Annotated in this window: 57 protein-coding genes, 3 pseudogenes and 1 riboswitch (1 of these 61 only partly in view); of the genes and pseudogenes, 39 read left to right on the plus strand and 21 right to left on the minus strand. The window is 32.0% G+C overall.

Annotation, left to right across the window (positions count from 1 at the left end; all coding sequences use genetic code 11):
• The 6 genes from BDW25_RS06620 to BDW25_RS06645 all read left to right on the plus strand — a co-directional run.
• On the plus strand, positions 1-117 hold a 117-nt coding region (locus BDW25_RS06620), incomplete at its 5' end, for a GNAT family N-acetyltransferase (protein WP_133945244.1).
• Between the two features lie 579 nt (positions 118-696).
• Positions 697-1,809, plus strand: coding sequence for a glycerol dehydrogenase (locus tag BDW25_RS06625; protein WP_017175656.1), 1,113 nt, complete (start codon positions 697-699; stop codon positions 1,807-1,809).
• Positions 1,810-2,003: 194 nt separating this feature from the next.
• Entirely contained in the window at positions 2,004-2,966 is a 963-nt protein-coding gene (gene dhaK / locus BDW25_RS06630) for a dihydroxyacetone kinase subunit DhaK (protein WP_133945217.1), read from the plus strand.
• Between the two features lie 31 nt (positions 2,967-2,997).
• On the plus strand, positions 2,998-3,579 hold the full coding sequence (dhaL, locus tag BDW25_RS06635; protein ID WP_017175658.1) for a dihydroxyacetone kinase subunit DhaL: 582 nt from the start codon (positions 2,998-3,000) through the stop codon (positions 3,577-3,579).
• A complete protein-coding gene (gene dhaM, locus BDW25_RS06640; RefSeq protein WP_049418778.1) occupies positions 3,576-3,950 on the plus strand; it encodes a dihydroxyacetone kinase phosphoryl donor subunit DhaM in 375 nt (124 codons plus the stop codon). Before dhaL ends, dhaM begins: the two co-directional genes overlap by 4 nt.
• A 200-nt stretch (positions 3,951-4,150) precedes the next feature.
• Positions 4,151-4,480 (plus strand): hypothetical protein, encoded by a 330-nt coding sequence (locus BDW25_RS06645; protein WP_133945219.1) that lies wholly within the window; start codon positions 4,151-4,153, stop codon positions 4,478-4,480.
• A gap of 73 nt (positions 4,481-4,553) precedes the next feature.
• Here the strand turns inward: BDW25_RS06645 and BDW25_RS06650 are convergent, their stop codons facing one another.
• Positions 4,554-4,913 carry a magnetosome magnetite crystal formation protein family gene (locus BDW25_RS06650; protein WP_025987127.1) on the minus strand — a complete coding sequence of 120 codons (360 nt, stop codon included), beginning with the start codon at positions 4,911-4,913 and terminating at the stop codon, positions 4,554-4,556.
• 306 nt (positions 4,914-5,219) lie between these two features.
• On the opposite strand from BDW25_RS06650, the gene BDW25_RS06655 reads away from it, so the two are divergent.
• The 3 genes and pseudogenes from BDW25_RS06655 to BDW25_RS10950 all read left to right on the plus strand — a co-directional run.
• A complete protein-coding gene (locus BDW25_RS06655; RefSeq protein ID WP_133945221.1) occupies positions 5,220-6,815 on the plus strand; it encodes a xylulokinase in 1,596 nt (531 codons plus the stop codon).
• A gap of 86 nt (positions 6,816-6,901) precedes the next feature.
• Positions 6,902-7,177, plus strand: a pseudogene (locus tag BDW25_RS06660) (MFS transporter); the annotation flags it as partial.
• A 24-nt stretch (positions 7,178-7,201) separates the two neighbouring features.
• Positions 7,202-7,321, plus strand: a pseudogene (locus tag BDW25_RS10950) (GNAT family N-acetyltransferase); the annotation flags it as partial.
• Positions 7,322-7,430: 109 nt separating this feature from the next.
• On the opposite strand, the gene BDW25_RS06665 reads toward BDW25_RS10950, so the two are convergent.
• The 5 genes from BDW25_RS06665 to BDW25_RS06685 form a co-directional block, all read right to left on the minus strand.
• Positions 7,431-8,177, minus strand: coding sequence for a cyclase family protein (locus BDW25_RS06665; protein ID WP_133945225.1), 747 nt, complete (start codon positions 8,175-8,177; stop codon positions 7,431-7,433).
• Positions 8,178-8,255: 78 nt separating this feature from the next.
• Entirely contained in the window at positions 8,256-10,502 is a 2,247-nt protein-coding gene (gene metE / locus BDW25_RS06670; RefSeq protein WP_133945227.1) for a 5-methyltetrahydropteroyltriglutamate--homocysteine S-methyltransferase, read from the minus strand.
• Positions 10,499-12,337: a bifunctional homocysteine S-methyltransferase/methylenetetrahydrofolate reductase gene (locus BDW25_RS06675; protein WP_133945229.1), complete on the minus strand. Its 1,839-nt coding sequence runs from the start codon at positions 12,335-12,337 to the stop codon at positions 10,499-10,501. Before BDW25_RS06675 ends, metE begins: the two co-directional genes overlap by 4 nt.
• On the minus strand, positions 12,291-13,466 hold the full coding sequence (gene metC / locus BDW25_RS06680; protein WP_071860383.1) for a cystathionine beta-lyase MetC: 1,176 nt from the start codon (positions 13,464-13,466) through the stop codon (positions 12,291-12,293). The genes BDW25_RS06675 and metC overlap by 47 nt, the downstream gene beginning before the upstream one ends.
• Entirely contained in the window at positions 13,463-14,566 is a 1,104-nt protein-coding gene (locus BDW25_RS06685) for a PLP-dependent transferase (protein ID WP_065581049.1), read from the minus strand. Before BDW25_RS06685 ends, metC begins: the two co-directional genes overlap by 4 nt.
• A gap of 683 nt (positions 14,567-15,249) precedes the next feature.
• Here BDW25_RS06685 and BDW25_RS06690 point away from each other — a divergent pair.
• From BDW25_RS06690 to ychF, 4 genes are all read left to right on the plus strand, one after another.
• Positions 15,250-16,074, plus strand: coding sequence for a ParB/RepB/Spo0J family partition protein (locus tag BDW25_RS06690; RefSeq protein WP_002448017.1), 825 nt, complete (start codon positions 15,250-15,252; stop codon positions 16,072-16,074).
• Between the two features lie 130 nt (positions 16,075-16,204).
• A complete protein-coding gene (locus BDW25_RS06695) occupies positions 16,205-17,083 on the plus strand; it encodes a mechanosensitive ion channel family protein (RefSeq protein ID WP_002448012.1) in 879 nt (292 codons plus the stop codon).
• A 20-nt stretch (positions 17,084-17,103) separates the two neighbouring features.
• Complete coding sequence (locus tag BDW25_RS06700; protein ID WP_002448008.1) at positions 17,104-17,307, plus strand: DUF951 domain-containing protein; 204 nt, start codon at positions 17,104-17,106, stop codon at positions 17,305-17,307.
• A gap of 11 nt (positions 17,308-17,318) precedes the next feature.
• Positions 17,319-18,416, plus strand: coding sequence for a redox-regulated ATPase YchF (ychF, locus tag BDW25_RS06705; protein WP_002447976.1), 1,098 nt, complete (start codon positions 17,319-17,321; stop codon positions 18,414-18,416).
• Between the two features lie 68 nt (positions 18,417-18,484).
• On the opposite strand, the gene BDW25_RS06710 is transcribed toward ychF, so the two are convergent.
• On the minus strand, positions 18,485-18,676 hold the full coding sequence (locus BDW25_RS06710; RefSeq protein WP_002447995.1) for a hypothetical protein: 192 nt from the start codon (positions 18,674-18,676) through the stop codon (positions 18,485-18,487).
• A 247-nt stretch (positions 18,677-18,923) separates the two neighbouring features.
• Between BDW25_RS06710 and rpsF the strand changes: the two genes are divergently transcribed.
• From rpsF to BDW25_RS06740, 6 genes are all read left to right on the plus strand, one after another.
• Positions 18,924-19,220, plus strand: coding sequence for a 30S ribosomal protein S6 (rpsF, locus tag BDW25_RS06715; RefSeq protein WP_002447961.1), 297 nt, complete (start codon positions 18,924-18,926; stop codon positions 19,218-19,220).
• Between the two features lie 21 nt (positions 19,221-19,241).
• Positions 19,242-19,757 (plus strand): single-stranded DNA-binding protein, encoded by a 516-nt coding sequence (gene ssb / locus BDW25_RS06720; protein ID WP_002447969.1) that lies wholly within the window; start codon positions 19,242-19,244, stop codon positions 19,755-19,757.
• A gap of 41 nt (positions 19,758-19,798) precedes the next feature.
• On the plus strand, positions 19,799-20,041 hold the full coding sequence (rpsR, locus tag BDW25_RS06725; RefSeq protein WP_002447994.1) for a 30S ribosomal protein S18: 243 nt from the start codon (positions 19,799-19,801) through the stop codon (positions 20,039-20,041).
• Positions 20,042-20,223: 182 nt separating this feature from the next.
• Positions 20,224-21,168: a hypothetical protein gene (locus BDW25_RS06730; protein WP_065581051.1), complete on the plus strand. Its 945-nt coding sequence runs from the start codon at positions 20,224-20,226 to the stop codon at positions 21,166-21,168.
• Between the two features lie 280 nt (positions 21,169-21,448).
• Complete coding sequence (locus BDW25_RS06735) at positions 21,449-21,697, plus strand: GlsB/YeaQ/YmgE family stress response membrane protein (protein ID WP_002447983.1); 249 nt, start codon at positions 21,449-21,451, stop codon at positions 21,695-21,697.
• Between the two features lie 249 nt (positions 21,698-21,946).
• A complete protein-coding gene (locus BDW25_RS06740) occupies positions 21,947-22,525 on the plus strand; it encodes a histidine phosphatase family protein (protein ID WP_002447942.1) in 579 nt (192 codons plus the stop codon).
• A gap of 97 nt (positions 22,526-22,622) precedes the next feature.
• Here BDW25_RS06740 and BDW25_RS06745 read toward each other — a convergent pair whose 3' ends face one another.
• The 4 genes from BDW25_RS06745 to BDW25_RS06760 form a co-directional block, all read right to left on the minus strand.
• Positions 22,623-23,252 (minus strand): NDxxF motif lipoprotein, encoded by a 630-nt coding sequence (locus BDW25_RS06745; protein ID WP_002447997.1) that lies wholly within the window; start codon positions 23,250-23,252, stop codon positions 22,623-22,625.
• A 235-nt stretch (positions 23,253-23,487) separates the two neighbouring features.
• Entirely contained in the window at positions 23,488-25,011 is a 1,524-nt protein-coding gene (gene ahpF / locus BDW25_RS06750) for an alkyl hydroperoxide reductase subunit F (protein WP_002454529.1), read from the minus strand.
• Between the two features lie 14 nt (positions 25,012-25,025).
• The gene (gene ahpC / locus BDW25_RS06755) at positions 25,026-25,595 is read right to left on the minus strand and encodes an alkyl hydroperoxide reductase subunit C (RefSeq protein ID WP_002447989.1); all 570 of its coding nucleotides are present in this window, start codon (positions 25,593-25,595) and stop codon (positions 25,026-25,028) included.
• Positions 25,596-25,997: 402 nt separating this feature from the next.
• Positions 25,998-26,777, minus strand: coding sequence for a 2-keto-4-pentenoate hydratase (locus tag BDW25_RS06760; RefSeq protein WP_002448003.1), 780 nt, complete (start codon positions 26,775-26,777; stop codon positions 25,998-26,000).
• 155 nt (positions 26,778-26,932) lie between these two features.
• Between BDW25_RS06760 and BDW25_RS06765 the strand changes: the two genes are divergently transcribed.
• Entirely contained in the window at positions 26,933-27,688 is a 756-nt protein-coding gene (locus tag BDW25_RS06765) for an NADPH-dependent oxidoreductase (RefSeq protein WP_002454528.1), read from the plus strand.
• Between the two features lie 57 nt (positions 27,689-27,745).
• Here BDW25_RS06765 and BDW25_RS06770 read toward each other — a convergent pair whose 3' ends face one another.
• From BDW25_RS06770 to BDW25_RS06785, 4 genes and pseudogenes are all read right to left on the minus strand, one after another.
• A complete protein-coding gene (locus BDW25_RS06770; RefSeq protein ID WP_002448009.1) occupies positions 27,746-29,137 on the minus strand; it encodes an L-cystine transporter in 1,392 nt (463 codons plus the stop codon).
• A 362-nt stretch (positions 29,138-29,499) separates the two neighbouring features.
• Positions 29,500-29,970: pseudogene (locus BDW25_RS06775) on the minus strand (DNA-binding protein); the annotation flags it as partial.
• Positions 29,971-30,096: 126 nt separating this feature from the next.
• Positions 30,097-30,759: a hypothetical protein gene (locus BDW25_RS06780; RefSeq protein ID WP_002447990.1), complete on the minus strand. Its 663-nt coding sequence runs from the start codon at positions 30,757-30,759 to the stop codon at positions 30,097-30,099.
• 215 nt (positions 30,760-30,974) lie between these two features.
• Entirely contained in the window at positions 30,975-31,382 is a 408-nt protein-coding gene (locus tag BDW25_RS06785; protein WP_002447977.1) for a general stress protein, read from the minus strand.
• A gap of 214 nt (positions 31,383-31,596) precedes the next feature.
• A riboswitch (purine riboswitch) is annotated at positions 31,597-31,699 on the plus strand.
• Positions 31,700-31,906: 207 nt separating this feature from the next.
• Here BDW25_RS06785 and xpt point away from each other — a divergent pair.
• From xpt to guaA, 4 genes are all read left to right on the plus strand, one after another.
• Entirely contained in the window at positions 31,907-32,488 is a 582-nt protein-coding gene (gene xpt / locus BDW25_RS06790; RefSeq protein WP_002447980.1) for a xanthine phosphoribosyltransferase, read from the plus strand.
• Complete coding sequence (gene pbuX / locus BDW25_RS06795; RefSeq protein WP_002447962.1) at positions 32,485-33,753, plus strand: xanthine permease PbuX; 1,269 nt, start codon at positions 32,485-32,487, stop codon at positions 33,751-33,753. The genes xpt and pbuX overlap by 4 nt, the downstream gene beginning before the upstream one ends.
• Before the next feature lie 38 nt (positions 33,754-33,791).
• Positions 33,792-35,258: an IMP dehydrogenase gene (gene guaB / locus BDW25_RS06800; protein ID WP_049418746.1), complete on the plus strand. Its 1,467-nt coding sequence runs from the start codon at positions 33,792-33,794 to the stop codon at positions 35,256-35,258.
• Positions 35,259-35,405: 147 nt separating this feature from the next.
• The gene (guaA, locus tag BDW25_RS06805) at positions 35,406-36,947 is read left to right on the plus strand and encodes a glutamine-hydrolyzing GMP synthase (RefSeq protein ID WP_133945232.1); all 1,542 of its coding nucleotides are present in this window, start codon (positions 35,406-35,408) and stop codon (positions 36,945-36,947) included.
• A gap of 76 nt (positions 36,948-37,023) precedes the next feature.
• Here guaA and BDW25_RS06810 read toward each other — a convergent pair whose 3' ends face one another.
• Positions 37,024-37,575, minus strand: a complete 552-nt coding sequence (locus BDW25_RS06810) for a phosphatase PAP2 family protein (protein WP_227945056.1) — start codon at positions 37,573-37,575, stop codon at positions 37,024-37,026.
• Positions 37,576-38,465: 890 nt separating this feature from the next.
• Between BDW25_RS06810 and BDW25_RS06815 the strand changes: the two genes are divergently transcribed.
• The 8 genes from BDW25_RS06815 (at position 38,466) to BDW25_RS06845 (ending at position 46,661) form a co-directional block, all read left to right on the plus strand.
• Positions 38,466-39,965: an NADH dehydrogenase subunit 5 gene (locus BDW25_RS06815; protein WP_002454523.1), complete on the plus strand. Its 1,500-nt coding sequence runs from the start codon at positions 38,466-38,468 to the stop codon at positions 39,963-39,965.
• A 15-nt stretch (positions 39,966-39,980) separates the two neighbouring features.
• Positions 39,981-42,542 carry a DUF2309 domain-containing protein gene (locus tag BDW25_RS06820; protein WP_002488118.1) on the plus strand — a complete coding sequence of 854 codons (2,562 nt, stop codon included), beginning with the start codon at positions 39,981-39,983 and terminating at the stop codon, positions 42,540-42,542.
• Between the two features lie 68 nt (positions 42,543-42,610).
• Positions 42,611-42,973 (plus strand): Na-translocating system protein MpsC family protein, encoded by a 363-nt coding sequence (locus BDW25_RS06825; protein WP_002447992.1) that lies wholly within the window; start codon positions 42,611-42,613, stop codon positions 42,971-42,973.
• A 345-nt stretch (positions 42,974-43,318) separates the two neighbouring features.
• A complete protein-coding gene (locus BDW25_RS10955) occupies positions 43,319-43,462 on the plus strand; it encodes a hypothetical protein (protein WP_208318182.1) in 144 nt (47 codons plus the stop codon).
• A complete protein-coding gene (locus BDW25_RS06830; RefSeq protein ID WP_002448011.1) occupies positions 43,459-44,130 on the plus strand; it encodes a phosphatase PAP2 family protein in 672 nt (223 codons plus the stop codon). Before BDW25_RS10955 ends, BDW25_RS06830 begins: the two co-directional genes overlap by 4 nt.
• Positions 44,131-44,175: 45 nt before the next feature.
• A complete protein-coding gene (locus BDW25_RS06835; protein ID WP_002448005.1) occupies positions 44,176-44,907 on the plus strand; it encodes an alpha/beta hydrolase in 732 nt (243 codons plus the stop codon).
• A 12-nt stretch (positions 44,908-44,919) separates the two neighbouring features.
• Positions 44,920-45,168, plus strand: a complete 249-nt coding sequence (locus tag BDW25_RS06840) for a hypothetical protein (RefSeq protein ID WP_002447988.1) — start codon at positions 44,920-44,922, stop codon at positions 45,166-45,168.
• Between the two features lie 164 nt (positions 45,169-45,332).
• Positions 45,333-46,661, plus strand: a complete 1,329-nt coding sequence (locus tag BDW25_RS06845; RefSeq protein ID WP_002448002.1) for a sodium-dependent transporter — start codon at positions 45,333-45,335, stop codon at positions 46,659-46,661.
• Between the two features lie 73 nt (positions 46,662-46,734).
• Here the strand turns inward: BDW25_RS06845 and BDW25_RS06850 are convergent, their stop codons facing one another.
• Entirely contained in the window at positions 46,735-47,265 is a 531-nt protein-coding gene (locus tag BDW25_RS06850; RefSeq protein WP_002454518.1) for a pentapeptide repeat-containing protein, read from the minus strand.
• 255 nt (positions 47,266-47,520) lie between these two features.
• On the opposite strand from BDW25_RS06850, the gene BDW25_RS06855 reads away from it, so the two are divergent.
• The 6 genes from BDW25_RS06855 to BDW25_RS06880 all read left to right on the plus strand — a co-directional run bounded on the left by BDW25_RS06855 (position 47,521) and on the right by BDW25_RS06880 (position 53,821).
• Positions 47,521-48,417 (plus strand): PLP-dependent cysteine synthase family protein, encoded by an 897-nt coding sequence (locus BDW25_RS06855; RefSeq protein ID WP_002447971.1) that lies wholly within the window; start codon positions 47,521-47,523, stop codon positions 48,415-48,417.
• A gap of 2 nt (positions 48,418-48,419) precedes the next feature.
• The gene (locus tag BDW25_RS06860; protein ID WP_019834719.1) at positions 48,420-49,568 is read left to right on the plus strand and encodes a bifunctional cystathionine gamma-lyase/homocysteine desulfhydrase; all 1,149 of its coding nucleotides are present in this window, start codon (positions 48,420-48,422) and stop codon (positions 49,566-49,568) included.
• 219 nt (positions 49,569-49,787) lie between these two features.
• The gene (locus tag BDW25_RS06865) at positions 49,788-50,810 is read left to right on the plus strand and encodes a methionine ABC transporter ATP-binding protein (protein ID WP_002447973.1); all 1,023 of its coding nucleotides are present in this window, start codon (positions 49,788-49,790) and stop codon (positions 50,808-50,810) included.
• Positions 50,811-51,470 carry a methionine ABC transporter permease gene (locus BDW25_RS06870; RefSeq protein WP_002448001.1) on the plus strand — a complete coding sequence of 220 codons (660 nt, stop codon included), beginning with the start codon at positions 50,811-50,813 and terminating at the stop codon, positions 51,468-51,470.
• A gap of 41 nt (positions 51,471-51,511) precedes the next feature.
• Positions 51,512-52,354: a dipeptide ABC transporter glycylmethionine-binding lipoprotein gene (gene gmpC / locus BDW25_RS06875; RefSeq protein ID WP_002448016.1), complete on the plus strand. Its 843-nt coding sequence runs from the start codon at positions 51,512-51,514 to the stop codon at positions 52,352-52,354.
• Between the two features lie 477 nt (positions 52,355-52,831).
• Positions 52,832-53,821, plus strand: coding sequence for a LysM peptidoglycan-binding domain-containing protein (locus BDW25_RS06880; protein WP_002447950.1), 990 nt, complete (start codon positions 52,832-52,834; stop codon positions 53,819-53,821).
• 229 nt (positions 53,822-54,050) lie between these two features.
• Here the strand turns inward: BDW25_RS06880 and BDW25_RS06885 are convergent, their stop codons facing one another.
• Positions 54,051-54,329 carry a hypothetical protein gene (locus tag BDW25_RS06885; protein ID WP_002454515.1) on the minus strand — a complete coding sequence of 93 codons (279 nt, stop codon included), beginning with the start codon at positions 54,327-54,329 and terminating at the stop codon, positions 54,051-54,053.
• Positions 54,330-54,479: 150 nt separating this feature from the next.
• Here BDW25_RS06885 and BDW25_RS06890 point away from each other — a divergent pair, with 150 nt between their 5' ends.
• The gene (locus BDW25_RS06890; RefSeq protein ID WP_133945234.1) at positions 54,480-54,863 is read left to right on the plus strand and encodes an NUDIX hydrolase; all 384 of its coding nucleotides are present in this window, start codon (positions 54,480-54,482) and stop codon (positions 54,861-54,863) included.
• A gap of 66 nt (positions 54,864-54,929) precedes the next feature.
• Here the strand turns inward: BDW25_RS06890 and BDW25_RS06895 are convergent, their stop codons facing one another.
• The 3 genes from BDW25_RS06895 to gltC all read right to left on the minus strand — a co-directional run.
• Complete coding sequence (locus tag BDW25_RS06895; protein WP_002488096.1) at positions 54,930-55,736, minus strand: YibE/F family protein; 807 nt, start codon at positions 55,734-55,736, stop codon at positions 54,930-54,932.
• Positions 55,733-56,854 carry a YibE/F family protein gene (locus BDW25_RS06900; RefSeq protein WP_002454512.1) on the minus strand — a complete coding sequence of 374 codons (1,122 nt, stop codon included), beginning with the start codon at positions 56,852-56,854 and terminating at the stop codon, positions 55,733-55,735. Before BDW25_RS06900 ends, BDW25_RS06895 begins: the two co-directional genes overlap by 4 nt.
• Before the next feature lie 117 nt (positions 56,855-56,971).
• A protein-coding gene (gltC, locus tag BDW25_RS06905) for a glutamate biosynthesis transcriptional regulator GltC (RefSeq protein WP_133945236.1) crosses the window boundary here: on the minus strand, positions 56,972-57,671 show its 3' portion. Its footprint extends 197 nt past the window's final position; only the last 700 of its 897 coding nucleotides appear in the window; its start codon lies beyond the right edge, outside the window; the stop codon is at positions 56,972-56,974.

The raw sequence follows: 57,671 nt of genomic DNA on the forward strand, positions 1-57,671 counted from the left end.
ATACCAATAAGACTTGGATTCACACAAGAGGGTATATTGAGAAGTGATGAACGTTTACAAGGGGAATTCTCAGATAGTTATGTGTATAGTTTGCTCCGGGAAGAATATGATGATTAATTCTATTGTAAATATACATTTAAATTTATTTATAAGATGATTTTATAATAATTTTTTAAGTAATCAATAAACGTATGATATCCACTTATAGATTCATTCCGAATATAATAGAGAATAAAGTTATCCCTTTCTATTTTTAAGTTTATTGTTTAGTAAACCTATATATAATAAATTAAAAAAACCACTTTCAATTTACGCTCCAGAATAAATTGAAAGTGGTTAAAATTTTTATGTTAGATTAAGAATAATACAAGTATAGGATAAAACAATAAAACCTATTGTAAATATGGAGTCAGTTATGGAGTATAAATTATAATATTACAATATTTAAGTTTAAAAGTGATAATTTAATGAAGTTTTAGGTAATAGGTGGACAATTATAGTCAATAGATTAACAATGGAAGTGTAGAAAAACATCAATTTTTTAAGCAACTTAATCTTTCTCTTGATTCTTATTTTTTCGTTTTGTAATGGTAAATACGCTAATATGTATTTTCTATATCATATATTTGTGAGCGTAATTTACTGAAGAGTTATTAAATGATGTAGTATAAATATTTATTATGGAGGGAAAGCTCTATGGCAAAAATTATTTATCAATCTCCAGGAAGATATGTACAAGGAAAAGGAGTTATCGAATCTATCGCAGATGAAACACAACGTTTAGGTTCACATGCATTAATAATCTCAGATGAAGTTGTTTGGAATATAACTAAAGATCAAATTGATCAAAGTTTTTCAAATAATTCAGAAGTTAATTATGATTACGAAACATTTAAAGGCGAATCTTCAGAAAATGAAATTAATCGTATCGTTGATGAAGCTAAGACAAAAGGCATAGATGTAGTCATTGGTTTAGGTGGTGGAAAGGCACTTGATACAGGTAAAGCAGTAGCCAATGCTTTAAATGCAAGTGTTATCGATTTCGCTTCTACTGCATCAATGGATGCACCTACGGCAGCCGTATCTGTTATTTATGATGATAATGGCGTATTTAGTGGTTATGAATTTTACCCTAAGAATCCTGATACGGTAATGGTGGATTCACAAATTGTTGCGCAAGCACCTGTACGTTTATTTGCTTCAGGGATGAGTGATGGATTAGCTACTTTAGTTGAGGTAGAATCTACGTTACGTAGACAAGGAAAAAATATGTTTAGTGGAAAACCATCATTAGCTAGCTTAGCGATTGCGCAGAAATGTGAAGAAGTAATTTTTGAATATGGACATAGTGCATATGAAGCAATTAAAAATCATATTGTATCTCCGCAAGTTGAAGCAGTGATTGAAGCGAATACATTACTTTCAGGTTTAGGATTTGAAAATGGAGGACTTGCAGCTGCTCATGCAATTCATAATGGTTTTACAGCACTTGAAGGCGATATTCATCATTTAACGCATGGTGAAAAAGTGGCCTATGGTATTTTAGTCCAATTAGTATTGGAAAATGCGCCAACAGAAAAATTTGTAAAATACCAACAATTTTTAAGTAGTATTCATATGCCAACGACTTTAGAAGAACTCCACATTGCCGATAAAAGTTATGAAGATTTGGTTCGCGTAGGTGAACGTGCTTTAGAACCAAATGATACTTTTGCAAATTTAAGTGATAAGTTAAATGCAGATGACATTGCAGACGCTATTTTAACAGTAAGTGAATTATCTAAAAGTACGTTGAATTCCAAAGGTTAATTTTCGTAAAGAAGATAACTAAGAATAGATAAGTAATTAGAAGGATAAAGATAAAACTTATGTCTTTATCCTTTTTTGAAAGAGTATTTTTATATTTACTAATATGAAAATTCTAAGTTTAAATAAAGAAAATGATTTTGATATTTAATCTTAGATAAACTCACTTTAAATATGCCAAAAGGAGTCGCTTTTTGATGAAAAAATTAATTAAAGAAAAAAATAATATTTTAACAGACATGTTAGAGGGTATCGCTTTAACGAATGATAATATTGAAATTATTTCAGAAACAGTTGTTGTTAAAAAAAATAAAAAAAATTCAGGAGTTGCCTTGGTATCAGGCGGTGGAAGTGGTCATGAACCAGCACATGCGGGCTATGTAGCTAATGGTATGCTTGATGCGGCAGTATGTGGTGAAGTTTTTACATCTCCGACTCCAGATAAAATTTTAGATGCTATTAAAGAAGTCGATACAGGCGACGGTGTATTATTAATCGTTAAAAATTATGCTGGAGACGTTATGAACTTTGAGATGGCTCAAGAAATGGCACAAATGGAAGATATTAAAGTTGAACGTGTCATTGTGAATGATGATATTGCTGTTTCAGATGTAGAAAAACGTCGTGGCGTGGCTGGTACGGTATTCGTTCATAAATATGCAGGTTATTTAGCGGATCAAGGCCTATCTTTAGAAGATATTAAAAACAAAATTGAAGCGTTTATTCCTAAAATTAAAAGTATTGGGATGGCGCTTACTTCACCAATGGTGCCAACAACTGGGAAATATAGTTTCGATATTGATGATAATGAAATGGAAATAGGTATCGGCATTCATGGTGAAAAAGGGTTACACCGTGAAGCGATTCAATCGGTTGATATTATTATTGAGCGTTTACTAGATGAGTTGTTAAAAGAAGTGAAAGATCAATCATTAATTGTTATGGTAAATGGTATGGGAGGCACGCCTTTATCTGAATTAAGTATTGTGGCGAAGTATTTAAATCAACAATTCCAAGAACATGACATAGCTGCTAAACAATGGTTTGTTGGTGATTATATGACATCACTTGATATGCAAGGTTTCTCCATTACAGTGGTTCCTTATAGTGAAGACATAGAAAAAGGTCTTTTAGCTCCAACAACAAGTCGTTATTTTTAAATAAAAATAGAGATAATGAGGTGACTTTTCAATGAATGTACAAGACATGAAAACAAGACTACTTAGTTTAGTTGAAACTTTTAAAGAAAAAGAAAGTGAATTAACTGATTTAGATCGTGCCATTGGTGATGGCGACCATGGAGTAAATATGGTCAGAGGATTTGAAGCGTTAGAACAAGGTCTGGATGACACAGATATGAAGTCATTATTTAAATCAACAGGAATGACATTAATGTCTAAAGTGGGCGGTGCCTCAGGTCCTTTATACGGTTTTAGCTTTGTTAAAATGGCAAATGTCGTTAAAGATGATATTGACAAAGAAAATTTAAAAGAGATGATTGCTGCTTTTTCAGAAGCCGTTAAACAACGTGGAAAAGTAGAATTAAATGAAAAAACGATGTATGACGTAATTGAACGTACAAGAGAAGCATTAGATAATGATGAAAACATTGATTTTAACACATTACAATCATATGCTGATGAAACTAAAAACATGATAGCTACGAAAGGACGAGCATCATATTTTAAAGAAGATTCAAAAGGTTATATCGATCCAGGTGCTCAAAGTAGTGTTTACATTTTAAATGCGATGATAGGAGGAGAGGTAGAATGACTTCAATAGTAATTGTGAGTCACAGTTATAAAATTGCTGAAGGTGTCAAAGATTTAAATTTACAAATGACGGATAATGACGTTAATATCATTGATATTGGTGGCTTAGATGATAAAGGCATTGGAACATCTTTCGATCATATTCTTTCAGTCATAAATGAATTAGATGACGATGCAATATGTTTTTATGATATAGGATCTGCCGGGATGAACCTTGATATGGCAATCGAAATGTATGAAGGTTCACATCGCATAGAAAAAATAGAAGCTCCTTTAGTAGAAGGTAGTTTTATCGCGAGCGTTGCACTTAAATCGAATAACACAATGGATGAAGCTATCGCAGAAGTCAAAAAACAATTAAAAAATGATTAAGTGAATATATTAGGAGGTCAAAGATGTGTAGAGGTCTTTGTCCTCTTTTTTTATTAATTTAAACTGCAATGATTGAATGTCAATATTCATAGTGGTTTTATATAATAAATAAATTATCTTTCAAGTTTTTTGAAATACACATTATAAATGAAAACTAAAATAAAAATGACTCTAATATAGCAATAGAAAGGATTAAAAAGATGACTAGAAAATATAATGTGATTAAATATGTTATTAAGAAAAATAATGATGAACTTAAAATATATAAATTACGATTATATGAGTTTAATATAAAAGACGAAAAAGCTCTAAATATTAGCCAACCGATTTTTGTAAATAGAGACATTTTAATTGATAAAATACGAAATGGTGAAACATTTACTCGTGCCTTTAGAGTAAGTCAAAATGATTATTATGCAGGCCAATCGATTGCTCTTTCAGTTAATAAGCATGGATATATTAATAATAATTTTGAGGCTTCACGAGATGTGATTAGAAACGTTGAAGAAAATATCTTAGATTATAAATAAAGTCATCAGTTATAGAAGCGTTAAATTAAAAAGGAAGTATAGCACTCCCTTTTTAATTTAATATATAAGTGACTTATTTTTTTAATAAAATTTTAATTCCTCTGATAATGTTGAGGATATATAATATTAAAGCAATTAAGAAGAACACAATAGCAATGATTAAAGCAATAACAAATATTAATAATTGATGATCGAATGGTTTATCAAAGACCTCTTTTGAAAAAATAAATGCGGCTCTACCTATAAAAAAACTGATCCACGTTATAACATGGTTCCCTAAAGCTTTTTTACCATGCTCAGACGTTGGCTCATCTGAAAGTATCCATACCAATAAAGGTAAAATGACAGGCGCAAAAAAGATACTTAAATAACTCAATGCTGATAAAACATAACTATTGTCATTTTTATGCATCTTACTATTTGTATTTTCCACTTTTTTCACCTTCTTTCTCTTTACTTATTATAAAAACATCAATAATAAAATATTACAACAATTAATAGATAAACTTACAACACTGTAAGTATTGAGAAAAGAAAAATATCGTTTTTATACTTTTTCTAAATAAATAACTAATAAGTTTTTATTTAAGATTTTATATAATTAAAAGTATCAATTGTGTATTTATAAATATTAAAATTGAAAAAATATTATACTTAAAAATTACTTGTTTACTATATAAATTTTTGATAGCATCAAATAAGTAAGCGTTTCCAGTAATTTTATAGGGAGGTGCATAAAATGAATCATTCCTCAATAAAACAATTTATTGAAGAGGGTAATTTAACAATTGGTATTGAATTTGGTTCAACTAGAATTAAAACGGTAGCAATTGATGACAACTGTAAAACATTAGCTACGGGAACGTTTGGATGGGAAAATACATATCAAGACGGATATTGGACATATTCTATGAACGATGCATGGATAGGTCTACAAAAAAGCTATAGTGAAATGACTAAAGTCATAAAAGAACAATATGGGGCTACAGTTAAAAAAATTAAATCATTAGGCATTAGTGGGATGATGCATGGTTATTTAGTATTTGATCAACAAGAAGATTTGCTTGTTCCATTTCGAACTTGGCGTAATAACAATGCTAATCAGGCGGCTAAGATTTTAAGGAAATCATTTCAAGTAAATATTCCAGAAAGATGGAGCATTGCTCAATTATATCAATCAGCTATAGATAATGAGTCTCATGTTGCTAAAGTAGATTATATGACCACACTTGCTGGTTATATTCATTGGTACTTAACAAATGAAAAAGTATTAGGTATAGGCGATGCCTCAGGCATGTTTCCCGTTGATGTAGAAACTAAAGAGTATCGAAAAGATATGGCTAAAAAATTTAATCAGCTTTTTTCTGAAGTGGGATATCATCAAGATATTTTAGAGATATTACCAAAAGTTGTGGTAGCAGGTGAGAATGCAGGTTATTTAACAGAAACAGGAGCAAAACTTATTGATCCAAATGGTCAATTAGAAGCAGGCTGTCCTATGTGTGCTCCAGAAGCTGATGCTGCAACTGGGATGGTAGCTACAAATAGCGTAGCACCAAAGACCGGTAATATATCTGCAGGAACAAGTATCTTTTCAATGATTGTATTAGACAAATCTTTGAAAAATATTTATCCAGAAGTGGATATTGTCACAACACCAGATGGCTATGAAGTAGCCATGATACATGCTAATAATTGTACATCTGATATTAACGCGTGGGTCGATTTATTTGGAGAAGTATTAGAAGTAATGGGTGTCAAATACGAAAAAAGTGAGCTTTTTACAAAATTATTTGAAAGCGCTTTAAATGGCGATGATAAACTTGGGAAATTACTTTCATATGGATATATATCTGGAGAATTTATTACAGATGTTCAACATGGTTACCCTATGTTAGTACGATCGATAGATAGTTCATTCAATTTAGCTAATGTAATGAAGACTCACATATATAGTGCATTTAGTACATTAAAAATTGGTATTGATTTATTAAAAAAGAATGAAGATATTGAAATTCATTCAATATATGGACACGGGGGTATATTCAAAACCAAAAAAGTTGCTCAAACATTTTTAGCAGCAGCAATGCAAAGTCCCGTTAGTGTTATGCAAACTGCTAGTGAGGGTGGAGCATGGGGAATTGCTGTTTTAGCTAGGTATCTTGTAGCAGAAAGCGATGTAAATTTATCTAGTTATCTTGATGAAATTGCTTTTAAAGATACTGAGTCCATTAAAGTTGAACCAAATGAAAAAGAAATAGAAAGCTTTAATCGTTATATTGAACGTTTTAAAAAAGGGCTTCCTATAGAACGTCTTGCTAACGAACAACTTTAAAGAAATTTTAAATAAGCAAAGGGAGAAAGTGAATTATTGTGACTAACAATTTAACTAAACAGAATCGACAGTTTTTAGGATTACCTATGGTATTAATTTGAGGTTATATAGCAGTAGCTATATTTATGACAGGTGATGGATTTGAACAAGCGTTTTTGTCTAAGTATATTATCGATCTTGGATATAGTGATTCACAAGCAAGTAGAGTTATAGCTATATATGGATTAATAGTAGCACTAGCTTCATGGATGTCTGGAGTACTAGCAGAAGTATTTAGTCCACGTCGACTGATGATTTTAGCATTTATAATATAGATTATTTTTCACGTTGGATTTTTAACTTTAGGTTTAGCTCAACAAAATTAAGCAATGATGATAATTATGTATAGTATTCGTGGATTTAAACAAGAGGGGATATTGAGAAGTGATGAACGTTTACAAGGGGAATTCTCAGATAGTTATGTGTATAGTTTGTTGAGAGAAGAATATGAAAATGAATATAAATAACAACACATCCTGATACTTCGTCTTGCTCAAGTACTTTAGTATCAGGATGTTATATATTATATAGGAAAGTGATCAATTTGATCGCTCATTATCAACATATCACTTATATTTAAGATGGTTTGATAGCAAATGCACGGACTGGGAAACCTGGTGCATCTTTCGGTTTGGGACTAATCGCATAAATGACTGCGCCACGTGTAGGTAATTGGTCTAGGTTTGTTAAGAGTTCAAGTTGAAAAGTATCTTGTCCAAGTATATAACGTTCTCCAACAATATCGCCATTTTTAGCTGTATCTACTGACGCATCTGTATCGAAGGTTTCATGACCAATCGATTTTACACCGCGTTCTTCAATTAAAAATTTTAAAGCATCCAGTCCCCAACCTGGTAAATGTTGGTGACCATCAGCATCTCTGTTTTCGAATTGTTCAATATCTGGCCAACGTTTTGACCAATCTGTACGTAAAGCGACAAAGGTACCTTCTTCAATGCGCCCATTCTCCGCTTCCCACTGTTCTAAATGTTGGCGTGTCACGATAAAGTCATCATTATTTTTTACTTCTTTTGAATAATCTAACACGATAAGTGGTAAGACTAATTCTTTTAAATCAAGATCCTCAAGATAACGTTTATTCTCTACAAAATGTATCGGTGCGTCAATGTGTGTGCCGTATTGTGTAACGATATTCCAACGTTGTACATAAAAGCCATGTTCTTTGACTGTAAATAATGTGGATACTTGGCCTTTTTCAAATTCACTAAATCGTGGAATGTCTGGATCGAAAGTATGGGTTAAATCTACCCACTCTGCTGTTTTTAATTGTTGTAATTGGTCCCACAATGGATAATTTGTCATATGTTTCACCTCGAAAGTCTAATATAAGAATAAAAGAGGGAGAAAACTCAATTTCTCCCTCACATGTTTATCTGTATCTTATGCGACAGGTTTATTTTTTTCTTCACGTTTTTTACGAACAGTATTTACAAGTACTGTTAAGGCATCTTTCACTTCGTCTTCTTTACGTGTTTTTAGACCACAGTCAGGGTTAACCCAGAATAAAGAACGGTCGATTTGTTGTAAAGAACGATCAATTGCTGTTGCAATTTCTTCTTCAGTAGGAATACGTGGACTATGAATATCATATACACCTAATCCAATACCTAAATCATAGTTAATATCTTCAAAGTCTTTGATTAAATCACCATGGCTACGTGATGTTTCAATTGAAATAACATCTGCATCTAAGTCATGAATTGCATGGATGATTTGACCAAATTGAGAATAACACATATGCGTATGAATTTGTGTTTCATCTTGGACTGAAGAGGTTGCAAGTTTAAATGAATTTACCGCATCAGCAAGGTATTGTTCATGGTATTCAGAACGTAATGGTAAGCCTTCACGTAATGCTGGTTCATCTACTTGAATGACTCTAATACCTGCTTCTTCAAGTGCTAATACTTCTTCGTCAATAGCTAAGGCAATTTGATCTTGAACGACTTTACGAGGAACGTCTACACGTTCGAATGACCAGTTTAAGATAGTGACTGGACCAGTTAACATACCTTTAACAGGTTTATCAGTTAAGCTTTGTGCATAAACAGTTTCTTTAACTGTTAAAGGTGCAGTCCATTTTACATCTCCATAAATAACTGGTGGTTTTACAGCACGTGAACCATAAGATTGAACCCATCCAAATTTTGTGACTAAGAAACCTTGAAGTTTTTCACCGAAGAATTCAACCATGTCATTACGTTCGAATTCACCGTGTACAAGTACATCTAAGCCAATCTCTTCTTGGATTTTAATCCAACGTGCGATTTCATTTTCTAAGAAGTTGTTATATTCTTCGTCTGAAATTCGATTATTTTTCCAGTCTGCACGGTATTTACGTACTTCTCTTGTTTGAGGGAATGAGCCGATCGTTGTTGTTGGTAAATCTGGTAAATGTAAACGAGCGTCTTGTGCTTTTTTACGGTCTTTAAAAGCAGATTTACGACTGGTTGGTACGCTATCAAAATCATATTCAAGGTTTTTGAATGATTGACTTTGGAATCGTTCATAGCGTGCTTTTAACTCATCATATTTTTTACTATCATTATTATTAAATAATCGACGTAATGCATCTAACTCATCTAATTTTTCAGTAGCAAAGCTTAAGCCTTCTTCAATTGATGTATCTAATGTTTCATCATCTAATGATACCGGAACGTGTAATAATGAAGATGATGGTTGAATTACAATTGCTTTAGCATAAGGTTGTAAAGTTTCGATTAATTCTTTTTTCGCTTCAATATCTGCAGCCCAAACATTACGACCGTCAATAATACCAGCATATAATGTTTTAGATTTATCGAAATCTCCTGCTTTAATTTGTTCTAAGTTATAACCATGATCATGAACAAAATCTAAACCAAGACCAGCCACTGGTAAACGGCTTAAGAATTTTACATTAACGCGTTCAAAATAGGTTTGGATGACTAATTTTTCTCCTAAACCAGCATCAGCAAAGTAGTCATAAGCCTCTTTAGTAATATTTTCATAATTTTCACTTTCATCTGTGACGAGAATAGGTTCATCGACTTGAATGTATTCAGCACCTGCATCTACTAAAGATTGTAATACTTCTTTATACAATGGAAGTAATGTTTGAACTTTCTCTTCAAAAGATTGACTACCACCTTTAGAAAGTTTCACAAAAGTGATTGGGCCAACAATGACAGGATGTGCATTTACATTAATTGATTTAGCATAGTTAAAACGGTCTAATAATACATTACGATTCACCTTAGGTTCAACATTGTCCCATTCAGGAACAATATAGTGATAGTTTGTGTTAAACCATTTAATTAATGCACTTGCAACATGTTCTTTATTACCACGTGCAATATCAAACAATAAATCATCATCTACTGTACGTCCTTGGAAACGTTCAGGAATAATGTTGAAAAGTAATGATGTATCAAGAATATGGTCATATAATGAGAAATCACCAACAGGTACACTGTCTAAATTATAATTCTTTTGAAGTAATAAATTTTCTTTATGTAAGTCTGTTAATGTTTGATCTAATTCATTTTTATCGATTTTTTTAGCCCAATAGCTTTCGATTGCTTTTTTCCATTCTCTTTTTCTACCTAATCTTGGGAATCCTAAGTTTGAAGTTTTAATTGTTGTCATGATATTGCCTCCTTGTTTTGGGTAATTGCTTTAGAATATGCTGCGAGCTCTAATGAATAATCAATACGTTGGAAAGGTGTAATGAGATATAAACCATTAAAGTATTCATGTACCGTATCGATTAATTCTTTAGACAGTCTCAAACTTAATTCTTTTGTTTTTTCTTTATCATCTTTTACTGCTTTAAATTGATTTAATACATCTTCAGACATTTTAATTCCAGGCACTTCGTTATGTAAGAAAAGTGCGTTATTGTAGCTTGCAATAGGCATGATACCGATAAATAGTGGGGTATCAAGATGTTTGGTTGCTTCATATACTTCTTTGATTTTTTCTTTACTATATACAGGTTGGGTAATAAAGTAACTCATACCTGCCGCTACTTTTTTCTCAAGACGTTTAACTGCTCCGTCTAATTTACGAACGTTTGGATCGAACGCCCCGGCGATGTTAAAGTTGGTATGTTTCTTCAGCGCATCACCATCAACATTAATACCTTGATTAAATCGCAGCGCCAGTTCTGTTAGGCCTTTTGAGTTAACATCATACACATTCGTTGCACCTGGTAGATGACCTACTTTTGAAGGGTCTCCTGTAATGGCTAAAATTTCACTTACACCGATGAGTGAAAGGCCAAGTAGATGAGATTGTAAACCAATTAGATTCCGATCTCGGCATGTGATATGAACAAGAGGTTCAATATCATATTGTTGTTTGATTAAACTTGCAGCAGCGATATTGCTGACTCTTACAGTAGCGAGAGAGTTATCGGCGAGTGTTACTGCATCAATATGTGCTTCATCTAGCTTACCTATATTCTCAAAGAACAATTCTGTATCGAGATGTTTTGGAGTGTCTAATTCAACAATCACAGTAGGTCTCTGTTTTACTTTTGATGTTAAATTTTGTTTTAATGTACGTTTTGCATTTGTATTAATTGTTCGATGAATTGGAATAACTTTTTTATTTTTAATCGGTTTTAAATTTTTTACAGATTCTTTAATGTAAGAGATATGTTCCGGTGTAGTACCACAACAACCACCAATTAAACGAACCCCTTCGTTAATTAATTCTTGTGCAACATCACCAAAATATTTAGCATTGTTGCTATATTTAAATTCACTATTTTCAATATCGAGTAAGCTCGCATTAGGATAACATGAGAGATAGGCATGTTCTGGTAGTTCGATATGTGAAAATGAGCGTTGCATGTGATGTGGGCCATGGTGACAATTTAAGCCCACCACATTTGCGCCACATTCAATGAGATGTTTTAACGCCTCGTTAATTTCTGTACCGTCAACGAGATAATTCGTATTGGAAGCGGTCAGTTGTGCGATAATTGGAATATCGTACTTTTGACGTGTCGCTGTTATCACACTCGTTAATTCATCTAAATCGTAGTAGGTTTCAAATAGTAAACCATCTACACCTTCTTCAATTAAAGTATCAATTTGATTGTCTGTATGATATTGAATAGTAGAAAGCGATAAGTCTTCTTGTTTTATTCCCCTGAAGCCACCCACCGTTCCTAAGATAAATGTCTCTTTATTGGCTGCGCGTTTTGCAATTTGTACAGCGGCTTTATGAATTTCTTTTACTTTATGCTCTAAGCCAAATACTTTTAATTTTTCAAAGTTAGCGCCATACGTATTTGTCTGAATGACATCAGCTCCTGCTTCTATATATGAACGATGAATACGTTCAACTTTATTGGGATGTGTAAGATTATATGCTTCAGGACAAGTATCTAGGCCTTCGGAATAGAGGATTGTTCCCATTGCGCCATCAGCTACTAAAACGTTGTTCTTCAAATGATTCAATAATCGACTCATTAAATGCCTCCTTCAATGCGTAGTCAATATCATCTATGAGTTCTTCAGGTTGTTCAAGACCTACGCTTAGACGGAATAGACCAAATGTAATGCCACGTTCGTTTCTCACTTCTTCTGGAACAGCTGCATGAGACATTGTGGCTGGATGTGAGAGAATCGTTTCTACTCCTCCTAAACTTACCGATACAAGTGGTAAAGTTAGCGCATCTACAAAGGCTTGAGCTTTTGTTTCATCTTTTAGACGAAAGCCAATGACTGCACCGCCACTTTTAGCTTGTGATAAATGTAAATGACTATTTCCCGGATAATATACTTCAGCAACTTCATCTCTTTGACTTAAAAAGTCTACAAGTTTTTCAGCATTCGATGTAGATTGTCTAAAACGAACAGGTAATGTTTTTAAATGTTTGGCTAAAGTCCAACTATCATGTGCAGATAGGGCAGTTCCTGTTCCATTTTGGAGTAGGTAAAGTGCCTCAGCGACGTCTTTACGATTTGTAATAGCAGCGCCAGCAATAATATCACTATGTCCACCTAAGAATTTTGTTGCAGAATGAACCACTATATCAGCACCAAGTGCAAGTGGAGATTGACCTAATGGAGTCATAAATGTATTATCTACTGCTAAAAGTAAATCATGTTTTTTAGCGATATGAGCAACTGCTTTAATATCAGTGATTTTAAAGCATGGATTTGATGGTGTTTCTATATAAATTAATTTTGTATTAGGTTGAATGGCCTGTTCAATTTCTTCAGGATGAGTCGCATTTACCGTCGTAAATTTAATATTAAAACGATTTAAAATACGTTCAGTTAGTCTAAATGTTCCACCATACACATCATCTGGTAAAATGACATGATCTTCAGCTTGTAATGTGAGTAATACGGTTGATATTGCTGCAATACCTGAAGCATAAGCAAATCCATATTGACCGCCTTCAAGTTTAGCTAATTTTTCTTCTAATAATTGACGATTAGGATTACCACTTCTGGCATAATCAAATTTTGCGTTACCACCAAGTACTTTTTGATGGAAAGTTGAAGAATCATATAATGGTGGGTTTGCTGAATCGTAATCTACACCTCTATGTTCATCAAATATCACTTCTGTTTCTTTAGATAAGCTCATGAAATCACTCCTACTTTAGAATTTTCTAATGCTTGAATAATATCTGCTTCAATATCCTTATAATCTTCAATACCAATGGATAAACGAATTAAATGTTCATCAATACCTCGTTTGTCTTTTTCATCATCTGGCATGTCGACGTGTGTTTGTGTATATGGGAAAGTAATAAAGGTTTCAGTTCCTCCTAAACTTTCTGCAAAAATACAAATTTCTAAATTTTCTAAAAATTTAGCTACGCTATAATCCTTATTAAGACGTAAACTTAACATACCTGTTTTTCCACTATAGAGTACTTCATCAATAGAATCGGATGTTTCACAACGTCTTGCGAGACGACGTGCATTGTCTTGAGATCGTTCTATTCTGAGATGTAGTGTTTTCAAACCTCTTTGGAGCAAGTAACAATCAAGTGGAGACAATGTGGCGCCAATCATATTGTGAAATTGACCTAATTGTTCAGCAAGCGTGTCATCTTTAACTGTCACTACGCCTGCAAGTACATCATTATGACCACCTATATATTTTGTAGCTGAGTGTAAAACAATGTCAGCACCTTGTTCTAAAGGTGTTGATAAGTATGGAGTTAAAAACGTGTTATCAATAATGGTTAATAGATGATGTTTTTTACTTAGAACATAATAAGGTTCTACATCAATTTGAATCATTTGAGGATTCGAAATTGGTTCGATAAAGAGTGCTTTTGTATGTTTATTTATACTGTTTTCGACTTCTTCATAATTTAAAAAATCAACGTATTTAAAATGAATACCGTATTGTTGTTCATAATAATCAAATAATCTAAATGTTCCTCCATATAAATCAAACGCTACTAAAATTTCATCACCAGGTTTAAATAAGTTACAAATAAGTTGAACTGCTGCCATACCACTTGACGTTGCAAATGAAGCTGTACCCCCTTCTAATTTGGCAAATGCTTCTTCAAATGAAGAGCGGGTTGGGTTTTTCGTTCGTGTGTAATCATATCCTGTAGACTGACCTAGGTGAGGATGTTGATATGCCGTCGATAAGTAAATGGGATTAGCAATTGCGCCAGTCAAATCCTTTGTTAATGAAATTTGTGCTAATTGAGTATCTTTCATTTCAAATCCTCCTATCATTTTCTAAATAAAAAAAGCTTCCGTCCTTTAAACCCGATATGTATCGGATGTAAAGGACGAAAGCTTGTTTCGTGGTACCACCTTTGTTTGCTACTTTATTGCTAAAGTAACCTCAAACAGTACGCCATTATGTTTGAGGAGTACTTGAAAAAGTGACACACATTATCGTAAATGATCAGATATATCTGTAATAAAAAACTCATTTAACTTTTGAAGATAAATGAGTATTAACGATAATTTAGTGACGTCGATGATTCCAGTACGCCATTAAACAATAAATGTTAATACTGTATCGCTATAACGGGCGAACCCGTTGATACCTCATATTGGCATCAACACTCAAAGGCCATTTTCAAACTTTCTTTCAATGTCTCTTCTCAGCTTACAAGACTCTCTGTATCCGCAGTGTAAGTTTTACTTTCCTTATTACCGTGTGTAATTTGTGTTTTTTTAAGTTAATTCATAGCTTACAGACATAAATTACATTTGTCAACAACTTTTCTGAAAATTATGATTAAATAATAAATTCAGAAAGTGCCTGAATGATTGATATATATACTTTCTATCTAGTAAATTTTTTTCTTAAAAAAGTTTATAAGACTTGTAGATATAACACGCTTTTTTTAAAATTAAGTAATGACTTTAAAGACAAGGGAGGACTATGCATGAACAACATTGAAGATCAACGTGTTCAATTAAATAATGATGAACACGTACAACATATTAAAATTTCAAGTATTAAAGCTAATCCCTATCAACCTAGAAAAACATTTGATGAGGAGAAACTTCAAGATTTAGCAGAGTCTATAACAACTCATGGTATACTTCAACCTATTGTTTTAAGAAAAACGATCAATGGATATTATATCGTTGTAGGGGAACGACGTTTTCGAGCTTCTAAATTAGCTGGGTTAGAGGAAGTTCCTGCAATTGTAAAATCCCTTTCTGATTCTGACATGATGGAATTAGCCATTATAGAAAATTTACAAAGAGAAGATTTAAATGCAATTGAAGAAGCTGAAAGTTATCAACGATTAATGAATGATCTTGGTCTGACACAACAAAAAGTTGCTGAAAGGTTAGGAAAATCACGGCCTTACATTGCTAATATGCTAAGATTACTAAATTTACCCTCTGATATTGCTAAGCTTGTAAGAGAGAATCGCATGTCAGGTGCCCATGGACGTACTTTACTTGCATTAAAAGATGTAAATACGATGAAACGTATAGGTAAACAAGCAATCAAAGAGGGGTGGAGTGTACGTTATTTAGAAAAAGTTGTTTCTGAAATCCAAGACGGTGGGCAGTCTAAAAAAGAAAAATTAAATACTCCAAGTAAACCCAAATTCATACAGAAACAAGAACGTGCGCTTAAGGAAAAATTTGGAACTCATATAGATATATCTGTATCTAAAAATGTTGGGAAAATTGTGTTTGAGTTTAAATCCGAGGCTGAGTTTAGACGTATTATAGATAAACTTAATGAATAATATCCTATTAATAAAATAAAAAAGAAAATGATAAATCAAAAGACTGATACAATTTTAGAAGAAATTTTGTATAATAAATAAATTGGAATATAAATTTAAGGTGGACTAAATAGAAAAGGAGGGGGCTATTATGAATCAATTGAAGAACGTGTTAACATCGCTATTTAAACCATTAACAGAACCCGAAGTATACACAAATTTAGCAACTAAATTAGCAATGGTTATTATTTATATTTTAGTAGGCTTAATTGTAATTGGAATTATTAATAAAGCGATAGAAGAAGCATTTAAATTTCAAAATAAAAGTAATAGAGGAAATAAAAAACGCTCTAAAACGCTCGTGTCCCTTATCAAAAATGTTGTAAGATACATTGTGTGGTTTATCGTACTCACAACAGTATTAAGTAAGTTCGGAATTAGCGTAAATGGGATTATCGCCAGCGCCGGTGTTGTAGGTATCGCTGTTGGTTTTGGAGCCCAGACTATAGTCAAAGATATTATTACTGGATTTTTCATTATTTTTGAAAATCAGTTTGATGTAGGTGATTATGTTAAAATTAATAGCGGTGGTACTACAGTTGCTGAAGGAACTGTAAAATCTATAGGATTGAGATCAACGCGTATTAATACCATCACTGGGGAGTTAACTATTTTACCAAATGGTAGTATGGGTGAGATTACTAACTATTCTATTACTAATGGTACGTCAATTGTAGAAATTCCAGTCTCAGTTGATGAAAATTTAGATAAAGTTGAAAAGAAATTAAATAAATTATTTACAGCAATGCGTAGTAAATACTACTTATTCATTACTGATCCAGTCGTTTTAGGAATTGATGGGTTAGATGAAACAAAAGTGATCATAAGAATATCAGCAGAAACTATTCCTGGAGAAGGTGCTTCAGGTTCTAGAATTTTACGCAAAGAAATTCAAAAAATGTTTGTACAAGAAGGTATTAAATTGCCACAACCCATGTACGTAAGAAATACTGATAAACAAGACGCTTAATAAATGTTGGGGGTAATGTTGTGACACCAAAATATGGTATAAATGATATAGTAGAAATGAAAAAACAACATGCTTGTGGAACAAATCGATTTAAAATTATTCGCATGGGTGCTGATATACGAATTAAATGTGAAAATTGTCAAAGAAGTATTATGATTCCACGACAAGTGTTTGATAAAAAAATAAAAAAAATATTAGTATCTCATCAAGATACAGAAAGTTAGGAGAATGATTCATGGCTTTAACAGCAGGTATCGTAGGTTTGCCTAATGTTGGTAAATCTACTCTATTTAATGCAATTACAAAAGCAGGTGCGCTCGCTGCGAACTATCCTTTCGCTACAATCGATCCTAATGTTGGGATTGTAGAAGTACCAGATACACGTTTAAATAAATTAACAGAAATGGTAGAACCTAAGAAAACAATTCCTACCACTTTCGAATTCACAGATATTGCAGGTATTGTTAAAGGTGCTTCAAAAGGTGAAGGTTTAGGAAATAAATTCTTATCACATATTCGTGAAGTAGACGCTATTTGTCAGGTAGTACGTGCTTTCGATGATGAAAATGTGACACACGTCGCTGGTCGTGTAAATCCATTAGATGATATTGAAGTCATTAATATGGAACTTGTTTTAGCTGATTTAGAATCAGTAGAGAAACGTTTGCCTCGAATTGAAAAAATGGCACGTCAAAAAGATAAAACAGCAGAAATGGAGTTCCGCATTTTATCTAGAATAAAAGAAGCATTAGAGGAAGGAAATCCAGTTCGTAGTTTAGATTTTAATGAAGAAGATCAAAAATATGTAAATCAAGCTCAATTATTAACATCTAAAAAAATGTTATATATTGCAAACGTTGGCGAAGATGAAATTGGTGACGATGAAAATGATAAAGTGAAAACCATTCGTGAGTACGCAGCTAAAGAAGATTCTGAAGTTATAGTCATTAGTGCAAAAATTGAGGAAGAAATTGCAACACTTGATGATGAAGATAAGGAAATGTTTTTAGAAGACTTAGGTATTGAAGAACCAGGCCTCGATCGTCTTATCAGAACAACATATGATTTGTTAGGATTATCTACTTACTTTACAGCAGGTGTTCAAGAAGTACGTGCTTGGACATTTAGACAAGGGATGACGGCACCACAATGTGCAGGTATCATTCATACAGACTTCGAACGTGGTTTTATTCGTGCCGAAGTAACAAGTTATGACGACTATGTTGAGCATGGTGGCGAGCAAGGTGCGAAAGAAGCAGGTAAACAACGTTTAGAAGGTAAAGATTATATTATGAAAGATGGAGATATTGTTCACTTCCGATTTAATGTATAGGAATATAAAAAGCGCGACATCTGTTTATTATAGATGTCGCGCTTTAGTTATATCATTATGGTTATATCTTAAAAAAACGGTATAACTTTACTTGCTTTAATAATATCTTTGGTGCTAAAAAACTGTTTACCTTCTCCAGTATATGCTGGCTCAAGAATCATATTAGCTTTTGCACAGTATAGCCACTCTGGATTGATACCGCAATTTAAGATTTCTTGAAACTCTTGAAAATCTTTATTCCAATCTAAATCTAATTGCATAGTTACACCTCAAGGATATTATAGGATATCAGTTCTCTTTTGAAAAGATATGTTTAAAGTTTGAATATAAATTTATAGGCCAATACGATAAATCTTATCCACTTTCAGACAAAATATTTCAAATAATATTTATTGTAAAAAGTAATCACCTATGCTATAATTCTTGATTGTGAGTAATGAAAATTATTCCTTGCCTATGGATAGGATTCGATAGGCCGCATAGACCACAAGGAGGTGCAATTATAAAATGAGAACATATGAAATTATGTATGTCGTACGTCCTAACATTGAAGAAGATGCTAAAAAAGCAGTTGTTGAGCGCTTTAACGGTATCTTAGCTTCAGAAGGATCAGAAGTTTTAGAAGAGAAAGACTGGGGTAAACGCCGTCTTGCTTACGAAATTGAAGATTTCAAAGAAGGCTTCTACTTCATCGTACGCATTAAAACAGATAATAACAGAGCTACAGACGAATTCCAACGTTTAGCTAAAATCAATGACGATATTATCCGTTATATCGTTATCCGTGAAGACCAAGATAAGTAATAATTAAATGGGGGCGTTGAAATGATAAATCGAGTTGTATTAGTAGGTCGTTTAACTAAGGATCCAGAATACAGAAGTACTCCCTCAGGCGTAAGTGTAGCGACATTTACTCTAGCAGTTAACCGTACTTTCACGAATGCTCAAGGGGAACGCGAAGCTGACTTTATTAACGTTGTTGTATTTAGAAGACAAGCAGAAAACGTAAATAACTATCTTTCAAAAGGTAGTTTAGCTGGCGTTGATGGTCGCATACAATCACGCAGTTATGAAAATCAAGAAGGTCGTCGTATATTTGTCACTGAAGTTGTAGCGGATAGTGTTCAATTCCTTGAACCTAAAAATGCACAAGGTGGACAACGTCATCAAGGAAATAATGATTTCCAAGATTATGGCCAAGGGTTTGGTGGTTCACAATCAGGACAAAATACATCTTATAATAATAATAACAATCGTGCATCAAACAATAATCAATCAGATAACCCATTTGCAAATGCAAATGGTCCAATTGATATTAGTGATGATGACTTACCATTCTAACGAAAGAATGAGATTAAAAATATAAAAGGAGGTAATTAACCATGGCAGGTGGACCAAGAAGAGGCGGACGTCGTCGTAAAAAAGTATGCTATTTCACAGCAAATGGTATTACACATATTGACTATAAAGACACTGAATTATTAAAACGTTTTATCTCAGAACGCGGTAAAATTTTACCACGTCGTGTAACTGGTACTTCAGCTAAATATCAACGTATGTTGACTACAGCTATTAAACGTGCTCGTCATATGGCTTTATTACCATATGTTAAAGATGAAAACTAATATATAATTAGTGTAAACCCCGTAAGCTCAAGGCTTACGGGGTTATTTTTATGTCGTAGTAATAAAAAATGGATAGATTATACACCTTAAGTTGATTTTAAAATGTATTGCGTAATATCTTTAATGTATGCAATATAAAATGTTATCATTAAAAGAGACATACATAAGGAGTTATGATGATAATGAGAGGAAAATATTTATTAGCAGGTATTGTTGCATCTACTTTATTTTTGGGTGCTTGTGATTTAAATATTCATTTACCAGGCGGAAATAATGATAGTTCAGAGGATAAGCAAAAAACTGAGAAGAATGATCATAAAAATAAAACGCCTAATAATTCAAATAAAAATAATGATACTAATAATGATAAAAATATAAATTCATCAGACACACAGAAAAATAATAATGATGAAAATACTAATTATAATCAAACTGAAGATATTCAACCCAATGATAATAAGAGTATTCAGTCATCCGAACAGAATACTCAAAACCAATCTGAAAATGGAATCAATGGAAATAATGAAACGACTATGAATGAAAGTCATTCAACTAGTGACAATCAATCAAATGATTCTTCGAATAAAGAACTTACACCGAAGCAAGCAGAGGATGTTGTCTATGATTGGTATAAAAATCAAGGATTTGGAAATCGTTTAAGAAATGAATTTAATTACAATCCTAGTAAAAGTACTGACGAGATGTATTATATAGATTATGCAGCAAGTGACGCATATGGTACTGGAACACCTTATGTAGCCATTGTAGATAAACATACAGGTAGTATTGTTGATAATTATAATAATATGACAGATGAAGAAAAAGCTAAAAGAAAACAAATGAATGAAAGTAAATTAGAACAAAGTAACCGACAACGAAACAATGATGTACAAAATAATGAAACAAAGAATGATAATGAAACACAACATACATCGTCTAATGAAGAAAATCAAAATAGTGCGCAATCTGAAACTCAAAATGATGTCCAGACATCGAATCAATCCGAGAACAATGATTCAACTCCAACAGACGCTTCTACACAAACTAAAGAAGAACCCACAACTTCTCAAATAGATCGTAATGAACAAGCACAACCAAATCATCAAAGTACAAATAACGAAGAATAAAAACAAAGGAACAAGACATTATATTCAACATGAATATGTTTTGTTCCTTTAAAGTTGTTCATAATGTTTAGCAAGTATTTTATATAAAATACTTGCTATTTTTTAGTAGTCTTATATTTTTAATCATTAATTGAATAAATACTAATAAAATATGTGGGTGTTATTATTTAGTTGTTTTTGTTATAAAAAATAAATTATTTTAATAATTATGTTTATAAAATTTAAATAGGTGGTATGAATAAGAAGTAAACAAAATAAAACTATAAGGAGTAATCTAACTATGGGCTTTATTATTATGATAATAGTTGGTGGATTAATCGGTTGGATTGCTGGCATGATCATGGGTAAAGATATCCCTGGTGGTATCTTAGGTAATATCATTGCTGGTTTAATCGGTTCATTCATCGGAAGTAAATTGTTAGGTACTTGGGGGCCTGTTTGGGGCGGAGTACCAATCTTCCCAGCATTAATCGGTGCAATTATTCTTATTTTTATTGTTTCTTTAATTTTAAAAGCAATCAAAAAATAGGTATAGCATTTTAAAGGGGACTACGTTATGTAGTGCTCTTTTTTTATTTATTAAACTAAAAAAAGAGGATGACGTCGGGTTAAGGCGTCATCCAGGAGTATTATGTTCATGAATATAAAAGACTTGTAGTTATTAAATAACTACATATTAATAGTATCATGCAATATAAATAATAACAATCATAAAAATATATCATTTATATGATTAGTAGACTTCATTCATTTATTATTTAATATAATGAGGTAAAACATGAATTTATATCTTATTCGACATGGTGAATCACAGTCTAATTATGATAATAAGTACAATCGAGCATATTATTGTGGTCAGTTAGACGTTCCTTTAACTGAAAAGGGCGTTGAAAGCGCAAAACAATTAAAGCCATATTTTTATAATATAAAAATTAATGATGTGTATGTATCTGATTTAACAAGAACGAAAGAAACATATCAATATATCTTCCCTTACGATATCCCAACTACAGTCACATCATTATTACGTGAACGTTCATTGGGTCTATTTGAAGGTCAATTTAAGGATAAACTTATGAAAAACAATATGTATCATCGTTATTTTCATGATCCAAATTATAAAGATTTTCGACATAGCTTTATTCAAAAAGCACCTGAGGGGGAAAGTTATAATGATGTTTATTATAGAGTGAAACAGTTTTTCGAAACGATTCATATTCAAGATGATCACACGATAGTCATTATTGCACATCAAGTTGTGATTCGTTGTATTATGGTTTACTTTGGCTATATAAATAAAGAAGAAGCATTAATTAAAGTAATTGAAAATTGTAAGCCATATCTCATTGAATTATAAAAAAATCTGAGACATCATTTATCGTCTCAGATTTTTTATATTTGGGACATCACCATTAATGGATCGGGAAAACATATTCAAATGGATACTCCCTATTCTATTTATCAAAAACGTTTGTTTTGATATCTTTCTTATTTAAGAAAGATTTGATTTTATTTTGTTGGTTGCCATTTACATCTCCAGCATAATGAGTAGGGACATCTACAATGTTAATTGTATTTTGAGGTTGATAATTCAGTTGTTCGATACTTTCATCAACATTTGCAATTGTACTATTCAAAGCATGAAAGTACTTAATAATACGATTTACATTATCTTTATAGCCGTCTGGCAATGTGTTATTTTCAACATATTTTTTAAAGTGTAAGTCATTTTTAACAGCAATATTAGATAAATGACTAAGTTTTTTAGCTTGTTTATCAGTGATTTTTGTTTGTCCTGAACTTTGACGATCGATTTTACTTTGCATTATATATTTATTGTCTAAAATATCACTATTAACATCTAGATATTTTTTGATTGCTTTGTTCATTTCATCTTCAGTAAGCTTTTGATGAGATTTATTCGATGTAAAAATATCATTTTCAGTTAAGTTTTTAGCATGTTTCGGTGCATTAACACCGTTACTTTGATTATGATTGTCTTCATTATTATCATTATTAGGTGCACACGCACTTAACATTAATAACAGGGCTAAAAAACTACTAATAACCATACTCTTTTTCATAGACTTCAATAATCTCCTTTATTAGTAAACATTTCTATTTAAGAATAATAATAGAGTATCACTTATAGAAACAGAATTGAATGTTTAAGACATAAAATTAATATAAATCTATGAACAAATTGTGGCAATAGCATTAAAAAAGCAGAGTCGTTAATAAAATGACTCTGCTTAAAATGAAGATATTTGATAGGTTAAGTTCTAAGTCTTACTTTCATATAGAAAGTTAAACTTTAAATTAATTTCTAATAATATAATCAAATGCACTCAATGCTGCGTTAGCACCTGAACCCATTGATATAATGATTTGTTTATATTTTTGGTCAGTAACGTCACCAGCAGCAAAAATACCAGGAACGTTTGTGTTATTTTCACGATCCACAACGACTTCTCCACGGTTATTTAATTCTACTGCGTCACCAATCCATTTTGTATTTGGCACAAGGCCAATTTGTACAAAGATACCATCTAAGCTTAATTCTTTCATTTCACCAGATGACATATCTTCATAGCTTAAACCAGTAACATGATCTTCACCTAGAACTTCAGCAGTTCTAGCATTTGTGTGAATATCAACATTAGGGAAAGAACGTAAACGTTCTTGTAACACTGTATCCGCTTTTAGTTCTGGAGCGAATTCAAATAGTGTCACGTGTTTAACTATTCCTGCTAAATCGATAGCTGCTTCAACACCAGAGTTACCACCGCCGATAACTGCAACGTTTTTATTTTCAAATAAAGGTCCGTCACAGTGAGGACAGAAAGCCACACCTTTATTGATTAAGCGATCTTCACCAGGAATATTTAATTTACGCCAGCTTGCACCAGTTGAAATAATAGCAGTTTTACTTTCAAGAACTGCATCATTTTCTAAAGTTACTCGGATAGCTTTATCAGTTTTTTCAATTTTAGTTGCACGAATACCAGTCATAGCATCAATATCATATTCTTCGATATGTGCAGCTAAATTAGAAGAGAATTCTGATCCAGTGGTTTGTTTAACAGTAATAAAGTTTTCAATACCAGCTGTATCGTTAACTTGACCACCGATTCTATCTGCAACAATACCAGTGCGTAAACCTTTACGCGCAGTATAAATTGCAGCACTACCACTTGCTGGTCCGCCACCGATGATTAATACATCGTATGGATCTTTATTTTCATATTCTGAAGCATCTTGTGTACTGCCAAGTTTAGATAAAATATCAGAAATTGTCATACGACCATTACCGAATTCTTCACCATCTAAAAATACAGCAGGGACTGCCATGATATCCTTAGACTCTTCACGGAATACAGCACCATCAATCATTGTATGAGTGATATTTGGATTAATTACACTCATTAAGTTTAATGCTTGAACTACATCTGGACATTTTTGACAAGTTAAACTTACATAAGTCTCAAAATTGTAGTTGCCTTCAAGACCTTTAATTTGATCAATGATTGCTTGTTTTTCTTTAGGCGCACGACCACTTACTTGTAAAATAGCAAGCACAAGTGAATTGAACTCATGACCTAAGGGAATACCAGCAAATGTGATACCAGTATCTTCTTCAGGTTTACTTACTTGGAAACTTGGTGTGCGTTTTAATTCTTTTTCAACGATTGTAATATGATCTGTCATCTCAGCGATTTCATCTAATAAATCTTTTAATTCTTTAGATTTATCATCAGAGCCAATACTTGCTCTAAATTCTACATCGCCTTCCATAAGTTGTAATAATTGTTGTAATTGTTGTTTTAAATCAGCATTCAGCATACTTAAATGCCTCCTTAAATTTTACCTACTAAGTCTAATCCTGGTTGTAATGATTCAGAACCTTCTTCCCATTTTGCTGGGCAAACTTCACCTGGATGTTGACGTACGTATTGTGCGGCTTTGATTTTATTTACTAATGTACTTGCATCACGGCCAATACCATCTGCATTAATTTCTGCTGCTTGAACTACACCATCAGGGTCAACGATAAATGTACCACGTTGTGCCAAACCTGCTTCTTCATCTAATACATCGAAGTTACGAGTGATGATTTGAGAAGGGTCACCAATCATAGTGTATTGGATTTTGCTGATTGCGTCTGAATGATCGTGCCAAGCTTTGTGTACGAAATGAGTATCAGTTGAAACTGAAAATACATTAACACCTAAATCTTGTAATTGGCTATATTGGTTTTGTAAATCCTCTAATTCAGTTGGACATACGAAAGAGAAGTCAGCTGGATAGAAGCAAACAACACTCCAAGAACCTTTTAAATCATCTTGGCTTACTTCTTTGAATTCATCATTTTTAGGATCATATGCTTGTGCTGTGAAAGGTAAGATTTCTTTATTGATTAAAGACATAACTTAAATTCCTCCTGATTTATCGAATATTAATTAGAATTACATAATAATCATTGCTTATTTATAATAATTCTAATCTCTTGATTCATATTATTACATGTAGATTTTATTTCGTCAACATAATACACTTAAAAGTAAGAAAAACAATATGAAGCACTGATATAACAAGGTTCATATAAAATATATTAACTTTTTTAAGATATTGTGAGGATTATTTTTTCTAATTAAAAAATGTAAATTGTAAATAAAAACACATCTTTTCGCTTAAATATATTCTCAACTAAAGGATAGTATTTGATAATGGGAATCAAACATAATAGATTAAAACTCTCTCCAAGTTACGCTTTGAAACATATAAATCTGAAGAGAGTATCAAGTATTTTCAATATTATTTTATTAAAATCAGTCTTTGACTTCTACTTTTACGCTTCCTACTTTCTCGTATTCAGCAATATAAATACCTTTTTCTAACTGTAGGGGTGAAATAAATGTACCTGAAGAAATAAATTGCCCTTTTTCTAAACGTTTTCCATGTGAATGTAATTTTTTATTTAACCATTTTATAGATTCAATAGGATTTCCTAGTACGTCACTAGAGTGTCCTGTTTCAATTTCTTGATCATTTTTAAATAACTTTAAGTTAATATCAGCAAATGATTTGTAATCAAGAGGTGTTACTCTTTTTCCAACCACAATTAAACCTGTTGCAGTATTATCTGAAATTAAATCTGATAAAGCAAAGTTAGGGAACCAATCTTTATAACGTGCGTCAGGAATTTCAATACCTGGAGCTACTTTTACACTTTCTAAGATGGTTTGAACATCGGCATTCTCTGGTAAGTCTGCAGTTAATTCAAAAATAAGTTCAGGTTCAAGTAATGGATCAAATAATGTTGATAATGAGATAGAGTTATCCCCCTCGACTACTTGAGTAGATAAAATAGTACCGTACGCAGGCTCATTTGTATTGGCAATGGCTTGAGTGGCGGCACTTGTCATACTTACTTTGTAACCTTTAATTTCTGATTTTTGCTTATTTTTTAATTGATTAATGAGATCATCTTGTGTGTGATAGGCTTCTAACTCATTTAGTTCAAAAGAGGAACTGATAAAATTAATCGGTTTTTTTGATGTAAAAGCTTGATATAAGGCTGTTGAAACTTCTTTGTTAGCGTGAGTCATAGTATCTCTCCTTTGATATCTGAAAATTGTCATTATTATGATAACTTTAATTGGTTTAGCATGCAAATCTTAATTTAAAATAAAGGGCAATTTTGAAGAAAAATAAAATATAAATTGTTAATATATATTCAGTAATTAAAAAAGGAGTGGACTTAATGTCAGATTATGTTTACGAATTAGCTAAAAAACATCATTCAGTTCGAAGATTTAAAGATCAACCTTTAAGTGAAGGTGTTGTTAGAAAGTTAGTTGAAGCTGGACAAAGTGCTTCAACATCTAGTTATTTACAAACGTATTCTATTATTGGAGTAGAAGATCCAGAAATTAAAGCACAACTCAAAGAAGTATCAGGGCAACAATATGTGGTAGACAATGGCTATTTATTTGTATTTGTTTTAGATTATTATCGTCACAATCTTATTAATGAAGATGTAGAACAACATATGGAGACGTCATTTGAGTCGGCTGAGGGCTTATTAGTTGGTGCCATCGATGTTGCATTAGTATCAGAAAATATTGCTTTAGCAGCTGAAGATATGGGCTATGGCATTGTATACTTAGGTTCGCTTCGCAATGATGTCGGGCGTGTACGTGAGATTTTAGACTTACCTGAATATGCCTTCCCTTTATTTGGTATGGCTGTAGGAGAACCAGCTGAGGATGAAAATGGATCACCAAAACCACGTTTACCTTTTGAACATATCTTCCATAAAAATGTCTATAATAGCAATAAAGCACACCAAAAAGAAACATTAAACGCTTATGATCAAATGGTGAGTAAATACTATCAAGACCGTACAAATGGTGTAAGAAATGAAACCTGGTCTCAACAAGTTGCTGGATTTTTAAGTGGGAAAGCACGATTAGATATGTTAGAGCAATTAAATAAAGCTGGACTAATGAAAAGATAAAATAAAACCGAAAAAAGAGAGGCAGAATTTGTTTGAAATTCTGTCTCTCTTGTTATTTTATGATTCTGTGGATAATTCTCCATAATGGTTAGAATTAAATTTTTCTTTATCTAAGTTACCTGTTAAACGTGCTGTACCAGTACCTGCTAACATGGAATCATTGACATTTAGAGCGGTACGACCCATATCAATAATTGGTTCGATAGAAATTAATACACCAGCTAATGCAACTGGTAAGTTTAAAGTTGATAATACAAGAATTGAAGCGAAAGTTGCACCGCCACCAACGCCAGCTACACCAAATGAACTAATCACTACAACGCCAATTAGTGTAAGAATGAATGGTATATCGATGTCAACATGAGCAACAGGAGCAACCATAATAGCAAGCATTGCTGGATAAATACCAGCACATCCATTTTGACCAATAGACAAACCGAATGAAGCTGAGAAGTTTGCAATACCTTCAGGTACTCCTAAACGTTGCGTTTGAGTTTGCACATTTAAAGGAAGCGCTCCTGCACTTGAACGTGATGTAAATGCAAAAATCAGTACTTCAAGTGTTTTTTTAACATAACGAATAGGATTGATTCCCATAATCGCTAAAATAATTAAATGAATAACATACATTGTAAGTAAAGCTGCATAAGATGCAATCATGAATTTACCTAATGTCCAAATTGCTGAAAAATCACTTGTTGCAATTGTAGAAGCCATAATTGCGATAATTCCATAAGGAGTTAATCTTAAAACAAAGGTAACAATTGACATGATGAGAGCATAAACAGCATCAATACCACGTTTTAATAAGCTACCATTATCAGGTTGTTTACGTGCAACACGTAAGTATGCAAATCCTACAAAAATAGCAAATATTACTACTGCAATAGTTGAAGTTGTTCTCTGACCAGTAAAATCTAAGAAAGGATTGCTTGGTAATAATTCAAGAATTTGTTGTGGTAGTGTATTCGCTGTAAGCTGCTTCGCTTCACTACTAATTTCATTTCCTCGTGCATGTTCTGCACTACCTAAATCGATACTTGAAGCATCAAGGCCAAATACAATGGCATAAAAAATACCTACAACGGCTGCAATAGCGACAGTACCAATTAAAAACATAAAAATATAAGAACCTATCTTAGCAAATTTATCGCCAATTTGTATCTTACTAAATGCTGAAACAATAGAAATAAAAATAAGTGGCATAACAATCATTTGTAATAATGTCACATAGCCATCTCCAACGATGCTAAACCAATCAGTTGTGGTTTCAAGCACTTTAGAATTAACACCATAAATAAGGTGTAAAATAATTCCATATACAATTCCTAATCCTAGAGCGGTAAAGACTCGTTTTGGGAATGATACATGTTTTTTAGCCATAATGAATAAGCTGATAATGAAAATCAACATGATGACAATGTTAATAATTGAAAATAATGTTCCCATATAAGGATTCTCCTTTTATTAGTTAAATCCGACACATTTAATAAGAATAGTATTAAATATATAATAATTCAATACTTTAAATAACATAAATTATTAAATGTTTTTACAAACTAATGATAAATAGATACAAAATGAGTATTAAAACAAAAAAGCAGGATCGAAATTTTTTAATTTCAATCCTGTTTTAGTAAATAGCACTATATACAGTTGTGACATTAAAGATTAAATAGTCTAGCTAAGAATCCTTTTTTCTCATTTGAAGATGAAACATAAGTTTGATGCTCTTTTAAAGTATCAATCGCTTGTTGATTGTTATCATTAATTTCTTTAACCAAATTATTTTTAGTATAATCAGATTGTTCTTTTTGAGCTGTTTGAATGGCAACTAATGACTCATTATTTGCCTCCAATTTTTCAGTAATTTGACTTTGTAATTCCTTAAGTTCATTTTGTTGTTGATGAACTTGAGTAATCATTTGACCTAACATTTGACGTTCTTCACGCATTTTTTGTATTTCGGTACGTAAGTCTTCTACTAATTGTGTAACGCCTTGATCAGCAGGTAACTGTTGTTGGTCTTCTTTAACGATAACTTGTAAAAAGTCTTTTTCTTTTTCTAATTCTTCGAAAGCTAAATCATAGCTATTTGTTTGTTTTACCTTTTCTGCAATATCTTGGAAAAGTTCAATATCTTCTTCTTTAAAATCTGTAGCCTCACGACCACGATATTCAGTCTTGCTAAGATGATATCCTCGTTCTTCTAAATGTTGGACGATTTTACGGACTTGTTTTTCACTTAGCTCGACACGTTGAGCAAATTCTTTAGTTAACATAATGAAGTCCTTTCGTATTTAAATAATATATTCATTCATTTACGCTGACGTTTGTCTTCGGTAAGTGAAACGTCAGTCTAACCTCGCATATTAGTTTAACCTTTTATATCGCTCTTTTCAAGTATTCTATAAGGATGAACGTAAATTCATCTTTTCTAAAAGGGGATATATAATATCTCTAGAAATTCCATTCGCAAATACATATTTGAGAATATAATTAGATTTCACACTAGCAGGATAGATGTCTTTTGTAAGTTCAATGTTAGATTTAATAAATAAGTCAGTATGTATAGGTGTTTCTTCAAACGTATAATTAGGATGCAAGTAGTCAATGTCATATTGTTGTTCAAAGTCATTTTCTAATAAGATATGATGACGTCGTTTAATTAATTGATTATCTAATATGCTATTATCATGTTTCGGGACTTCAATCATTAAAAAGTTAATATCTCTAGAATGTACTTTATTAGATAATATATTTAGGTGTGTTTCAACTTCATTTAAAGTTTGAGATATGATTTCATTATAATTTGAATCAACTACAGCTAATAAGTGGACTAGAAATGCTGAATTTGTTGTTGCTTCGTAGTGTGCTGTGGCCAAACTGATTATATTTTCTTTCTCAATACCAACAATCAAAACATAATCATTTTCTGTTTTATTATTCTGTAAGGATCGTTTTGTGATAGTGCTGTCTTCAAAAAAATCAACATCTAATTGTTTATTATAAAACTCGACAGCTTTTTGATAATAAGCGTCTTCTAAAGAATAAATAGTGTGAAATTTCATAGCGATCTCCCCGCATTATATTTTTTTAAGTATAGCACATGTGTAAAGTAGCACATCATAATACAAAATATAATAAAAAACTTCTTTCAAAGTTATAAACGATTCACACTTTACTTTGAAAGAAGCATATATTAATTTTTGACTGTTACTTTGTAAAAACGTATGTTCATTTAACAATCGACATGATTAAATACAATGAATGGTTAAACTTATTTTTAAGATTTTGGACCATCAGACTCATTAGCGTAATGAGTGATATCAACTTCTTCATAAGCTGCGTTGTTTTTTTCAACTTCATTATGTGAAGAAGCGTCTTTTCTAGTGATTACTAAAAATTTGCCATCAAGCACATCTTTTTTATATTGTTCTGCTTGGTTATCAGATAGTTTGAAATTATTCAATACAGCTTCTTCACCATCTTCACCGGTTAATAAGCGTGACATGCGATCACTGAATGAACCACTTGTTGCTATAAGTGTTACTTGAGAATTATGTAAATCATCTAAATGTAATTTAGATTCACTGATAACAAATATCTCATTTTCTGAATATCCTTCTGCTTTTTTCTTTTCAATCACATTGTAAATTTGATTTTCATTATCTAGAACTGTAATATCTGGCATATTCATCGTCCTCCATCATTTCATGCTACTTTTAAATAATTATACCCTAATGAATAGATATAAAACGTTTCGATATAATTATATAATTAAAAATATGTAATTTACAAATACGGTTTTTTTAATAAGACATTAAACGCTTACATTTATAAGTAGCGTGATTACAAGGATAAACTCTCCATCAGTTATTGAAAATAAGCTTAAAATTTGCTATTATCATTAAATAATTTATATTGCTCATATAATCTGAAGAATATGGCTTTAGAAGTTTCTACCGTGTTGCCATAAACAACGCGACTATGAGTTCAAGTACAAAGGTAAGGAAGTTAATGAGAAGTTTGAGGATTGGCTAAGATGTCTTGTATTATATTATCATTTGTATAATGTAAAGTATTGTTTATCATCTATAAATCTAAATCATTTACTTCTAAGTTACAAATGAATGTGTATCGTACTTGTTCACTTATAGATCCTGAAACTAGATAAAAGTTTCGGGTTTTTTTATATAAAGTTTAGGAGGTTTTGAAGTGGAAGCGCTCGAACAAAAAGTCAAGGAAGATGGCGTAGTCATTGATGAAAAAATATTAAAAGTTGATGGATTTTTAAATCATCAAATTGATGCCAAATTAATGTATGAAGTGGGTCAAACATTTTATAAACAATTTAAGGGTAAAGGGATTACGAAAATTTTAACTATTGAGGCTTCCGGTATTGCTCCTGCAATCATGGCTGCATTACATTTCGATGTGCCATGCTTATTTGCAAAAAAAGCAAAGCCAAGTACTTTAAAAGATGGGTTTTACAGTACTGATATCCATTCATTTACTAAAAATAAAACAAGTACAGTGATTGTATCAGAAGAATTTTTAGGGCCTGAAGATAAAGTATTAATTATTGATGATTTCTTAGCAAATGGTGATGCTTCACTTGGATTGTACGACATTGCACAACAAGCTAAAGCAGAAACAGTAGGCGTAGGAATTGTTGTAGAAAAAAGTTTCCAAGATGGACGACAAAGATTGGAAGAGGCTGGTTTAACTGTTTCTTCATTATGTAAAGTTGCTTCCTTAGCAGGGAATAAAGTGACTTTACTAGGTGAAGATGAATGAAAAATTTAATTTTAAGTGTACAACATTTATTAGCAATGTATGCAGGTGCTATTTTAGTACCTATCATTGTAGGAACAAGTTTAAAATTTTCACCTGAAGAGATTGCTTATTTAATTACAGTAGATATTTTTATGTGTGGAGTAGCTACATTTTTACAAGCAAATAAGATTACTGGTACAGGACTACCTATTGTTTTAGGATGTACATTTACTGCTGTAGCACCTATGATTTTAATTGGACAGACTAAAGGTTTAGACGTGTTATATGGATCATTGTTCCTATCAGGTATCTTAGTTGTAATCATTGCTCCATTCTTTTCTTATTTAGTTAAATTTTTCCCACCTGTTGTTACAGGTAGTGTCGTTACAATTATCGGAATTAACTTAATGCCCGTTGCTATGAATTATCTTGCTGGTGGTCAAGGTGCTAAAGATTATGGTAACCCTAAAAATCTAATTTTAGGTGGAGTGACACTTATTGTTATCTTACTATTACAACGATTTACAACGGGATTCTTAAAATCTATTGCAATTTTGATTGGTTTAGTTATAGGCACGATATTGGCTAGTATATTTGGATTAGTTAATGTTAGCCAAGTTGGTGACGCACATTGGCTCGGTATTCCACGACCATTCCGTTTCTCAGGATTTGGCTTTGATTTCGGTGCAACATTAGTGTTTACAATTGTAGCAATTGTAAGTCTGATCGAATCAACAGGTGTATATCATGCATTAAGTGAAATCACTGGTCGTAAGCTTGAACGTAAAGATTTTCGTAAAGGTTACACTGCGGAAGGTCTAGCCATCATTTTAGGATCAATCTTTAATGCTTTCCCTTATACAGCTTATTCGCAAAACGTAGGACTTGTTTCACTTTCTGGAGCTAAGAAAAATAAAATCATATATGGAATGGTAGTCTTACTTTTAATATGTGGTTGTATACCTAAATTAGGTGCTCTGGCTAATATTATTCCTTTACCTGTGTTAGGCGGTGCAATGATTGCTATGTTTGGTATGGTAATGGCTTATGGGGTAAGTATTTTAGGAAATATTGACTTCAAAAATCAAAATAATTTATTAATTATTGCTGTATCAGTCGGACTTGGTACAGGAATTAGTGCTGTACCTCAAGCATTTAAAGCTTTAGGAGAACAGTTCGCTTGGTTAACTCAAAATGGTATTGTTTTAGGAGCAATCTCTGCTATTATTCTTAATTTCTTTTTTAACGGTATAAAGTATAAACAAAACGACGAAAATGTGAAATAATAAGACTAACTATATAAAAAATGGAGGCTGTGTTATAAATGTGGGAAAATAAGTTTGCTAAAGAATCATTAACTTTCGACGATGTTTTGTTAATTCCAGCTGCATCAGACGTATTACCAAGTGATGTTGATTTAAGCGTAGAATTATCAGATAAAATTAAATTAAATATTCCAGTTATCTCTGCTGGTATGGATACAGTAACTGAATCTAAAATGGCTATTGCTATGGCACGTCAAGGTGGTTTAGGTGTCATCCATAAAAACATGGGCATTGAAGAGCAAGCTGATGAAGTACAAAAAGTAAAACGTTCAGAAAATGGTGTTATCACGAATCCATTCTTCTTAACACCAGATGAAAGTGTTTATGAAGCAGAAGCATTAATGGGTAAATATCGTATTTCAGGTGTGCCTATTGTAAAAGATGAAGAATCAAGAACACTCGTTGGTATTATTACAAATCGTGACTTACGTTTTATTGAGGATTTCTCAATTAAAATTTCAGATGTGATGACTAAAGAAAATTTAATTACAGCTCCAGTTGGTACAACATTAGATGAAGCGGAAGCAATCCTTCAAAAGCATAAAATTGAAAAACTACCATTAGTAGAAAAGGGTCGTTTAGAAGGTCTCATCACAATTAAAGATATAGAAAAAGTACTTGAATTCCCTCATGCTGCGAAAGATGAGCATGGTCGTTTACTTGCAGCAGCAGCTATCGGTACATCTAAAGACACCGAAATTCGTGCACAAAAACTTGTAGAAGCAGGAGTAGATGCGTTAATTATTGATACAGCGCATGGACATTCTAAAGGTGTGATTGAGCAAGTCAAAAAAATGAAAGATAAATATCCTGAACTTACAATTATTGCAGGAAATGTTGCAACTGCTGAAGCCACACGCGCTTTATTTGAAGCAGGTGCAGACGTGGTTAAAGTAGGTATTGGACCTGGATCAATCTGTACAACACGTGTCGTTGCAGGTGTAGGTGTACCACAAATTACTGCAGTATATGACTGTGCTACTGAAGCACGTAAACATGGTAAAGCGATTATTGCTGACGGTGGTATTAAATTCTCTGGTGATATTATTAAAGCATTAGCGGCTGGTGGTCATGCTGTTATGTTAGGTAGCTTATTAGCTGGTACTGAAGAAAGCCCAGGCGCTACTGAAGTCTTCCAAGGTAGACAATATAAAGTATATCGTGGAATGGGGTCTCTTGGAGCAATGGAAAAAGGGTCAAATGATCGTTACTTCCAAGAAGATAAGTCTCCTAGAAAATTTGTTCCAGAAGGTATTGAAGGTCGCACAGCTTATAAAGGACCATTACAAGATACCATTTATCAACTTATGGGTGGAGTAAGAGCTGGTATGGGTTATACTGGTTCACCAAACTTAAAAGTATTACGTGAAGAAGCACAATTCACACGTATGGGCCCTGCAGGTTTAGCTGAAAGTCATCCACATAACATACAAATTACTAAAGAATCACCAAACTATTCATTTTAATGTAAGGTGAGCAAGAAACGATTAAATTAAGAAAGTACGCTTTTCTATAAAATATTTATAGAGGTTGAAACGATGTATTGTCTTTATAAATATGAAAAGCGTCTTTCTATTGTTTACATAAATTAAATTTAAAGGAGATTTACTATTATGGAAATGGCTAAAGAACAAGAATTAATTCTTGTCCTAGATTTCGGTAGTCAATATAACCAGTTAATTACACGTCGTATTCGTGAAATGGGCGTTTACAGTGAATTACACGATCATGAAATTTCTATAGATGAAATTAAACGTATGAATCCTAAAGGTATTATTCTTTCAGGAGGTCCAAACTCTGTTTATGAAGAAGGTTCATTTACAATTGATCCTGAGATTTATAATTTAGGTATTCCAGTGTTAGGTATTTGTTACGGTATGCAACTTACAACCAAACTATTAGGCGGTAAAGTTGAACGTGCAAATGAACGTGAATATGGTAAAGCAATTATTAAAGCAAAATCTGATGAGTTATTCTTTGGTTTACCAGAAGAACAAAGAGTGTGGATGAGTCATTCAGATAAAGTCATTGAAATTCCTGAAGGTTTTGAAGTTATCGCTGATAGTCCAAGTACAAATTATGCTGCTATCGAAGATAAAAAGCGTCGTATTTATGGTGTACAATTCCATCCAGAAGTACGTCACACAGAATACGGTAATGATTTACTAAGAAATTTTGTCCGTCGTGTATGTAATTGTACAGGTGAATGGACAATGGAAAACTTCATTGAAATTGAAATCGAAAAAATTCGTGAACGTGTAGGTCATCGTAAAGTATTATGTGCAATGAGCGGTGGTGTAGATTCATCAGTTGTTGCAGTATTATTGCATAAGGCCATTGGTGATCAATTAACATGTATTTTTGTAGACCATGGTTTACTTCGTAAAGGCGAAGGCGATATGGTAATGGAACAATTCGGTGAAGGCTTTGATATGAATATTATTCGTGTAAATGCCAAAGAACGTTTTATGGAAAAACTAAAAGGCGTCTCTGATCCAGAAAAAAAACGTAAAATCATTGGTAATGAATTTGTATATGTGTTTGATGATGAAGCGGCTAAATTAACAGATGTTGATTTCTTAGCACAAGGTACACTTTACACAGATGTGATTGAATCAGGTACAAAGACAGCGCAAACAATTAAATCTCATCATAATGTAGGTGGATTACCTGAAGACATGGAATTTGAATTGATTGAACCTATTAATACATTATTTAAAGATGAAGTTCGTGCCTTAGGTATTGAATTAGGTATCCCTGAACATTTAGTATGGAGACAACCATTCCCAGGTCCTGGTTTAGGTATTCGTGTGTTAGGTGAAATTACTGAAGATAAATTAGAAATCGTTCGTGAATCTGATGCGATTTTACGTGAAGTGATTCGAGAAGAAGGTCTTGAAAGAGAGATTTGGCAATACTTCACAGTATTACCAGGTATTCAATCTGTAGGTGTTATGGGTGATTATCGTACGTATGATCATACAGTAGGTATTCGTGCTGTAACATCAATTGATGGTATGACAAGTGATTTTGCACGTATCGATTGGGAAGTGTTACAAAAAATTTCTAGTCGCATAGTTAATGAAGTAGACCATGTAAACCGCGTCGTCTATGACATTACTTCTAAGCCACCAAGTACTATAGAATGGGAGTAGCCCATTAAAAAAACGAGCATTTTCGTGAGAAATGCTCGCTTTTTTTATATTAAATTCAATAATTTGGACGTTTATGCTAATTTCTTTTTGATTGAAATGATTGTCGTCTCTGTTGTAGTGACGCTCTACGGTTTACTTTTTGAAGCATATATTGATACATCATCAATGACATGAATAACCATGAAAGACTAAAAAAGATACCGCCAACTACGTCAGTGAGATAGTGAGCATGGAAGTATAATCTTGAAAATAAAATACCTAACCATACTACAATTAACACCGTATTTATTATGCATTTTATCCACATATTTCCTAATTTAGAGATAAGTACAAAAATAAGAGCAAAAATAACAATCGTACTTGTTAAAGCATGTCCGCTTGGGAATGAAAATCCTGCATCAATTGTTAAGTGATCATAAGGTCTTGAACGATGAATGATGTCTTTTAACGCAATACCTATGATACCTGCTGAAGCTACTGTTGTCGGTAACCATATTGCTAATAAGAAGCGTCGCTTAATTAAAACGATAGTTGCGATGATAAGGGTAAGGGTAATAAAGGTCGCAATATCACCGTATGATGCTAGAAACGTCATAAAATCATTGAACCAATTACCTTTGAAATTCATTTTTGGTTCGCCAAATGTATTTAAGAACCAATAGAATGATTGTAAATCTAATATATGTGCCCATAACGACTTAGTAAAAACCGAAAAAATAGTTATTAAAAAAATGAGACTACTTATTATGAATGAAATGGTTAATGTAAATTGTTTATTTTGCATAAGTATTATACCTTTCTTTATTTTAATATAGTTTAACTTGTTAAAGCATTAAAGTTATCGGTACAAAGACTGATTTAATATTAAAATAAATTTAAAGTCAAAATAGCTAAGGCAATCACAAAAATATGATAGTCATCCTTCATTATTCAAAAAAAGCAAATAAAATATAAAAAAACTTTACAAAAAAATTAAGCGTTTTCACAGAATTGTTACATGAATATTGAACAAAGTATGTTATTTTATAAGTAATGAAGTAAATTCATTTTATCCATGAGGGTTTGGGACATACTTTATCGTCTCAAACTCTTTTTATATATTAGTAATTAAAGATTGAGTTTATAATATTTTTGGGGGTATTATTTAAACAAAATTGATATAAAAAGGAAAGTTGAAATGATATGACTGTTATCTTTTATATTAGAAATTTGACTTTTAGTTGATATTTTCATATATTGTATTTAATATGCATCAAATTATACATAGGTTTATATCAAGCAATGAGACAAAAAGTATCATGCACTTTATTGTTTAATTGAAGGGTAAAACTGATGTACTTAAATCTAAATTATAGGTTGCTTAAAGAGCATTAATAAATATATTGAATGAGCATAAAAGAAGCCTACAATAGATAGTCGTCCTTTTTTAATGGGATAAAACTAAACTATTGTAGGTGTTTTATTATATTATAAGCAATAGTTATATATAGGTTACAGTTTAAAAGTGGAGGAATGATAATGTTAAGTATGAGTAGTTTACTTATATTATTTTTTATAACGCTTATTATGGCAGCGTTAAGTGGATTGATTGTATTAATTCCCTCAGTTCCAGTTAAATACATAAGATTTCACTTAGCTTTACTTCTATTACCAGTTATTGTAGGTATTGTAGGGTTAGTGACTATAAACGAAAGAGAAGTTATTGGCATATTTGCATTAGATAAATTTGCTTGGTTAGTAGGTGCGTTTGTTTTAGCGTTAGGTTTTATTATTCAAAAGTTTTCAACGCGTTATTTATTAGGAGATCACAATTATCGTAAGTATTTTCCTTTATATACATTTACAACTGTTTTTGCTTCACTAGGTTGGTTAAGCAATGACTTACGTTTAATGACTTTATGTTGGGGATTAACGTTATGTTGTTTAACACAACTAATTAGATTGAATAAAACTTGGAAAGTTCCAGCAGAGGCAGCAAAAGTTTCTGCACGTTCCTTTATTATTGGATGGTTAGCGCTATTAATTGCGGTTATTTTGCTATACATAGGAACAGGAGAATGGACAATCGATCCTTCTCAAAATTATGACTATGCTCTAAATCATGGTCTAAAATTAGTTATTGATTTATTGCTTGTTGTTGCTGTTATTATTCCAGCTGCGCAATATCCATTTCAGAGTTGGTTAATTGAATCAGTTGTTGCGCCTACACCTGTATCAGCTATTATGCATGCCGGTATAGTTAATGCGGGGGGCATTATTTTAACGCGTTTTTCACCGATATTTGATAATTCTATTGCTCTTACAATATTATTAATTATTTCTAGTATGTCAGTATTGATTGGTTCGGGCATTAGTTTAGTACATGTTGATTATAAACGACAACTTGTTGGATCAACGATGAGTCAAATGGGTTTTATGCTCGTTCAATGTGCGATGGGTGTTTATTCAGCTGCGATTATCCATTTAATATTGCACGGTATATTTAAAGCCACGTTATTCTTACAATCAGGCTCAGTTGTCAGACGATTTAATATACCAACTTCGCCTAATATTAAGAAATCATATGGATGGATAATACTTGGAAGGGCTCTTGCATTGATTATTGCAATTGTGTTTTTTATGACAAGTGACCATAGTCCATATATTTTGATTAGTGCATTTATCTTAGCATGGTCTATCTCTGTATCATGGAATCAACTTGTGGCATTAAATAAAGGAGTAATGGGACGCTTTATAGGTATTACAATGATTGTAGTTGTTGCAATGGTTTATATTGTGACTCATCAAGTATTTGTTAATATACTTCATCATGTATATATGGCTCCTGCCCATCCACCGTTAATTAGTATTATAATTAGTATTGCGATTTTAGTGTTAGGTAGTATTTTTAGTATTTGGGTCGCTCGCCATCGTACATCTACAGCCTTTGCTAAAGTTTACTTATGGTTAATTAAAATTGGAGAAGCTAAATTTAAATCTGTAGAAAGCCATCCAAACTATTTAAAGAAATATTTATAAGAGGTGAACATTTACATGACAATTAATATAGAAGACGTTGTTCAATCTGCACGTCGTGTGATTACGCCACTTTCACCAATTTCAATCTTTGCAGCACGTAATCCATGGGAAGAACTTGAGTATCAAACCTTTGATCAAGTTGCGCAATGGTTTAAACATGTGCGTGATATTGATTTATATCCAAGCCATGCTTCTGTAATGACGGCGCTTGAAAATGGTGAGATTGATAAACATATCGTTGAAGAAGAAGTACAACACGCGATTCAATCTTATAAGACGGATATTCCTAAGACTCACGTTGATACGTACTGCAAAAATGCTATGAATATTAAAGATATTCCGAGAGATTTAATTACTAAAGAAGCCTATCTGAAATTAGAAGTCTCAAAACTCAAAAAAGTATTCGAAAATGAGTCATTTGCTTATGCACGATCAAAAAGTGCAAATGCATTTAATGCTAAAGGCGAATCTTTAATGGATGAGTTAAATACTCATATTATTAAATGGTCAAAATTATATTTAGATACTTTCCAATCCAGTTGGACAATGCCTAAACGCGAAGAAGGGTTCTATGTAGCCTGGTTACATTTAGCAAAATATGATCCAATGTTGACTAAAACGCAACGTAAAATGATTAAGATGTTACCACACAACTATGAAGACGCATTAATCATGGCACTCAATCATCTAGATATTGCTGAAGATGAATATGAATTTTATTTAACTGGACATCTTTTATCGTTACCAGGTTGGGCAGGCATGATGTATTATCGTGCTGAAAAACATGAACATGAAAAAGACTTATTAACTCAATACCTTGCAATACGCCTTACAATGGAATGTATTCTATTAGATACTGAAAAAATGAGCCGTCCGGCAGTCTTAAATGTTGAAAAAAGAATAAAAGAACTTGTGAGTAAATGGTTATATTATGGTGAAATGACCATTGATGAATGGGCTGAGATGTCCATTGAGAATCAAATTGAACACTTGAAGTTTGCCCATGATTTTAATCCATTATACTTCAAGAAATTATGGTTAGAGGCTTGGGAAGAAACTCACGAACGCAAACTCGTTGAGATGATTTACGATAAATCGGTCAAGCGTGACAAACAACCTACAAAAGTGCAACTTGCATTTTGTATCGATGTACGTTCTGAACCATTTCGTCGTCATTTAGAAAATCAAGGGCCATTTGAAACGATAGGAATTGCAGGTTTCTTTGGTTTACCTATACGAAAAAAAGCATTAGATGAACAGTTTAGTCATGATTCTTTACCAGTGATGGTGCCTCCTGCATATACTATTAAAGAATATGCAGAGCGACATGCATTAAATACGTATAATCAACAGCAACATTCTATTACATCCATGTTTTATACGTTTAAATTAATGAAGAATAATGTGCTACCTAGTTTATTATTACCAGAATTAAGTGGGCCATTTTTAAGTTTAAATACACTTGCAAGTACATTAATGCCAAAGAAAACAGGTGCATTTATTCGTAAATTTACTAAAAATTGGTTAAAAAAACCGAATGCTAAGCTAACGATTGATAGAGATCATCATGTACATAGTGATTTACCTGTTGGATTTACTGAAGAAGAACAAATTGCTTTTACGAAACAAGCGTTACAATTAATGGATTTAACTACAAATTTTGCACCATTAGTAGTACTTGGAGGGCATGGAAGCGAAACAAACAATAATCCCTACCATGCATCATTAGAATGTGGTGCTTGTGGAGGAGCTTCAAGTGGATTTAATGCGAAATTACTTGCCATGATGTGCAATTTACCTTTAGTACGTCAAGGGTTAGCCGCTGAAGGCATTCTTATTCCGGATGAGACAGTATTTGTTGCTGCAGAACATAAAACATCAATTGATGAATTAGAATGGATTTACGTTCCCTCATTAACATCAGAAGCAAAGAAAGCATTTGATATTTTAGAAGAAGCCATGCCACGTGTAAGTTATCATGCAAATTTAGAACGTCTTGCTCAATTACCTCGTTTAAGCGATGGGGAATTGAAACATCCAATGGCGGAAGCACATCGCTTTGCAAATGATTGGAGCGAAATCCGTCCAGAATGGGGTTTAGCACGTAATGCAGAATTTATTATTGGGCAACGAAGTATTACAGAAGGTAGTAATTTAGAAGGACGTGCATTTTTACATAATTATGATTATGCGAAAGATCCTGATGGTCAATTACTAAATACAATTATTTCTGGGCCAGCACTCGTTGCACAGTGGATTAACCTACAGTATTATGCCTCTACAGTGGCACCGCATTTTTATGGTAGTGGTAATAAAACAACACAATCTGTCACTTCTGGTGTTGGCGTTATGCAAGGGAACTCAAGTGATTTATTAGCTGGATTGCCATGGCAGTCTGTGATGGCAGGAGACAATAAAATTTATCACGCTCCAATTCGATTATTAGTCGTGATTCAAGCACCAGATCGTTATATACAACGTTTACTTAATGATAATATTAAGTTTAAACAAAAAGTCGATCATCAATGGGTACGTCTTGCAAGTATTGATGAAAACGGTAGTTTTAAAGATTGGTAAGATATTCGATTTTAATTTAAAAAATGATACACTAGTGTTAATTAAACATTAGGAGATTTGTTATAACAATGACGAAATCGAAAGGCATGTATGAAGCAGAAATTAGTAAAGCAATTACGCAATGGGAAAAAGATTTTCTTGGACGTGGTTCGTTGTCAGTAAAGACAGATATTTTACGAGATATGATTATCGTCAACTTACAAGGTATTTTGACGCCTGCGGAGTATCGCGTATGTGAAACACAAGAAGGATTACTTAACATTAAACGTACACGGTCAGAATTGGTGGAATCAGGACAAGATGATTTAATGCAACTTGTTTTCAAAATCACAGGTACTGAAGTTAAAAGCTTTCATAGTGATTTAAGTACAATTACTGGTGAACGTATTATTGTTTTTAAGTTAGATAAAAACCTTGAAAAATCACTTTAAAATAAAATGTTATAAATACGAGAAGAGATTAGGAAACTTTATATAAAATACTTCCTAATCTCTTTTTTTACAAGCAAATTTTCATCATTTATTGTAAAATCTAACTAACATTAAAAGAGGGATAGAGATGCGATCAATTCAATCAGCTAATTGGAAAATCTCTTACTCATTATCATTTGCCCGACTATCCTGATCCTAGAGGTATAAAAGGGTAATACAATCAATGAGTTAAGTAGTCAACATATTGATGATTGATATAATGAACGGTGTGATACATCTTCAGAGGCTAACTGGACGTATCTTTATGACGAACCTTTTTATGATAAAGAAAGCTTTATGACGTATGTGAAACAACTTATTGATAATAAAGAAAGGTTGAATAAGTGGTTATCCTCTTCAAACTTTAATAAATATGAAGAACAGATACATCATTTGAAAGCTTTTTATAAAATATTAGGATCAAATGTAGTAAAGGAAAAACAAGTATGAAAGATAAATTAGAAGTATCGCCAACCAAAACTATTTCTATGTTTGTTGTTGGATTAATTATTTTTATAATAACGGCAATGAATGTCATTTATCATACCACACTAGTGCAAAAATTAGATTTAAATTCATTACATGCGTTGACCAACTATTTTGGTAAACCTAGAAGACACTATGACGGTCCAATTTGGCATAAAATGATGACGTTTTGTGCTAATTTTGGAGAAGTAAAATCCATTCTCTACATAACGTTATTTTTAGCACTTATCTTAATTTTTAAAAATTATAAACTTTCATTGTGGTTATTAGTTACGATTTACACAGGAACTTATATTAATTTCTTAATTAAACAAATAATAGCTCGTCCTCGTCCGTATAACCATCTTTTAGTAGACCATGGATATTCATTTCCAAGTGGTCATTCAAATGCCAGTACATTATTTGCTTTAGCTATACTCTTAGTTGTTATTCCACTTATTAAAAATAAAGCGATACGATATAGTATTGCTATAGTTGTCGTTATATTTTGGATAGGTGTATTAAGTTGTCGGTTATATTTCCACGCCCACTATCTAACTGATGTCATTGGTGGTTTTTCGTTAGGAATGATTTGGATTGCTTTATTTTCAATGATGTTACCACTCTTTAATATTAAATTAAAAAAGAAGTAAAGCTTAAGTTTCATAACATAAGTATTTTAAGAAGGGGAGAATACTATGAAAATCAAATCACCACATCCAATTTATTTAGAAGGTTCAAGAAAAGAAGCGATCTTATTACTTCACTCATTTACAGGAACTGTTCGTGATGTAAAACCATTAGCTAAGGCGCTTAATGAAGAAAACTTCACATGCTTTGCACCAAATTATCAAGGACATGGCTTACCTTTAGACCAATTTACTCAATTTACGATTCAGGATTGGTGGAATGATGTATTAGAAGGGTATCAATTTTTAAAAAATAAAGGGTTTGACACTATTTTTGTAACGGGTATCTCACTAGGAGGACTATTTACATTAAAGTTAGCTGAGTTATTTGATGTTTCTAAAATAGCAGTGATGTCTGCACCAAGTGAAAAAGAAGAAAAAAGTATTGCGTGGCGTATGAAACGTTATGGTCAGCGCATGAATCAATTATTGAAATTTGATGAAACTACTTCAAAACAACAACTTGGGACAATTCAAGATTATCAACCACATATCGCAGAATTTAAAGCATTTATTGAGATAATTTCTAATGAATTAGAACGTATACAAGTTCCCGCTCGTATTTTGTATGGCGGTAATGATGATGCCTTTTATCAAAATAGTGCACATTATATTTTTAATCATATTGATAGTAATAACAAAGATTTAACATGTCATCCGTTAAGTCGTCATTTAATGACTTATGGAGATGGACATGAAGACGTTATCACTCAAGTCGTAACTTTTTTTAAATCTAAATAAAGGAGTAATAAGATGAAACGTACATTCTTACTTATATATACAACAGTTTCTGGAACTACTTATAAAGAATTTAAAACGTTCCAAGATGGTCCAGACTATGACACATGCGTACAGCGTATTATTGATGAGTTTGATGAATTGGTCTATTTATTTTTAAAAGATGACTCACAAGTTCATTACATTAATGTTGATCATATCGAAAGTTTAAATATTCAAGAAGTAAATGAAGGTCAATCCATAATATATGATTTTGAAAAATAAATATATCAGTAAGTTTAAACGATAAGAATAGTTGAGATATGTCATTTACCTCTATTCTTATCTTTTTTAATACTCATTTATATGTATATTGCACTATTTGGTCAGACGTGTTAGAGTAGAACTTAATCGCACACATGCTTTAACGCGTTAAAGGGAGATAGAAAATGAGTAATCAATCACAATGGAAAACCTCAACTGGATTTATTCTAGCAAGTGCTGGTTCTGCTATAGGATTAGGCGCAATGTGGAAGTTTCCATATATGGCTGGCATTTATGGTGGCGGCGCATTTTTATTTTTATTTTTAATCTTTACTATTTTTGTAGGATTACCGTTACTGATTATGGAGTTTACGGTAGGAATAATGGGGCGCACTTATACGACTCGAATCTATAGTAAATTAACAGGAAAAAAATGGTTAAATATTATTGGGTGGAATGGAAATTTAGCTGTTTTTATTTTATTCGGCTTTTATAGTGTTATCGGTGGCTGGATTGTTATATATATTGGAAATGTATTTTTACAATTATTATCTGTTGAACATACGTCATTAACTCAAATTAAATTTGAAAAAATAATTAGTAACCCGTGGTTAACTGTGTTGGGACAGGGCATTTTTATTCTTTTAACCATGGTCATCGTTATGCTAGGTGTAGAAAAAGGTTTAGAGAAAGCTTCTAAAATGATGATGCCCTTATTATTTGTTTTTCTAATTATTGTTGTTGCTAAATCATTGACATTAGACGGAGCATTAGAGGGCGTTCGCTATATATTACAACCGAGAATAGAAGATATTTCAGTTAAAGGTGTCTTATTTGCGTTAGGTCAATCGTTCTTTACACTATCATTAGGAACGACAGGGATGATTACGTATGCGAGTTATGCGCCTAAAGAAATGACGATTAAATCTTCCGCCATGTCAATTGTTATTATGAATATTTTAGTTTCTGTATTAGCAGGACTTGCAATATTTCCAGCCTTAAAAACATTTGGTTATGCACCTCAAGAAGGACCAGGACTCTTATTTAAAGTGTTACCGTTAGTATTTAATCAAATGGGCTTTGGTATTGTATTTTATTTAATTTTCTTAATTCTATTTTTATTTGCAGCATTAACGTCTTCTATTTCTTTATTGGAATTAAATGTCTCAAATTTCACTAAAAATGATAATACTAAACGAAAAGCTATATCAGTTATTGCAAGTATATTAGTATTTGTTATTAGTATCCCAGCAACACTATCATTTAGCAGTTTAAGTGGAATTAAGTTTGGAGCGGGTACAATTTTTGATAATATGGATTTTATCGTATCGAATATCTTGATGCCATTAGGAGCATTAGGAACGACATTAGTTGTAGGTCAATTACTAGATAAACAAGCATTAAAAGAGAGCTTTGGAAAAGATAAATTTAAACTTTTTGTTCCATGGTATATTTTAATTAAATATATTATGCCAGTTATTATTATATTAGTTTTTATTGTTCAATTATTTTAATATTAACAAGAATAAACAGAGTCTAGGATACAAATTGTTGTTCTAGACTCTGTTTAGCATAATGATAATTGAATTACATATTTTCAAACGTAACATCTTGTTTATGTAATTCTTTTAATAATTTTTCAGGAATTGAAGAATTATTAATAGTGACATGTTTAAATATACAATCTTTTATTTTTACATTTTCAAAATGACACAAATCCATAGTGACGTTTTCAAAAATCACTTTTTTAAACGTGACGTTATCAAATTTTACATTACGTATATTGCTATTTTTAAAAATAGAATGTTCAATCGTTAATGTATTAAAATGATTTTCATCAAATGAGGTAACAGTTAAATTTGATTTACTAATAAGCGTCTTGAAAAAATTTACATTTTCAAAGATACTTTTATCAAAATTACAATTGATAATTTTTGAATTTGAAATAGTGCTTACATTCTTAAAAATACCTTCACTAAAATCACAATGTTTAAAGTGACTTTTATTTACTTCAATTTCGTCGTACATTGAGTTTCTAAAAGTACTATTTTTATAATTTAAATTTTTATAGTCATCCTTAGTAAAGACGGATAAAGATAAGTCTGCTTTAGATGTCATCATCGAGTCTCCTTTGTACGTTGATTCATCGTAAAATTTAATTCATTTCCAGTGGTTCACTTTTATCATAACATGAGTATTTAAAAGCAATAACTAATTACATTTTACATAAAGAATCTAGCTTTTTGCAATAAGATATAAGTTAGCGTATAATTCATAGCGGTTGAGTAAGAATTAAAATTAAATATTGGAAATGAATATGATGATAGAAAGTAGGTATGTTCAGACATTACTTGAGTGTATTGAACGAAAGATATGATTACTTATGATTTAATAGGACAAACGCCACTAGTATTATTAGAAAGTTTTAGTGATGAACATGTACAAATTTATGCGAAGTTAGAACAATTTAATCCTGGTGGAAGTATTAAAGATCGACTAGGAAAATATCTTGTAGAAACTGCGCTAAAAGAAAAACGTATTGTAAAAGGAGATACCATCGTTGAAGCTACAGCTGGTAATACAGGAATTGGATTAGCAATGGCCGCTAATCGTTATCATTTAAAGTGTGTGATTTTTGCCCCAGAAGGATTTTCAGAAGAAAAAATTTCAATTATGCGAGTATTGGGTGCTGAAATAAAACGAACACCTAAAAACAAGGGAATGATGGGTGCACAAAAAGAAGCGCGTCATTATGCTGACAAATATAATGCAGTATATATGAACCAGTTTGAAACTGAACATAATCCAAAAGCCTATACGCATACGCTTGGAAAAGAAATTACAGAGGCATTACCACACATTGATTATTTTGTAGCTGGTGCTGGATCTGGAGGAACATTTACTGGTGTAGCTAAACATTTACAACAATTTAATGTTAAAAATATTATTGTTGAACCTGAAGGCTCAGTATTGAATGGTGGTAAAGCACATGCTCATGATATTGAAGGTATTGGCTCTGAAAAATGGCCAGTATTTTTAGAAAAATCTATCGTTGATGATATTATTACAGTCAGTGATAATCAAGGATTTGAAAATGTAAAACGATTAGCTAAACAAGAAGGACTACTTGTTGGTAGCTCATCTGGTGCAGCATTACAAGGTGCTTTAGATATTAAAAATCGTATTGATAAAGGTATTATTGTAACAATTTTTCCAGATGGCAGTGATCGTTATATGTCAAAAAAAATATTTGAATACAAAGGAGAATAATAATGAAGAAAAAAACACAAATGATTCATGGTGGACATACGACGGATGATTTTACTGGAGCAGTAACGACACCAATTTATCAAACAAGTACTTATTTGCAAGATGATATTGGTGATTTAAGACAGGGCTATGAATATTCACGTACTGCAAACCCAACACGTACTTCTATTGAAAGCGTCATTGCGAATTTAGAAAATGGTAAACATGGATTTGCATTTGGTTCAGGTATGGCTGCGATTAGCGCTGTTATAATGTTATTAGATAAAGGTGATCATTTAATTTTAAATTCTGATGTGTATGGTGGAACTTATCGTGCTTTAACAAAAGTCTTTACACGATTTGGTATTGATGTTGATTTCGTTGATACTACAAATATTGAAAACGTAAAAGATTATATTAAACCAGAAACAAAAATGTTATATATCGAAACGCCGTCTAATCCTTTATTACGTGTGACAGATATTCGACGTGCAGCAGAAATTGCGACAGAAAATCATCTCATTTCTGTAGTCGATAACACATTTATGACACCGTACTATCAAAATCCGTTAGATTTTGGAATCGATATTGTATTACATTCAGCAACAAAATATATTGGTGGACACAGTGATGTTGTTGCAGGTTTAGTCGCTACATCTAATGATGAATTAGGTGAACGCTTAGCATTTATTTCTAACTCTACAGGTGGTGTACTAGGACCACAAGATAGTTATTTATTAATTCGAGGAATTAAAACACTAGGGTTACGTATGGAACAAATTAATCGTAACGTAGAAGGTATTGTGAAGATGTTACAAGAACATCCATCAGTACAACAAGTGTTCCATCCTAGTATTGAAAGTCACCTTAATCATGATATTCATATCGCTCAAGCAAGTGGTCATACTGGCATTGTTGCATTTGAAGTGAAAGATACAGAAGCAGCTAAACAATTAATTCGTGAAACGCAATATTTCACGCTTGCTGAAAGCTTAGGTGCAGTGGAAAGCTTGATTTCTGTACCTGCTTTGATGACACATGCATCTATTCCAGCAGATGTTCGTGCTAAAGAAGGAATTACAGATGGTTTAGTTCGATTATCAATCGGTATTGAAGACACTGAAGATTTAGTACAAGATTTAAAACAAGCGATAGATACGCTAAATAAATAGAATATAGTGAAAGTATTAATGCAAGAGTGCAATAGAAATTGAAACGATGTTTATTGTACTCTTGTATTTTTATTATGATATTTGGAACTAAAAGAGTAATTCAATACTAAAAATATCTGAAATTTTCAATTTTTTAAAAAACTATATTGACGCATCCTCAACTTTTGCCTATACTTCATATCATACGAATTTAATCAGAATTAGATAAGGGTGAACATAGTGATTGAATTTCAGGGTGTAAATAAAGTATTTCGAAAGAAACGAGAAACCATCCACGCTTTAAAAGATGTTTCTTTTAAAATTGATGCGCGTGATGTGTTTGGTGTGATTGGTTATAGTGGTGCTGGTAAAAGTACACTAGTACGTTTAGTTAACCAATTAGAACAAGCTACAGAGGGCCATGTTATTGTAGATGGACATGATATTAATACATATAGTGAAAAAGAACTTCGCAACGTAAAAAAAGATATAGGAATGATTTTCCAACATTTTAATCTTTTAAATTCTAAAACAGTTTTTAAAAATGTAGCAATGCCATTGATACTTAGTCACAAAAGTAATTCTGAGATTAAAGAGAAAGTTGAAGAAATGCTAGAGTTTGTGGGACTTGCAGATAAGAAAAATCAATTTCCAGATGAGCTTTCCGGAGGACAAAAACAACGTGTTGCAATTGCAAGAGCACTTGTAACAAATCCTAAAATATTATTGTGCGATGAAGCGACAAGTGCATTAGACCCTGCGACAACAAGTTCTATTCTTCAATTACTTAAAAATGTGAATGAAACATTTGGGGTTACGATTATGATGATTACTCACGAAATGAGCGTGATTCAAAAAATCTGTAATCGTGTAGCTGTAATGGAACACGGGGAAGTTGTAGAAATTGGTACAGTAAAAGATGTGTTTAGTCATCCGAAAACGAAAACAGCACAAAATTTTGTATCAACAGTTATTAGTACAGAACCTTCTAAAGCATTACGTGCCTCATTTGAAAGAGCAGATAATCATTATACAGATTACAGACTTTTCTTAGATAAAAAGCAAATTGATTATCCATTAATGAACGAGTTAATAAACCAATATGGTTTTAATGTAAATATTCTATTCTCGTCTATGTCAGATATTCAAGATGAAACGATTTGTTATTTATGGTTACGCTTTGAACACGATGCACAATTTAGTCGTGACACGGTAGAATCATATTTTAATGAGCGACATATTCATTATGAGGAGGTGCGTTAAATGTTTGGTTCAAGCATAGATTCATCTCAATTAATGCAAGCATTGTATGAAACACTTTATATGGTGACAGTATCATTAATTATTGGTGCATTGATTGGTATCCCATTAGGTATTTTACTTGTAGTCACTCGAAAACATGGAATCTGGCCTAATGTCGTTATTCACCAAATTCTTAATCCAATTATTAATATTTTAAGATCTATTCCATTCATCATTTTATTAATTGCAATTGTACCTTTTACTAAATTAGTTGCAGGTACGTCAATCGGTACAACAGCTGCAATTGTTCCACTGACAGTATATGTAGCACCATATATTGCGCGTTTAGTAGAAAATTCACTTTTAGAAGTAGATGATGGCATTATTGAAGCAGCAAAAGCTATGGGAGCATCACCACTTCAAATTATTCGTCATTTTTTATTGCCTGAAGCATTAGGTTCACTTGTACTAGCTATTACTACAGCGATTATTGGTTTAATTGGTAGTACAGCTATGGCCGGTGCTGTAGGTGGCGGTGGTATCGGAGATTTAGCGCTTGTTTATGGTTACCAACGCTTTGATACATTGGTCATTATTATTACAGTTGTAGTTCTAGTTATTATCGTACAAATTATTCAGTCATTAGGTAACTTTATTTCTAGAATAATTCGCAGAAATTAGTTATTTAAATAAATTATTTTAATATTGGGAGGCAGTTTTTAATGAAGAGAATAATCGGTTTATTATTAGCATCTATTATTGTCCTTGCGGCATGTTCAGGCGGAGGAAATAGTAAGAAAGTAACAGTTGGCGTAGCATCAAATGATACTGCTGCTTGGGAAAAAGTGAAAGAATTAGCAAAAAAAGATGATATTGATTTAGAAATTAAGCACTTTTCAGATTATAACGTACCTAATAAAGCATTAAGTGATGGAGATATCGATATGAATGCATTCCAACACTTTGCTTTCTTAAATGAATATAAAAAAGCACATAAAGATGCAAAAATTGAAGCAATTAGTACAACCGTATTAGCACCTTTAGGCATCTATTCTAAAAAAGTAAAAGATATTAAAGATGTTAAAGATGGCGCGCAAGTGATGATTCCCAATGATGTTTCTAACCAAGCGCGTGCTTTAAAATTATTAGAATCAGCAGGACTTATTAAATTAAAAGATAACTTTGGTTTAAGTGGTACAACAAAAGATATTAAAGATAACCCTAAACATTTAAAAATTAAAGAAGTAGATGCTCAACAAACTGCACGTGCATTAGATGATGTTGATATTTCAGTTATCAATAATGGTGTAGCAACGAAAGCAGGCTTAGATGCTAAGAAAGATCCAATTTATTTAGAAAGTTCTACTTCAGATGCAGTTAAACCATACATTAATTTAATTGCCGTTAACTCAAAAGATAAAGATAATAAAACATACAAAAAAATTGTAGATCTATATCATAGTAAAGAAGCACAAGAAGCATTGAAAAAAGACACTAAAGATGGTGAAAAAGCAGTCGATTTATCTCAAAAAGAAATTAAAGACATTGAAGATAGCTTAAAATAGTAAGTTAAACATTGTAGAATATCAATCGTTGTTTAGTCATTTAGCATATGTCGTAGATTAATGAATTAAAAATACACATAGATCAAGCTTTTTTCGACTCTTGGAGTGGGACAACTAATTCAAAAATGAATGCTGTCCCGCTCTTTTTTTATATCATTTTCAATAGTATAATAAATTTTTGATTAAATATAATCACATTTAAAAAAATTCTTACTTACGTTATGCAATAATTAGACTAAAGAAATCGATTTTTATAAAGTTTTAATTTTATAAGTATCGTACTAAAATTTCATCATTATGTAATCAAATTGAAATGGAATATTATAATGAAATATATTAATTTATATAAGTAGACTACTTGAGTAGAAAAAATTAAAGTTAAAGCACTAGAATTAACGTAATAAAACTAAGCGTTAATACAACAATTGTCATGGGGACATGTCAAAGATAAGCATAAGATTAAGGAGGCGCTTATTTATGAATAAAAAAGTTCTGGCAACAGCAATTATTGGAACTGGGGCACTTAGTACAATATTTGCACATCAAGCAGAAGCAGCAACAACTCACACAGTAAAAAGTGGGGAATCATTATGGTCTATTTCAAATCGCTATGGTATTACAATAGCTAAATTAAAATCATTAAATGGTTTGACATCAAATCTTATTTTTCCAAATCAAGTATTAACAGTTTCAGGCTCTAGTTCATCTCATTCTTATAGTAATAACTCAAGCAGTACATATACAGTAAAAAGTGGAGACAGTTTATCATCAATTGCTAGTCGATATGGTACAACGTACCGCCATATTATGGATTTAAATGGACTTCATAGCTTTTTAATTTTTCCAGGTCAAACATTAACAGTTTCAGGAACAGCACGTTCAAGTAGCCACACACAAAATAGCTCAAATTCATCTAGTTCTTCAAGCTACTATACTGTTCGTTACGGTGATTCATTATCGGGCATCGCTTGGAAATATAATACGACATATCAAAATATTATGCGTTTAAATGGATTAAATAATTTCTTTATTTACCCAGGTCAAAAATTACGTGTAAGCGGCACAGCATCATCAAGTAGTAATACAAATCGTACAAGTTCATCATCAAATTATTATTATCACACACCGATTTTTAATCATAGAAATTTATATGATTGGGGTCAATGTACATGGCATGTCTTTAATCGTCGTGCTCAAATCGGTAAAGGTATTAGTACATATTGGTGGAATGCAAATAACTGGGACAATGCAGCTGCAAGAGATGGCTATAGAATTGATTATCATCCTACTGTAGGATCAATTGCCCAATCAGATGCTGGCTACTATGGACATGTTGCTTTTGTAGAACGCGTCAATAGTAATGGAAGTCTTTTAGTATCTGAAATGAACTTTAGTGCAGGTCCAGGGGTTTTAACATATCGTACAATTCCAGCTTATCAAGTTAGACAATATAAATTTATTCATTAGTAAAAAAACAAAGAAAGTCGGACAGCATTCATTTTGAATCCGTCGTCCTATCTTGGCAACGCATACCCAATTTGCGTTGGACATAAACTTTCTTCTTGAAAGTCTTTATGTTGGGAATCTGGAACTAAAATTGAAAAAAGCTTGATACTAGCGTATTTTTACTTCAGTCATCGACTGTCAATATATTAAAAATGCCTAAGACAATTCATTATGTCTTAGGCTCGTTTTTTTATTCGAAGTGATAATCTTCTTTAACTTTTCTAAAGCTTGAAGCTAAGCGTGTCACATTAACAATAAATGAGATAAATGATGTGAATTTACGGAATTTACGTGGGGATCTCATAGAAACTATAAAATCGAACACAGTACCCGCTGTGCTAAGTGCTAGTGATAGATAAACTAGATTTTTATTTTTGGCACTATATTTAATTCCATTATATCCATCCACAATAAATCCTGCTGTACTTACTAAACTAGATAAGCGTGAAAGTTTTGATTGTTTTGCCATCATACAAGACCTCCATAAAAATAAAAAACAAATCTGAATGTTATATTACTCATTAAGAATTTGTTCTAAACTTTGTTTTAATGTATGTTAATATCATACTAAATTAAATTATTTTTTTGAAGTGAGAATGTTTTAATAAGGATGAATAGAATGATTAAATGTGTATGTTTAATGGAAGAAACAGAGGACCAAATTTTACTGGTACAAGTTCGTCACAGAGAAAAATATTATTTTCCTGGTGGGAAAATTGATGAAGGTGAGACGCTTTTAGAAGCTATTCAAAGGGAAATTGAAGAAGAACTACAACTTCATTTTTCTCAAGAAGATTTTACATATATTGGAAAAGTGATTGGTGAAGCCTATCCTCAACCAAATACTTTGACCGAATTAAATGGATTTAAAGTTAATCAACGTATTAATTGGAATGACGTTCAAATTGATAATGAAGTTACTGATATTCGCTGGTTCAATAAATCCGATACACAATATATCGCACCAGCTGTCATTAAGTGGATCGAAACATTTTCAATATAAATATTGAATAAATAAAATAGTGACATTTGATGCTTTCAATCATTAAATGCCACTGTTTGGTCTTTACTATTCTATTTCTTCGTTTAAGGATGAAGTAGTAGTGTGGTCATCTGTTTGTTTAAGTTGATGATATTTAATTAACCGAGCACTAACCCAAGCCGTGATAGGAATACTTAACGCGACTGCAATGCCACCTAGTAAGATGGAGATAAACTCTTGAGCAAAAATTTTAGAATTTAAAATATGCCCAAATGAATAATGAAGTTGAAAAAACCAAAAGAATAATGTTAATTGTCCACCAAAATAAGCTAAATAAATTGTATTAGCGGAAGTAGCAAGAATTTCTCTGCCAACACGTATACCAGATTGAAATAATTCTTTACGAGAAAGATCAGGGTTTGTTTCATTCAACTCATACATTGGTGAACTTATTGTAATCGTTAAATCTATTACAGCAGCGATGACAGCCAACATAATAGTAAAAACAGAAAATTGTAGCATATTAATATCAATATTCATTGAAAATATATAGGTTTCATCTTGTTGTTCTGTAGCAAAACCTTGTAGATGTCCAAATTTTACAGATAAATAGACACCTATGATAAGAAGGACGGTTGTTACTATAGTTCCGATAAATGCGGCTTGTGTTTTAATATTGTAACTATTTAAAATAAAGAGGTTACAAGCAGCAATTACAAGACAAAAGGTAAAGGCTACAAGATAGATTGGCATGCCAAACAGAATGAAAACAATACTAATAATAAGAATAATAAAATTTAAAAATAAAGTGAGATAGGAGATGAGTCCTTTTTTACCGCCAAGCAAAATCATTAAAATAAAAAGTAATAGTGCGAGTAAAAAAATTGTAGTCATCGGCTTACTCCTTTCCACTTAAATATAGTGACCATAAGTCCTATTGTTATAGGAATGGTCAATACAATACCGATACCACCAGTCAGTGCACGTGTAATTTCTAGAGACCAGTTCATAGATATAGTGTAAGTAAATGTATTCGCATTTTTTAAGTAAATTAATACCATGGCTAGACTACCTGATAAATATGAAAATAATAAAATATTGGTCATGGTGCCCATAATATCTTGGCCAATATGACGTCCAGCTAAAGCCCAACGAGACATTGAAATGTTAGGCGTACGCTGGAGAATTTCGTACATTCCACTAGAAATTGTAATTGCTACATCCATTACCGCTCCTAATGTTCCTATAAGAACAGAAGACATAAAGACATCTTTTGGAGGTAGCGTTAAAAAACTCATTGTTTCATATTTGATTCCATTACCACCTGTAAATTGAATTAATAATTCAGTCATCCCTACACATAAAAATGTTCCAGATAAAGTAGCAATTATCGTAACCCAAGTTCGTTTTTGCCAGCCAGTTACTAATACTAATGTAATAATAGTTGATAAAATAATGGCTATACTCATTAATAAAAATAAATTTGTACCTGAAAAAGTATTATGAATGACTATTGAAACAATAATAAACGCGGTGTTAAATAGTAGAGATAGAATTGATTGTAACCCTACATTTTTGCCTACAATTAAAAGTGTCACGATAAATACGCCTACAATCGCCACAGTAAGGCCATCGCGTTTTTTTTCTAGAATAGTAGCATCAGATGGACTTTTTTGTATATGTAACAATACTTTTTCATTTTTAGAAAATTGCTCTGAATCTGCTTGAGATGTTACAAAATGATTATTAACAGTTGTGATATCGTTTTTATATTTACCGTTTAGAATGCGTATAGTTAATCGTTGATTATATGTTGTGTCAGTATTATGATGCTCGTCTGTGACTTTTTGACCATGACTTGTTTCGACATTCGTGATTTTACCAATAGGTATTTGATAAAATGAAGCATTAAAAAATGTAAAAATAAATAATCCAATCATTATTAAAGTAACAATAATAATTAGACGATGAGTGTTTTTAATTTTAGGTATGTGAAGTCTCTTTATATTCATTAAATATAATCCTCTTTTTAATTATATAATTTACCCCTTTATCGCAATAAAGTGATTATACGCGTGTTCAAAATGATATTCAATTCATATGTTATGGGTTAGTGTTCGTTACAAAACCTAGTGATATGTTGAAACTTTACTTAGCAATGTTTGAATGAGATGAAATAGATTAAAGATATCTACTTTTTTATTGTCTTTTTTAAATACCACACAAAATGAACGTTTTAATTCTGTATGTGCTAAAGAGATATCCTCTACTTGTTCAGATGAATGATCCAACGATATATAATCAGGTAAGAGTAGATGGCCACGACGTTGTTTTAATAGATACTGACCAAGAGACGTTGTACCTAGTGTGTATATAGGTACTTTAATTACAGATTCTAATCGTTTTTTAATAGAATCAGGCAAAACGTGAAGTGTATATAAAGGATTTTTTTCAAATTGTTTAAGCTGTGTTAAGGGTGGATTAAATGTTAAGGCAATAGCATCGTCCTTAGGTACATATAAGTGATATGTTTCTTCATATAAAGATGTAATTGAAAAAGTTGAGTTTGCTTGTAGTTCAGGTGTATTCTCAACAATAGCTATATCAATTTTTCCTGAATTTAAATAGTCTACTATCTGAGTATGATTCATTAAACTAGGTATAATGTGACTATCGTATTCTCTTTCAAACGTTTGAATAATAGGCGTAATCATATGAGAAGCATAGCTTTCTTCAAAACCTAAATTGATATGATGAGCGTTTTTAAGTTGTTCTTGTTGAAAAAGAGCCACTGTTTCATCAAGTTGTTCTAGTATGTGAGTTGCTTGT

The sequence above is a fragment of the Staphylococcus sp. AtDRG32 genome, from assembly GCF_004365845.1.
Classification (GTDB): Bacteria; Bacillota; Bacilli; order Staphylococcales; family Staphylococcaceae; genus Staphylococcus; species Staphylococcus hominis.

Excerpts from the sequence above, each read along its gene's own strand:
- BDW25_RS06810 (WP_227945056.1), bottom strand. The coding sequence starts at position 37,575 with ATGAATTTCAAAGGTAATTGGTTCAATGATTTTATGACGTTTCTAGCA.
- BDW25_RS06745 (WP_002447997.1), bottom strand. The coding sequence starts at position 23,252 with ATGAAAAAGAGTATGGTTATTAGTAGTTTTTTAGCCCTGTTATTAATG.
- BDW25_RS06655 (WP_133945221.1), top strand. The coding sequence starts at position 5,220 with ATGAATCATTCCTCAATAAAACAATTTATTGAAGAGGGTAATTTAACA.
- pbuX (WP_002447962.1), top strand. The coding sequence starts at position 32,485 with ATGAAAAATTTAATTTTAAGTGTACAACATTTATTAGCAATGTATGCA.
- BDW25_RS06735 (WP_002447983.1), top strand. The coding sequence starts at position 21,449 with ATGGGCTTTATTATTATGATAATAGTTGGTGGATTAATCGGTTGGATT.
- BDW25_RS06695 (WP_002448012.1), top strand. The coding sequence starts at position 16,205 with ATGAATCAATTGAAGAACGTGTTAACATCGCTATTTAAACCATTAACA.
- BDW25_RS06840 (WP_002447988.1), top strand. The coding sequence starts at position 44,920 with ATGAAACGTACATTCTTACTTATATATACAACAGTTTCTGGAACTACT.
- BDW25_RS06665 (WP_133945225.1), bottom strand. The coding sequence starts at position 8,177 with ATGACAAATTATCCATTGTGGGACCAATTACAACAATTAAAAACAGCA.
- ssb (WP_002447969.1), top strand. The coding sequence starts at position 19,242 with ATGATAAATCGAGTTGTATTAGTAGGTCGTTTAACTAAGGATCCAGAA.
- BDW25_RS06625 (WP_017175656.1), top strand. The coding sequence starts at position 697 with ATGGCAAAAATTATTTATCAATCTCCAGGAAGATATGTACAAGGAAAA.
- BDW25_RS06890 (WP_133945234.1), top strand. The coding sequence starts at position 54,480 with ATGATTAAATGTGTATGTTTAATGGAAGAAACAGAGGACCAAATTTTA.
- dhaK (WP_133945217.1), top strand. The coding sequence starts at position 2,004 with ATGAAAAAATTAATTAAAGAAAAAAATAATATTTTAACAGACATGTTA.
- ahpC (WP_002447989.1), bottom strand. The coding sequence starts at position 25,595 with ATGTCTTTAATCAATAAAGAAATCTTACCTTTCACAGCACAAGCATAT.
- metE (WP_133945227.1), bottom strand. The coding sequence starts at position 10,502 with ATGACAACAATTAAAACTTCAAACTTAGGATTCCCAAGATTAGGTAGA.
- BDW25_RS06880 (WP_002447950.1), top strand. The coding sequence starts at position 52,832 with ATGAATAAAAAAGTTCTGGCAACAGCAATTATTGGAACTGGGGCACTT.
- BDW25_RS06645 (WP_133945219.1), top strand. The coding sequence starts at position 4,151 with ATGACTAGAAAATATAATGTGATTAAATATGTTATTAAGAAAAATAAT.
- ahpF (WP_002454529.1), bottom strand. The coding sequence starts at position 25,011 with ATGCTGAATGCTGATTTAAAACAACAATTACAACAATTATTACAACTT.
- dhaL (WP_017175658.1), top strand. The coding sequence starts at position 2,998 with ATGAATGTACAAGACATGAAAACAAGACTACTTAGTTTAGTTGAAACT.
- BDW25_RS06730 (WP_065581051.1), top strand. The coding sequence starts at position 20,224 with ATGAGAGGAAAATATTTATTAGCAGGTATTGTTGCATCTACTTTATTT.
- guaA (WP_133945232.1), top strand. The coding sequence starts at position 35,406 with ATGGAAATGGCTAAAGAACAAGAATTAATTCTTGTCCTAGATTTCGGT.
- BDW25_RS06780 (WP_002447990.1), bottom strand. The coding sequence starts at position 30,759 with ATGAAATTTCACACTATTTATTCTTTAGAAGACGCTTATTATCAAAAA.
- ychF (WP_002447976.1), top strand. The coding sequence starts at position 17,319 with ATGGCTTTAACAGCAGGTATCGTAGGTTTGCCTAATGTTGGTAAATCT.
- dhaM (WP_049418778.1), top strand. The coding sequence starts at position 3,576 with ATGACTTCAATAGTAATTGTGAGTCACAGTTATAAAATTGCTGAAGGT.
- BDW25_RS06885 (WP_002454515.1), bottom strand. The coding sequence starts at position 54,329 with ATGGCAAAACAATCAAAACTTTCACGCTTATCTAGTTTAGTAAGTACA.
- BDW25_RS06870 (WP_002448001.1), top strand. The coding sequence starts at position 50,811 with ATGTTTGGTTCAAGCATAGATTCATCTCAATTAATGCAAGCATTGTAT.
- BDW25_RS06710 (WP_002447995.1), bottom strand. The coding sequence starts at position 18,676 with ATGCAATTAGATTTAGATTGGAATAAAGATTTTCAAGAGTTTCAAGAA.
- BDW25_RS06895 (WP_002488096.1), bottom strand. The coding sequence starts at position 55,736 with ATGACTACAATTTTTTTACTCGCACTATTACTTTTTATTTTAATGATT.
- BDW25_RS06835 (WP_002448005.1), top strand. The coding sequence starts at position 44,176 with ATGAAAATCAAATCACCACATCCAATTTATTTAGAAGGTTCAAGAAAA.
- BDW25_RS06760 (WP_002448003.1), bottom strand. The coding sequence starts at position 26,777 with ATGACTCACGCTAACAAAGAAGTTTCAACAGCCTTATATCAAGCTTTT.
- BDW25_RS06900 (WP_002454512.1), bottom strand. The coding sequence starts at position 56,854 with ATGAATATAAAGAGACTTCACATACCTAAAATTAAAAACACTCATCGT.
- BDW25_RS06785 (WP_002447977.1), bottom strand. The coding sequence starts at position 31,382 with ATGCCAGATATTACAGTTCTAGATAATGAAAATCAAATTTACAATGTG.
- BDW25_RS06740 (WP_002447942.1), top strand. The coding sequence starts at position 21,947 with ATGAATTTATATCTTATTCGACATGGTGAATCACAGTCTAATTATGAT.
- guaB (WP_049418746.1), top strand. The coding sequence starts at position 33,792 with ATGTGGGAAAATAAGTTTGCTAAAGAATCATTAACTTTCGACGATGTT.
- BDW25_RS06765 (WP_002454528.1), top strand. The coding sequence starts at position 26,933 with ATGTCAGATTATGTTTACGAATTAGCTAAAAAACATCATTCAGTTCGA.
- BDW25_RS06820 (WP_002488118.1), top strand. The coding sequence starts at position 39,981 with ATGACAATTAATATAGAAGACGTTGTTCAATCTGCACGTCGTGTGATT.
- rpsF (WP_002447961.1), top strand. The coding sequence starts at position 18,924 with ATGAGAACATATGAAATTATGTATGTCGTACGTCCTAACATTGAAGAA.
- rpsR (WP_002447994.1), top strand. The coding sequence starts at position 19,799 with ATGGCAGGTGGACCAAGAAGAGGCGGACGTCGTCGTAAAAAAGTATGC.
- BDW25_RS06825 (WP_002447992.1), top strand. The coding sequence starts at position 42,611 with ATGACGAAATCGAAAGGCATGTATGAAGCAGAAATTAGTAAAGCAATT.
- metC (WP_071860383.1), bottom strand. The coding sequence starts at position 13,466 with ATGAGCTTATCTAAAGAAACAGAAGTGATATTTGATGAACATAGAGGT.
- BDW25_RS06855 (WP_002447971.1), top strand. The coding sequence starts at position 47,521 with ATGATTACTTATGATTTAATAGGACAAACGCCACTAGTATTATTAGAA.
- gmpC (WP_002448016.1), top strand. The coding sequence starts at position 51,512 with ATGAAGAGAATAATCGGTTTATTATTAGCATCTATTATTGTCCTTGCG.
- BDW25_RS06860 (WP_019834719.1), top strand. The coding sequence starts at position 48,420 with ATGAAGAAAAAAACACAAATGATTCATGGTGGACATACGACGGATGAT.
- BDW25_RS06675 (WP_133945229.1), bottom strand. The coding sequence starts at position 12,337 with ATGAGTCGATTATTGAATCATTTGAAGAACAACGTTTTAGTAGCTGAT.
- BDW25_RS06690 (WP_002448017.1), top strand. The coding sequence starts at position 15,250 with ATGAACAACATTGAAGATCAACGTGTTCAATTAAATAATGATGAACAC.
- BDW25_RS06770 (WP_002448009.1), bottom strand. The coding sequence starts at position 29,137 with ATGGGAACATTATTTTCAATTATTAACATTGTCATCATGTTGATTTTC.
- BDW25_RS06845 (WP_002448002.1), top strand. The coding sequence starts at position 45,333 with ATGAGTAATCAATCACAATGGAAAACCTCAACTGGATTTATTCTAGCA.
- BDW25_RS06685 (WP_065581049.1), bottom strand. The coding sequence starts at position 14,566 with ATGAAAGATACTCAATTAGCACAAATTTCATTAACAAAGGATTTGACT.
- BDW25_RS06815 (WP_002454523.1), top strand. The coding sequence starts at position 38,466 with ATGTTAAGTATGAGTAGTTTACTTATATTATTTTTTATAACGCTTATT.
- BDW25_RS06830 (WP_002448011.1), top strand. The coding sequence starts at position 43,459 with ATGAAAGATAAATTAGAAGTATCGCCAACCAAAACTATTTCTATGTTT.
- BDW25_RS06850 (WP_002454518.1), bottom strand. The coding sequence starts at position 47,265 with ATGACATCTAAAGCAGACTTATCTTTATCCGTCTTTACTAAGGATGAC.